At 70.6% G+C, this 57,080-nt stretch carries 49 protein-coding genes (1 of these 49 running past the window's edge); 25 read left to right on the top strand and 24 right to left on the bottom strand.

From position 1 onward, the window contains the following. Positions 1-44 precede the first annotated feature (44 nt). Positions 45-572, top strand: a complete 528-nt coding sequence (locus Cco03nite_RS09120; protein ID WP_203691053.1) for a MarR family winged helix-turn-helix transcriptional regulator — start codon at positions 45-47, stop codon at positions 570-572. 66 nt (positions 573-638) lie between these two features. Here Cco03nite_RS09120 and Cco03nite_RS09115 read toward each other — a convergent pair whose 3' ends face one another. Together Cco03nite_RS09115 and Cco03nite_RS09110 are read right to left on the bottom strand one after the other, a co-directional pair. Beyond that, positions 639-1,766, bottom strand: coding sequence for an NAD(P)-dependent alcohol dehydrogenase (locus Cco03nite_RS09115; RefSeq protein ID WP_203691051.1), 1,128 nt, complete (start codon positions 1,764-1,766; stop codon positions 639-641). A gap of 64 nt (positions 1,767-1,830) precedes the next feature. Continuing rightward, entirely contained in the window at positions 1,831-4,113 is a 2,283-nt protein-coding gene (locus Cco03nite_RS09110) for an LLM class flavin-dependent oxidoreductase (RefSeq protein WP_203691049.1), read from the bottom strand. A gap of 330 nt (positions 4,114-4,443) precedes the next feature. On the opposite strand from Cco03nite_RS09110, the gene Cco03nite_RS09105 reads away from it, so the two are divergent. The 3 genes from Cco03nite_RS09105 to Cco03nite_RS09095 all read left to right on the top strand — a co-directional run bounded on the left by Cco03nite_RS09105 (position 4,444) and on the right by Cco03nite_RS09095 (position 7,806). Beyond that, a complete protein-coding gene (locus tag Cco03nite_RS09105; RefSeq protein WP_203691042.1) occupies positions 4,444-5,508 on the top strand; it encodes an MBL fold metallo-hydrolase in 1,065 nt (354 codons plus the stop codon). Positions 5,509-5,623: 115 nt separating this feature from the next. Continuing rightward, positions 5,624-7,039, top strand: a complete 1,416-nt coding sequence (locus tag Cco03nite_RS09100; protein WP_275412019.1) for an MFS transporter — start codon at positions 5,624-5,626, stop codon at positions 7,037-7,039. Between the two features lie 143 nt (positions 7,040-7,182). Beyond that, a complete protein-coding gene (locus Cco03nite_RS09095) occupies positions 7,183-7,806 on the top strand; it encodes a flavodoxin family protein (RefSeq protein ID WP_203691038.1) in 624 nt (207 codons plus the stop codon). A 130-nt stretch (positions 7,807-7,936) separates the two neighbouring features. Here the strand turns inward: Cco03nite_RS09095 and Cco03nite_RS09090 are convergent, their stop codons facing one another. Then, positions 7,937-8,818 (bottom strand): helix-turn-helix domain-containing protein, encoded by an 882-nt coding sequence (locus Cco03nite_RS09090; protein WP_203691036.1) that lies wholly within the window; start codon positions 8,816-8,818, stop codon positions 7,937-7,939. Positions 8,819-8,978: 160 nt separating this feature from the next. Here Cco03nite_RS09090 and Cco03nite_RS09085 point away from each other — a divergent pair, with 160 nt between their 5' ends. Beyond that, on the top strand, positions 8,979-9,815 hold the full coding sequence (locus Cco03nite_RS09085) for an oxidoreductase (protein ID WP_203691034.1): 837 nt from the start codon (positions 8,979-8,981) through the stop codon (positions 9,813-9,815). A gap of 388 nt (positions 9,816-10,203) precedes the next feature. Further along, the gene (locus Cco03nite_RS09080; RefSeq protein WP_203691032.1) at positions 10,204-10,860 is read left to right on the top strand and encodes a TetR/AcrR family transcriptional regulator; all 657 of its coding nucleotides are present in this window, start codon (positions 10,204-10,206) and stop codon (positions 10,858-10,860) included. Between the two features lie 54 nt (positions 10,861-10,914). Here the strand turns inward: Cco03nite_RS09080 and Cco03nite_RS09075 are convergent, their stop codons facing one another. The 3 genes from Cco03nite_RS09075 to Cco03nite_RS09065 form a co-directional block, all read right to left on the bottom strand. After that, the gene (locus Cco03nite_RS09075) at positions 10,915-11,424 is read right to left on the bottom strand and encodes an FBP domain-containing protein (RefSeq protein ID WP_239167233.1); all 510 of its coding nucleotides are present in this window, start codon (positions 11,422-11,424) and stop codon (positions 10,915-10,917) included. A gap of 158 nt (positions 11,425-11,582) precedes the next feature. Beyond that, on the bottom strand, positions 11,583-11,723 hold the full coding sequence (locus Cco03nite_RS09070) for a hypothetical protein (RefSeq protein WP_203691028.1): 141 nt from the start codon (positions 11,721-11,723) through the stop codon (positions 11,583-11,585). A 124-nt stretch (positions 11,724-11,847) separates the two neighbouring features. Then, positions 11,848-13,989, bottom strand: coding sequence for an MMPL family transporter (locus Cco03nite_RS09065; protein ID WP_203691026.1), 2,142 nt, complete (start codon positions 13,987-13,989; stop codon positions 11,848-11,850). Positions 13,990-14,079: 90 nt separating this feature from the next. On the opposite strand from Cco03nite_RS09065, the gene Cco03nite_RS09060 reads away from it, so the two are divergent. The 5 genes from Cco03nite_RS09060 to gnd all read left to right on the top strand — a co-directional run bounded on the left by Cco03nite_RS09060 (position 14,080) and on the right by gnd (position 19,895). After that, positions 14,080-14,601 (top strand): MarR family winged helix-turn-helix transcriptional regulator, encoded by a 522-nt coding sequence (locus Cco03nite_RS09060; protein ID WP_203691024.1) that lies wholly within the window; start codon positions 14,080-14,082, stop codon positions 14,599-14,601. A 211-nt stretch (positions 14,602-14,812) separates the two neighbouring features. Further along, entirely contained in the window at positions 14,813-15,685 is an 873-nt protein-coding gene (locus Cco03nite_RS09055) for an NAD(P)-dependent oxidoreductase (protein WP_203691022.1), read from the top strand. A 300-nt stretch (positions 15,686-15,985) separates the two neighbouring features. Then, positions 15,986-16,942 (top strand): cyclase family protein, encoded by a 957-nt coding sequence (locus Cco03nite_RS09050; protein WP_239167231.1) that lies wholly within the window; start codon positions 15,986-15,988, stop codon positions 16,940-16,942. Positions 16,943-17,204: 262 nt separating this feature from the next. Further along, complete coding sequence (gene pgi / locus Cco03nite_RS09045; RefSeq protein ID WP_203691020.1) at positions 17,205-18,833, top strand: glucose-6-phosphate isomerase; 1,629 nt, start codon at positions 17,205-17,207, stop codon at positions 18,831-18,833. 33 nt (positions 18,834-18,866) lie between these two features. Then, positions 18,867-19,895 (top strand): phosphogluconate dehydrogenase (NAD(+)-dependent, decarboxylating), encoded by a 1,029-nt coding sequence (gene gnd, locus Cco03nite_RS09040; RefSeq protein ID WP_239167230.1) that lies wholly within the window; start codon positions 18,867-18,869, stop codon positions 19,893-19,895. 11 nt (positions 19,896-19,906) lie between these two features. Here gnd and Cco03nite_RS09035 read toward each other — a convergent pair whose 3' ends face one another. Then, the gene (locus Cco03nite_RS09035) at positions 19,907-20,878 is read right to left on the bottom strand and encodes an alpha/beta hydrolase family protein (RefSeq protein ID WP_203691018.1); all 972 of its coding nucleotides are present in this window, start codon (positions 20,876-20,878) and stop codon (positions 19,907-19,909) included. A 131-nt stretch (positions 20,879-21,009) separates the two neighbouring features. On the opposite strand from Cco03nite_RS09035, the gene Cco03nite_RS09030 reads away from it, so the two are divergent. From Cco03nite_RS09030 to Cco03nite_RS09020, 3 genes are all read left to right on the top strand, one after another. Next, positions 21,010-22,191, top strand: a complete 1,182-nt coding sequence (locus tag Cco03nite_RS09030) for a sensor histidine kinase (protein WP_203691016.1) — start codon at positions 21,010-21,012, stop codon at positions 22,189-22,191. After that, the gene (locus Cco03nite_RS09025) at positions 22,179-22,826 is read left to right on the top strand and encodes a LuxR C-terminal-related transcriptional regulator (RefSeq protein WP_203691014.1); all 648 of its coding nucleotides are present in this window, start codon (positions 22,179-22,181) and stop codon (positions 22,824-22,826) included. Before Cco03nite_RS09030 ends, Cco03nite_RS09025 begins: the two co-directional genes overlap by 13 nt. Positions 22,827-22,944: 118 nt before the next feature. Beyond that, the gene (locus tag Cco03nite_RS09020) at positions 22,945-24,867 is read left to right on the top strand and encodes an AfsR/SARP family transcriptional regulator (protein WP_203691012.1); all 1,923 of its coding nucleotides are present in this window, start codon (positions 22,945-22,947) and stop codon (positions 24,865-24,867) included. Here the strand turns inward: Cco03nite_RS09020 and Cco03nite_RS09015 are convergent. The 7 genes from Cco03nite_RS09015 to Cco03nite_RS08985 all read right to left on the bottom strand — a co-directional run bounded on the left by Cco03nite_RS09015 (position 24,817) and on the right by Cco03nite_RS08985 (position 35,276). Next, positions 24,817-26,160, bottom strand: a complete 1,344-nt coding sequence (locus Cco03nite_RS09015; RefSeq protein WP_203691010.1) for an acyl-CoA thioesterase/bile acid-CoA:amino acid N-acyltransferase family protein — start codon at positions 26,158-26,160, stop codon at positions 24,817-24,819. The two genes, Cco03nite_RS09020 and Cco03nite_RS09015, sit on opposite strands and share 51 nt — an antisense overlap. Next, positions 26,157-27,425, bottom strand: a complete 1,269-nt coding sequence (locus Cco03nite_RS09010; RefSeq protein ID WP_203691007.1) for a zinc metalloprotease — start codon at positions 27,423-27,425, stop codon at positions 26,157-26,159. The genes Cco03nite_RS09015 and Cco03nite_RS09010 overlap by 4 nt, the downstream gene beginning before the upstream one ends. Continuing rightward, on the bottom strand, positions 27,422-28,480 hold the full coding sequence (locus Cco03nite_RS09005) for a thiopeptide-type bacteriocin biosynthesis protein (protein ID WP_203691005.1): 1,059 nt from the start codon (positions 28,478-28,480) through the stop codon (positions 27,422-27,424). The genes Cco03nite_RS09010 and Cco03nite_RS09005 overlap by 4 nt, the downstream gene beginning before the upstream one ends. Next, a complete protein-coding gene (locus Cco03nite_RS09000; protein WP_203691003.1) occupies positions 28,477-31,242 on the bottom strand; it encodes a lantibiotic dehydratase in 2,766 nt (921 codons plus the stop codon). The genes Cco03nite_RS09005 and Cco03nite_RS09000 overlap by 4 nt, the downstream gene beginning before the upstream one ends. A 10-nt stretch (positions 31,243-31,252) precedes the next feature. Continuing rightward, complete coding sequence (locus tag Cco03nite_RS08995; RefSeq protein ID WP_203690995.1) at positions 31,253-32,866, bottom strand: SagB family peptide dehydrogenase; 1,614 nt, start codon at positions 32,864-32,866, stop codon at positions 31,253-31,255. Positions 32,867-32,888: 22 nt separating this feature from the next. Continuing rightward, positions 32,889-34,850, bottom strand: coding sequence for a TOMM precursor leader peptide-binding protein (locus tag Cco03nite_RS08990; RefSeq protein ID WP_203690989.1), 1,962 nt, complete (start codon positions 34,848-34,850; stop codon positions 32,889-32,891). A gap of 219 nt (positions 34,851-35,069) precedes the next feature. Continuing rightward, positions 35,070-35,276: a hypothetical protein gene (locus tag Cco03nite_RS08985; protein WP_203690981.1), complete on the bottom strand. Its 207-nt coding sequence runs from the start codon at positions 35,274-35,276 to the stop codon at positions 35,070-35,072. 61 nt (positions 35,277-35,337) lie between these two features. On the opposite strand from Cco03nite_RS08985, the gene Cco03nite_RS08980 reads away from it, so the two are divergent. Beyond that, positions 35,338-35,598, top strand: coding sequence for a hypothetical protein (locus Cco03nite_RS08980; protein ID WP_203690979.1), 261 nt, complete (start codon positions 35,338-35,340; stop codon positions 35,596-35,598). A 46-nt stretch (positions 35,599-35,644) separates the two neighbouring features. Here Cco03nite_RS08980 and Cco03nite_RS08975 read toward each other — a convergent pair whose 3' ends face one another. Then, complete coding sequence (locus Cco03nite_RS08975) at positions 35,645-37,822, bottom strand: TOMM precursor leader peptide-binding protein (protein WP_203690977.1); 2,178 nt, start codon at positions 37,820-37,822, stop codon at positions 35,645-35,647. 261 nt (positions 37,823-38,083) lie between these two features. Between Cco03nite_RS08975 and Cco03nite_RS08970 the strand changes: the two genes are divergently transcribed. From Cco03nite_RS08970 to Cco03nite_RS08950, 5 genes are all read left to right on the top strand, one after another. Beyond that, positions 38,084-39,028, top strand: a complete 945-nt coding sequence (locus tag Cco03nite_RS08970) for an ABC transporter ATP-binding protein (RefSeq protein ID WP_203690969.1) — start codon at positions 38,084-38,086, stop codon at positions 39,026-39,028. Then, the gene (locus tag Cco03nite_RS08965) at positions 39,025-39,861 is read left to right on the top strand and encodes an ABC transporter permease (protein ID WP_203690961.1); all 837 of its coding nucleotides are present in this window, start codon (positions 39,025-39,027) and stop codon (positions 39,859-39,861) included. The genes Cco03nite_RS08970 and Cco03nite_RS08965 overlap by 4 nt, the downstream gene beginning before the upstream one ends. Before the next feature lie 253 nt (positions 39,862-40,114). Further along, a complete protein-coding gene (locus Cco03nite_RS08960; RefSeq protein WP_203690959.1) occupies positions 40,115-40,939 on the top strand; it encodes an alpha/beta fold hydrolase in 825 nt (274 codons plus the stop codon). A 31-nt stretch (positions 40,940-40,970) separates the two neighbouring features. Continuing rightward, positions 40,971-41,315, top strand: coding sequence for a hypothetical protein (locus Cco03nite_RS08955; protein ID WP_203690956.1), 345 nt, complete (start codon positions 40,971-40,973; stop codon positions 41,313-41,315). Positions 41,316-41,417: 102 nt separating this feature from the next. Next, entirely contained in the window at positions 41,418-41,669 is a 252-nt protein-coding gene (locus tag Cco03nite_RS08950) for a hypothetical protein (RefSeq protein WP_203690954.1), read from the top strand. A 13-nt stretch (positions 41,670-41,682) separates the two neighbouring features. Here the strand turns inward: Cco03nite_RS08950 and Cco03nite_RS08945 are convergent, their stop codons facing one another. Both Cco03nite_RS08945 and Cco03nite_RS08940 read right to left on the bottom strand, forming a co-directional pair. Next, the gene (locus Cco03nite_RS08945; protein ID WP_239167229.1) at positions 41,683-42,345 is read right to left on the bottom strand and encodes a DUF6882 domain-containing protein; all 663 of its coding nucleotides are present in this window, start codon (positions 42,343-42,345) and stop codon (positions 41,683-41,685) included. Between the two features lie 153 nt (positions 42,346-42,498). Next, positions 42,499-43,113 (bottom strand): HAD-IA family hydrolase, encoded by a 615-nt coding sequence (locus tag Cco03nite_RS08940; protein WP_203690952.1) that lies wholly within the window; start codon positions 43,111-43,113, stop codon positions 42,499-42,501. A gap of 136 nt (positions 43,114-43,249) precedes the next feature. Here Cco03nite_RS08940 and Cco03nite_RS08935 point away from each other — a divergent pair, with 136 nt between their 5' ends. Then, positions 43,250-43,792 carry a hypothetical protein gene (locus tag Cco03nite_RS08935; RefSeq protein ID WP_203690950.1) on the top strand — a complete coding sequence of 181 codons (543 nt, stop codon included), beginning with the start codon at positions 43,250-43,252 and terminating at the stop codon, positions 43,790-43,792. Positions 43,793-43,964: 172 nt separating this feature from the next. Beyond that, the gene (locus Cco03nite_RS08930) at positions 43,965-44,483 is read left to right on the top strand and encodes a hypothetical protein (RefSeq protein WP_203690948.1); all 519 of its coding nucleotides are present in this window, start codon (positions 43,965-43,967) and stop codon (positions 44,481-44,483) included. Between the two features lie 105 nt (positions 44,484-44,588). Here Cco03nite_RS08930 and Cco03nite_RS08925 read toward each other — a convergent pair whose 3' ends face one another. From Cco03nite_RS08925 to Cco03nite_RS08910, 4 genes are read right to left on the bottom strand one after another with little or no spacing between them, the layout of a single operon-like run. Further along, positions 44,589-45,914, bottom strand: a complete 1,326-nt coding sequence (locus Cco03nite_RS08925) for an ABC transporter substrate-binding protein (RefSeq protein ID WP_203690946.1) — start codon at positions 45,912-45,914, stop codon at positions 44,589-44,591. A 42-nt stretch (positions 45,915-45,956) separates the two neighbouring features. After that, positions 45,957-46,844, bottom strand: coding sequence for a carbohydrate ABC transporter permease (locus Cco03nite_RS08920; protein WP_239167228.1), 888 nt, complete (start codon positions 46,842-46,844; stop codon positions 45,957-45,959). Then, the gene (locus tag Cco03nite_RS08915; protein ID WP_203690937.1) at positions 46,841-47,785 is read right to left on the bottom strand and encodes a carbohydrate ABC transporter permease; all 945 of its coding nucleotides are present in this window, start codon (positions 47,783-47,785) and stop codon (positions 46,841-46,843) included. The genes Cco03nite_RS08920 and Cco03nite_RS08915 overlap by 4 nt, the downstream gene beginning before the upstream one ends. Beyond that, on the bottom strand, positions 47,782-49,803 hold the full coding sequence (locus tag Cco03nite_RS08910) for a beta-galactosidase (protein ID WP_239167227.1): 2,022 nt from the start codon (positions 49,801-49,803) through the stop codon (positions 47,782-47,784). Before Cco03nite_RS08910 ends, Cco03nite_RS08915 begins: the two co-directional genes overlap by 4 nt. A gap of 156 nt (positions 49,804-49,959) precedes the next feature. On the opposite strand from Cco03nite_RS08910, the gene Cco03nite_RS08905 reads away from it, so the two are divergent. Then, entirely contained in the window at positions 49,960-50,979 is a 1,020-nt protein-coding gene (locus Cco03nite_RS08905; RefSeq protein ID WP_203690935.1) for a LacI family DNA-binding transcriptional regulator, read from the top strand. A gap of 264 nt (positions 50,980-51,243) precedes the next feature. On the opposite strand, the gene Cco03nite_RS42270 is transcribed toward Cco03nite_RS08905, so the two are convergent. Together Cco03nite_RS42270 and Cco03nite_RS42265 are read right to left on the bottom strand one after the other, a co-directional pair. After that, on the bottom strand, positions 51,244-51,801 hold the full coding sequence (locus Cco03nite_RS42270) for a substrate-binding domain-containing protein (RefSeq protein WP_239167226.1): 558 nt from the start codon (positions 51,799-51,801) through the stop codon (positions 51,244-51,246). After that, a complete protein-coding gene (locus Cco03nite_RS42265; RefSeq protein ID WP_239167225.1) occupies positions 51,767-52,333 on the bottom strand; it encodes a LacI family DNA-binding transcriptional regulator in 567 nt (188 codons plus the stop codon). Before Cco03nite_RS42265 ends, Cco03nite_RS42270 begins: the two co-directional genes overlap by 35 nt. Positions 52,334-52,780: 447 nt before the next feature. On the opposite strand from Cco03nite_RS42265, the gene Cco03nite_RS08895 reads away from it, so the two are divergent. After that, the gene (locus tag Cco03nite_RS08895; RefSeq protein WP_203690933.1) at positions 52,781-55,285 is read left to right on the top strand and encodes a hypothetical protein; all 2,505 of its coding nucleotides are present in this window, start codon (positions 52,781-52,783) and stop codon (positions 55,283-55,285) included. Between the two features lie 365 nt (positions 55,286-55,650). Beyond that, positions 55,651-56,364 (top strand): hypothetical protein, encoded by a 714-nt coding sequence (locus Cco03nite_RS08890; protein ID WP_203690931.1) that lies wholly within the window; start codon positions 55,651-55,653, stop codon positions 56,362-56,364. Between the two features lie 72 nt (positions 56,365-56,436). Here Cco03nite_RS08890 and Cco03nite_RS08885 read toward each other — a convergent pair whose 3' ends face one another. Continuing rightward, a protein-coding gene (locus Cco03nite_RS08885) for a tetratricopeptide repeat protein (RefSeq protein WP_203690929.1) crosses the window boundary here: on the bottom strand, positions 56,437-57,080 show its end. The gene runs 826 nt beyond the window's last position; 644 of the gene's 1,470 nt are visible here — the last part of the coding sequence; its start codon lies off the right edge, out of view — the gene reads right to left on this strand; the stop codon is at positions 56,437-56,439.

Raw genomic sequence — 57,080 nt, 5'->3', positions numbered from 1 at the left:
GTCAATCGATGTTGTGATCAACACACTGTGCTATCGTCGGGTACATGTCAGCTGCTACAGACGCTTTGCCCGCTCCGGCCGACCGCCAACGCGGAGTCAACTTCGGCTGGTCACTGGGCATGGTGCTGCGGCGGTGGCAGGAGTTCGTCGAGGAAGTGCTGCAGGATCTTCCCCACGGCAGCCGCGGTTACCACATCCTCGCCGTGGTCGTGCACGAAGACGTCCCGACTCAAGGCGCCCTGGCCACGCGGCTGGTCATCGACCGCAGCGTGCTGACATACGTCATCGACGACCTCGAAGCCGCCGGTCTGATCGAGCGGCAGCTGGACCCCCGCGACCGGCGAGCCCGCCGCATCGTGGCCACCGACAAGGGCCGCCAGGTGCTCGCCGACGCCGAGGAGCGAGTCGCCCGGGCCGAGGACTACGTGCTCGGCGGGCTGACCCCGCAGCAACGTGCCGGTTTCCGGGAGGCGGCCGAGCGCGCGGCCGAGGCGATCGTGACCGCTGCGCCGGGCACCGACCCGTGTCTGGCCGTGGAGAGCGTGATCGACCAGCCCGCCCCGGCTGCCTGATTCGTCCGTCGGCACCTGCGCCGCAGCGGGTCGGCCAGTTCCCGGCACGACGGTCCGTCGCGGTGCTCACGGCCTGGCTGCGCGCTCTTCGGCAGGTGGCATTCTGAGTACCGGCTTCACGGCCTCGCCGCTGGCAGCCGCGGCGAATGCGGCCTCGATGTCGTCGAAGTCGTAGAAACGGATCAGCCGGTCGACGGGGAAGCGACCCGAGGCGAACAGCTCGACCAGCCGAGGGATGAACAGTTGCGGCACCGCGTCGCCCTGCACGATCCCCGACACGGTCTTGCCGAAAGCCAGCTTCGCGGCGGGCACGACGCTGTCGGGCGCTCCACCCGCGACCAGGCCCACCCGGCCCAGTGGCCGCAGGGCGTCGACGGCGTTGTCGAGCATGTCGGCACGTCCGGTCGTGTCCAGCACGTAGCCGACACCCGCCCCCGTGATCTCCTGGATCGTCTTGGCGACCTCGTGTTCGAGCGCGTTGACGGTGTGGGTCGCACCCAGGTCGGCTGCCAGGGCCAGGCGCTGGGGGTTGACGTCGACGGCGATGATCGTGGCGGCTCCGGCCAGGTGCGCCGCCATGAGAGCACCGAACCCGACTGCGCCGACACCGAAGATCGCGATCGTGTCACCCGCGGATACGGAGAAGGTGTTGAGCACAGCACCGGCACCGGTCTGGAAGCCGCAGCCCAGCGGTCCGAGCAGCTCCAGCGGAAGAGCTCTGTCGACCTTGACGGTGTTGCGCCGGGTGGCCAGTGCGTGAGTGGCGAAAGAAGACTGCCCGAAGAAGTGCCCCGACACCGGACGGGCGTCCGGGCCGATGCGGTGCACTCCTCGGGTGCCGTCGATCCGCGCGCCGGAGAAATTGGCCGGCATGGCCTGCTCGCAGTATGCGGGGTGGCCGGACAGGCACTGGGGGCATCCCCCGCAGGCCTGGAACGACAGCACGACATGGTCGCCCGGTCGCAGGTCGGTGACGTCGGGGCCGACCCGCTCGACGACTCCCGCGCCTTCGTGGCCCAGCACGATCGGCTGAGGCACGGGCAGGTGCCCGTTGCGGGCGTGGGCGTCGGTCTGGCAGATGCCGGTGGCGACGATACGCACCAGGACCTCGTCGCCGCGCGGTTCGTCGAGTTGCAGGTTCTCGAAGGCGAAGCGCTCGCCTGGCCCGGTCGACACTGCGGCTCGTATCTGCATGGGTGTTCCTCTTTCTCGAAGGGTGTTGCTGCCCGGCCGGTGATGGCTCGGGGGGTCCGTTGCCTCAGCGTTGTGGCACGACGTCGCGCGCCGGAGGGATCGGGAAGTTGCGGTTGAACACGTTGTCGGGGTCGTATTCGGCCTTGATCCGGCGCAGCCGGCTCAGCGTCGGCCCCGGGAACGCCTCGGTCAGCAGCTTCGGGTCGTCGCGGGTCTCGAAGCTGAGGTACATGCCGTCCAGGTGGGGCCGCAGGTCGGCCCAGTGCCGGTCCAGGTGCGCGACGCGTTCGGGGTCGGTAGCGGCGATCACGGAGAAGTTCTGGCTGCGGTGGGCGTACGCGGTGGCCTCGGGCTCCACGTCGTTGACGGCGCCGCCGACGCTGCGAATCTGCATCACCGACACCTCGCCGGAGTGCATCATCGAGCGCATGCTCGCCGCGGCTTCGGCGGTGATGTGGTGCAGCAGCCCGCTGCGGGTGTCCTCGAGTCCCTGGCCGTGGTGGCGGTTGTGCGGTGGTGCGACCAGCGTCGCGTACGGCATGAGCTGCGCCTGCTGGCCGAGGAGCGGACCGATGTCGACGAACGGGGTGAGCGCGTGCTGCGCCGACTCGACGTCGTCTCCGGCGTAGACCAGGGTGACCCGGGCCATCGGGCCGCGAGCAGTGCCGAACACCGACAGGAAGCTGCTCAGTTCGCGCGGGGCCTGCTCGACCAGGGCCGCCCAGCGGGTCAGCAGGCCCGCGGTGTCGTCGGCGTCGACGGTGAGCTGGGCGACGGCGACGTCGGCGACCTCGTAGGCCTCCAGCTCCAGGGCGGTGACGACGCCGAAGTTGCCGCCCGCGCCGCGTATCGCCCAGAACAGGTCCGGGTGGTGTCCGGCGTCGACGCGCAGGATGCGGCTGTCGGCGGTGACGATCTCGGCGGCCACGACGTGGTCGATGGTGAGGCCGTAGCGGCGGGCGAGGTAGCCGATGCCGGCGGTGGTGGCCAGGCCGCCGACGCCGACGTCGCCGTAGTCGCCGGAGCTCATCGCCAGGCCGTGCGGTGCGAGCTGGCGGGCGACCTCGCCCCAGCGGGCGCCCGGTTCGAGGCGGATGAGCCGCCGGTCGCGGTCGAGCACCTGGACGCTGTTCATGCGGGACAGGTCGATGACGATGCCGCCGTCGTTGGTGGAGCGGCCGCTGATGCCGTGCCCGCCGCTGCGTACCGACAACGGCACGCCCTGACCGCGGGCGTACCGGATCGCGTCGGCGACCTCGGCGGCGACGCCGGGCCGCAGCACCAGCGCGGGCGAACCCCGGCGGATGTAGCTGTGCCGGGCGCGTTCGTAGTCGCGGTCGCCGGGTTCCACCGCGTGCGCGGCCAGTGCGGGAGGAAGGGCGTCGTAGTCGAGGCCGGGTAGTCGCTGCGCGAGCACTGCCGCCGGGCGCGAGCTCGCGGCGGGAACACCGGTGCGGGCCCTTTCGCGGGCGACGGCCTCCCGCAGTGCGGGGGCGACCTCCTGGGCGAACATCTGGATGAGCCGGGGGTCGTCGCGGCCGATGATGAACGCGCTGAAGCCCTCGTCGAGCACCATCGGCAGCAGTTGCTCGACCCACTGGCCGGGTGGGCCCTGCAGGAATCCGCGGCCGGCGGCGGCGAAGTCGACCTGGAACAGGTTGAGCAGCCGACGGATCTGGCGCGGGTCACGGCCGGCTTTCTCTGCTCCCTCGTCGATGAGCCGGTTGGCGGTGAACCGGTCCGGGGACTGCAGGTATTCCAGCGTCGGCAGCCAGCCGTCGGCTGCCGCGCCGGTCAGTTCGAGCATCTTGGGCTTGTAGGCGCCGAGCCAGATGCCGATGTCGTGAGCCGGCGCCGGGCCGCGGCGCATCCCGGGAACGGAGTAGTGCTTGCCGTCCTGACGTAACAGGGCGCGGGTGGAGGTGTCCCAGGCGCCGCGCAGGATGTCGATGGCTTCGCGCAGCGCCTGCACGCCCTGTCCAGGGGTGAGCCGGCGGCCGCCCATGCCCTCGATCCCGTCCCACATCGCTCCGGCCCCGAGGCCCAGCTCGAAGCGGCCCTTGGACAGCAGGTCAAGGCTGGCCGCGGCGCGGGCCAGCACGGCAGGCGGGCGCAGTGGCAGGTTGAGCACGTTGGCTGAGACCCGCAGCCGCTGGGTACGCGACGCCACCCAGCTCAGCAGGGTCCAGGTGTCGAGGAAGCCCGGGTTGTACGGGTGGTCCTGGAAGGTGGCGAGGTCGAGGCCGGCGGCCTCGGTCAGCTCGGCGAGCGCCACCACGCGGTCGGGATCATCGGCGCCTGGCGTGATGAAGGTTCCGAACAGCAACTCGTGTCCGTAATCGGGCATGGCCCGTGCTCCCAGCTCTCAAGTAGTTGAACAATCGATAGTGTAGTCAGCAAAAGTTTTGGTCAACAACCTATCTGGTGGGTTCGGGGTCGTGCGAGACGTGGGTCACGACGACTGGACGCGTTGTCGAGCAGATGTATTGTTGAACAAATGAGTTGCCCAACAACATTTATCGCACGGCTCATCAGAGAGCGAAAGCAGCGAATGCGTCGGGGGGCAATTTCGCAGGTCGGTCGAGCTTAGCAGCGATCGGACACAGTGTCCGACGATGTGTACGATCGACCGGCTCGTGCGGTCAACAGGCCGCGCTCACACAAGGAAGGCAAGAGAATGGCCAGCAAGTACGGCGACTTCTACCCGAGCAAGTGGGGCTTCCCGAAGTCCGTGGTGGAGGGCAACGCTCCGTCGCCCAAGCAGTTCATGCCCGACTACCTCGACGACCCGTCCTTCTACGCGAAGGGCTACCACGTCGAGAACGTCGGCGACGGCGGCAACTTCTACTGGGTGACCAGCCCTGCCGGGTACGACGCCGGATTCGTGGTGACCGGCGACGGCGTGATCGTCATCGACGCCCCGCCCGGGCTGGGGGAGAACCTGCAGTCGGCGATCAGGTCAGTGACCCGGGAGCCGGTCACGCACCTGGTCTACAGCCACTGGCACTCCGACCACATCGGCGCGGCGTCCCAGTTCGGTCCCAACGTGAAGATCATCGCGCACGACATCACCCGTGAGCTGCTTACCCGTTTCCCCGACAGGTACCGGCCGCTCCCGACGGAGACGTTCAGCACCGACGCGACCCTGGACGTGGGCGGCACCAAGCTGGAGCTGTCCTACAAGGGCGCCGACCACTGCCCGGGCAACATCTACATCTACGGGCCGGCGCAGAAGGTCCTCACGAAGATCGACATCGTCAGCCCTGGCTCGGTGACGTTCGCCCACTGCGACGTGTCGGAGAACATCAGCGGGTTCTACCAGGCCCACGACGACATCCTTTCCTACGACTTCAAGGCGCTGATCGGCGGTCACATCTCCCGCTGGGGCACCCGCGAAGACGTCGAGGTCGTCCGCGAGTACTGGCACGACCTGCTCGGCTACGCCGAAGAGGCGCTGTGGGAGATGAGCAACGCCGAGGCCCTGCAAGGCTTCGTCGTGGGCCTGGGCCGGGAGAACCAGATGGTCGGCGCGGAGAACTGGATCAACTCGATCGCGAACTACGCGACCGAGAAGACGCTCACCAAGACGACCTCCAACGGTCAGACCTGGCCTGAGCGGCTGGCCGGCGCGACGGTGTGGACGAAGTACCACGCCTGGACGGTCGCCGAGACCACCCGCACCGAGCGTACCCACCACGGCTACCAGGCCGAGGGCAACGGCGGCCCTGCGTACATCGCCTGACCGCCCCCTGCTCGACGCGGCTCGTGCCCGGACTCCGGCGGGCACGAGCCGCATTCCACACCGGCCGTCACCGCTCCGCGATCGCCGGCTCTCCCGCACCTCTGGCAGGACCAACATGTCACCGACGACCACGCACGCAACCGCACCACGAACCGTCATCGCAGCCGTTCTGCTGGCCGCGTTCATCTTCGCTTTGTTCCAATCGTTTCTCACCCCGGTGCTGCCGGCCCTGCAGCAAGAACTCCACACCACGCCGACCCTGGTGACCTGGGTGATGACAGCCTTCCTGCTGTCGGCCTCCGTGGCCACGCCGGTGATCGGGCGCCTGGGCGACCGCCACGGCAAGGATCGCCTCCTGTTCGCGTCGCTCGTCACGCTTGCGGCCGGATCGGTGCTGTCGGCACTGGCGCCCGGGATCGAACTCATGCTCGTGGGACGGGTGATCCAGGGCGTCGGTGGCGGCGTGCTGCCACTGGCCTTCGGCATCGTGCGCGACGAAGTTCCCCGGGCTGAAGTGCCGGGCGTCATCGGCATCGTGTCGGCGCTCACCGCGGTGGGCGGCGGCGCCGGCACGGTCCTGGCCGGACCGCTGACCGACGCTTTCGGCATCCGCTCGCTGTTCTGGATCCCGGCCGCACTGAGCATCGCAGCGGCCGCAGCCGCCAAGGTCGGGGTCCCCCCGTCGCCGTCGCGCAATCCCAGCCCTGTCAGCTGGCCGGCCACCATGCTGCTGGCCGGCTGGCTGATCGCATTGCTGGTTCCGCTGACCCAGGCAGCCCGCTGGGGCTGGACGTCCCCGTCGGTGATCCTCCCGCTGGCCGCCGCCGGCGTGCTGGCCATCGCCTGGGTCATGGTCGAGCGGCGCTCGGACCGGCCACTGATCGACCTTCGCATGATGCGCGCCACCGCGATCTGGGCCACCAACCTCGTATCGCTGCTGTTCGGCATCGGCCTGTTCGCGGTCATGACGTTCCTGCCCGTGTACGTGCAGACCCCGCCCGAAGCCGGCTACGGGTTCGGGGCAAGCGTCACCGAAGCGGGACTGATCCTGCTGCCGATGACCGTGACCATGTTCGCCGGAGGCCTGGCCGCCGCAGGGCTGGAACGACGGCACGGGTCACGTGCCGTGCTCGTCGCAGCGTCGGCGGCGCAGGCGGCCTCGACCGTGATGCTCGCACTCGGCCACGACAGCAGGTGGCTGGTACTTACCGCGCTGTCGCTGCTCGGAGTAGCTCTGGGTATCGGCATCTCGACCATGTCGAACGTCATCGTGGCGGCCGTGCGCCCCGACCAGACGGGCGTGGCCAACGGCGTCACCGCCAACGTGCGAACCATCGGCGGCTCGCTCGGCGTGGTGATCATGGCGGCTGTCGTCGGCGCGTACACCCGGGCCGACGGTCGCCCGGCAGAAACCGGCTTCACCCGCGGATTTTGGATCCTGGCCGTCGCCGGGCTAGCCGCAACAGCGGTGTCGCTGCTGCTGCCCCGACGAGTCCAACCCGACGCGCAGTCCAAGACGACTCAGCCCTGACCTCCGCAGCCAGCCGGTCCACCACGTCCTGCATCTCAGGCTGCTGCTGCTGCTGCTGCTCGCCCGCCCAGGCCAGTGTTCCTCACGAGCCTGCCGCGGACACCCGCTGTACCAACCACGCCCCACCCAGCAAAGGATCAGAGATGTCCCACCCCATCAACCTTGCAGTGATCTACTACTCCGCGACAGGCACCGGCACCGAGATCGTCAACGAGATGAGCAAGGCAGCCGAAGATGCCGGCGCACTGGTCCGCGTCCGAAAGGTGAGCGAACTCGCTCCACCTGCGGCAATCGGCGCCAACCCGGCGTGGGCCGCCCATCACGCCGCCACCAGCACCATCCCGGCCCCGAGTTTCGACGACATCGAATGGGCCGACGCCGTCATCTTCGGGTCGCCTACCCGATTCGGCAACATCGCCTCCCAGCTCAAGCAGTTCCTGGACACGCTTTCGCCGCTGTGGAGCCAGAACAAGCTCGCTGACAAGGTCTACAGCGGCTTCACCTCCGCCACGACCCGCCACGGCGGCCACGAATCGACCCTGCTGGCGCTGTACAACACCATCCATCACTTCGGCGGGATCATCGTGCCGCCGGGCTACACAGACCCCGTCAAACTCGTCGACGGCAACCCTTACGGCACCTCCCACCTCGTGGAGCCCGGCAACGAGATCGGTTCGGTCGCCGCGGACACCCGAAACGCCGCCAGGCACCAGGCCACGCGCGTCGTCGAGATCGCCCGGGCGCTCAAGAGCGGCCACGCCTCCTGAAAGGCCACCGGAGGACCCGCCGGACATCGACGCTCCGCGGGTCCTCCGGCCGACCGGGGTCAAGCCACCAGGCCGACACCGCACCGGCGGCGCGGACGCCTCGGGACATGCTCCGGAAAACCCGGAGCCGCTACGCGGCGCGGCGGTGTCGCCTACCGGTCGCGGGCTCCTGCGGGCCGGTGGACCAGGCCGCCAGGAACCGCAGCGCCTCCTGCGTGTGCGAACCGGGGGCGGCGGTGTACACGAACAGCACCTGGTCCGGGTCGTCAGCGACCGTCAGTGACTGGAACTCCAGGTCCATCGGCCCGGCGACCGGATGCTGCAGCCGCTTACGTCCAGACGCCCGCGCCCGGACCCGGTGGTCACCCCACCAGCGCCGGAAGTCGGCATCCTGCTCCGACAGCTCCTGCACCAGTTCGCCCAGCGCCGCATCGTCAGGCCATCGGGCCGCGTCCATGCGCAGGTAAGCCACGCACTCGCGGGCCGAGGCGGCCCAATCTGCGTACAACGTGCGGTATGCGGGGTCGGTGAACGCCTGCCGAACCAGATTTCGCCGCCCCGCGGGCAGCGCGCCGAAATCGCCCATCAGGGCCGAACCGAGCGGATTCCATGCCAGCACGTCCATGCGGCGACCCAGCAGCAGCGCGGGGAACTCCCGCCATCCGTCCAGCAGCTGCCGCGTCCGGGGCTGAACCCGCTGCGGCGCCGGCCGAGCCGTGGGGCGCACCTGTCCCACCCGCATCAGATACTCGTGCTCGTCAGGTCGTAACCGCAGCGCCTGCGACAGGGCCTGCAGCACCTCCGGCGAAACCCGAACAGCCCGGCCCTGCTCCAGACGGACCAGATAGTCGACACTCAGGTGCGCCAAGGATGCGAGCTCCTCGCGTCGCAGCCCGGAAACCCGCCGGCTTCGGCTCCCCTCAGGCAGCCCGACCTCATCCGGGCGCACACGGCTGCGGCACGCGCGCAGAAAGTCCCCCAGCGCCGTGCCGGCCTCTTCCCGCCTGCCCATACGGCCATTATCGGCGCACCGCCGCGCCGGCTGCCTGGTACTGGCAATCCCAGGCACGAGCTGCCCACGGTGCAGCGCTGCCTGGCCCGGCCCGGTCCGCCCGGGCACCGTCGAAGGCGTCCACCGGGCCGGTCAGCGGTCCACTGCGAAAGGCATACACGTGACGACATGGTTCATCACCGGAGCGTCCCGCGGCTTCGGACTGGAGATCGCCCGCCAGGCCCTGCAGCGCGGCGACAACGTCGTGGCCACCGCCCGCGACCCGCAGGTCGCGGAGAAGTCGTTGCCGGGATTCGCCGAGCAACTGCTGGCCGTCGAACTTGACGTGACCTCCGAGGCACAGGCCAGAGCCGCCGTCGCGGCAGCGAGCGCGAGGTTCGGCGGCATCGACGTACTGGTCAACAACGCCGGTCGCGGCCTGCTCGGCGCCGTCGAAGAGGCCTCGGACGCGGAGGTCCGCGCAGTTTTCGAGACCAACGTGTTCGGTCTGCTGGCCGTCACACGGGCGGTGCTGCCGGTCATGCGGGCGCGCGGTAAGGGCCGCATCGTGAACCTCAGCTCCGTCGGCGGGTTCGTGTCCTGGCCCGGCTGGGGTGTCTACTGCGCGACCAAGTTCGCCGTCGAAGCGCTCACGGAGTCGTTGCGAGTCGAGCTCGGGCCGCTGGGCGTCCAGGCGACCGCGATCGAGCCGGGCCCGTTCCGCACCGATTTCCTGGACAGCAGCTCCCTGCACCGCGCCGCGGTCGAGATCGAGGGCTACGGCGACAGCGCCGGTGCGATGCGCGCGTGGGCCGACGGCAGCAATCACGCCCAGGACGGGGATCCGGTCAAGGCCGCCGAGGCGATCCTGGCGGTGGTCGACACCGATGCGATGCCTGCCCGGCTCGCCCTCGGCGCAGCCGCGGTCCACGACATCGAGAACAAACTGTGTTCCGCACGCGCCGAGCTGGACATATGGCGCGAAATCTCTCTGAGCACCGACTTCGCCACACCCTGAGCAACGAAATCTCCAAGAACGCACACGCGTGCGGCCAATCACCGAAACCGAATCACGTTTCGCGAACAGTGGAGTCGAACCGATGTTCTCGATTCAACCGCGCGGAATCGCCCTCGTGGCTTCCACCATGAAACGCTGGTCGCACCGCGGCCGCCACCGCAAGGTCAACAACCGCGCCCGAATCTCGCTGGGCAGCCTGTCACGGTATGGGCTGGCACCGTACAACTTCATCCGGCGCTGAACCGAGCAACGGCACAAGCACACGGGCACGGCGGCGGCACCTTGCTCCGCCCGCCAGAAAGGCGCAGGGTGGCAGCGGCAGGTCATCCGAATCCGGCCACGCCGCTGCCACCATCGGCCACGACGCAGGACGTTCTAAGATCCGCGTATGCCGTCCATCACTCGACGCCCGTCCGCTGGTGCCGAGCGCCGCCTGCCGGTCGAGGCGCAGATCCTCGGCACGGTCAGCCGCCTGCTGCGCGAGGGCGCCGGCTACACCGAGCTGGGCGTGCAGCGCATCGCGGCCGAGTCGGGCGTGGCGCGGTCGACGTTCTACCTGTACTTCGCCGACAAGACGCAGCTCCTGCTGCGGCTGGCCGACACCATGAGCCAGACCTCCTTCGGCATCGCCTCCGCGTGGCGTCCGCTGGCCGGCCTGGACGCGCTTACCGCCACGTTCGGCGAGGTCATCGCCACCTACCGGGCCAACGCCGAAATCCTCGCCGCGGTACACGAAGCATCGGCGTACGACCCGATCGTGCGTGACTTCTGGGACTCCCGGCTCGAACCGTTCCGATCCAACGTCCGGCAGGTGCTCGCCGAGGAGCTGGCGGCCGGGCGCACGCCTGCGGACGTCCACGTCGAGGCGGCGACCCGGCTGATGATCGACGGTGGCGACCGTTTCCTGCTGCGGCACGTCACCACGAGCGAGGACAACAGCGACGACGCCGCCGCCCGCGAGCTGGCCGCAACCTGGTGGTACGGAGTCTTTCGCCGCCCCTCGCCGGGCAGCGAGCCTCGGCGCTCGCGCGTGCGTGACAAGTAGCCGCTGTCGATCAGCAGGCACGTGGCGACGCGAGGTCTGCCGAAGCAGTCCCTTTCACGCTGCTCGGCGCGAGCCCGATGAGCCGTCGAGCACCCGGGTGACGAACGCGGCCACCTTGAGCCGCAGCCGTGCGACGCGCTCCGGCGCGGTGAGCGTTTCCTGCGGCTGTGGCAGGAACGGTTTGCGCAGGTCGCGAATGTAAAGCGAGCACGCCAGGTCGGTGCAGGCATATGTCCCGGCCGTGTTGCCCGCACGTCCGGCCGCACCGGCCAGCCGGGCCGAGAACAGGGCGATGGAGGCCGCGTCGTGCATGGTGTGGCAGAACTGGCACATGTTCGACCGCATCAGGCTCCGGGGCGGTACGGTCGCGCTCAGCGCCAGCCCGACGACCGTGGCGTCCAACGGTGTCACCAGGTATGCCCGACCTGGCGCCTTGGCGTCGCGCCAGCCGAGGAAGTCCAGGTCAGCCCAGGGGACGAGCTCGGGTGACGCGGGCAGCGTCAGCCGTTGGGCCTCGCCTTTCGACGTGTTCGCCAAGCAGTTCCGGATCTCGGCAGCGGTCATGGTTTGCATGATCATCCTGTCAGGTCAGGTCAGGGGGCGTGGCCCACAGTGGCCGGTCGCGCGGCACCCGTCCACTCGATTTCGCGCAGGTGAGGGCGAAAGGCAGAGCATGCCCGCGAACGCGGGCTTGCCTTGCCCTTCGACCGGACGTCCCACGCTCAGGGTTCGGGCACTTCTGGCTCCAGCGACGCCATCCGTTCCCATCGGCGTGACAGGACGGTGCCCCACCAGAGCAGGGCCACTCCGATGACGGCCATCGCCGCCGCGACCGGCACCCGATACTGGTCGCCGAGGTGCATGACGAGGAACCACAGCTTGGTGTCGCGGTCGCCTGCCCGGTGCGGCGGCCCGACGACGGGCCGCCGCTTCGTTCGCGCTGGCGAATGGTTGTCCGTTTACCCGCGCAGAGTGGACACAGGGTGGTCAGTGTTCGGCCGTCGCGGTCTCACGCCGTTCGGCACCGGCCGGGCGGAGGTCGGCGGCGTACTCCCGACGCGGCGCATTGAGCGCGGCGCTCTGGGATGCCGGGCGCGACGGCCACCAGAATCGTTCGCCGAGCAGCATCGCCAGGGCCGGCACCACCAGGGTGCGCACCAGCAGGGTGTCGAGCAGGACACCGATGCCGACGATGATGCCCAGCTGCGTCAGCACGATGACCGGCAGCACGCCCAGGACCGTGAACACCGCGGCCAGCAGCACCCCGGCCGAGGTGATGACCCCGCCGGTCGCCGACAGCGCCCGCAGCATGCCCGCCCGGGTGTCGCCGCGTGCCACGGTTTCCTCCCGCGCGCGGCTGACCAGGAAGATGTTGTAGTCCACGCCGAGCGCGACCAGGAACAGGAACGCCAGCAACGGGACGCTGGACGCCAGCGCCGGGATGTCGAGCGCCGCGAACACCAGGCTCGCCGCGCCCAGGCTGGCGGCGAAGCTGAGCACGACGGTGGCCAGCAGCATCAGCGGCCCGACGACCGAGCGCAGCAGTGCGATGAGGACGATCAGCACCACCGCGAGCACGAGCGGGGCGACCACGGCGTTGTCGCGGGCGTTGGCGTCACGCTGGTCGAGGTCGGCGGCTGCCGCTCCGCCCACCAGCGCCTGCGGCCCGGCGACCGCGGAAAGGCGTTCGCGCAGCGAGGTGACCGCGCGGTCGGCGCCTGCGGTGCCCGACTCGTCGGTCAGCTGCACCGGCAGCAGCGCCAGCGTGCCGTCGGCGGACTGCTCGGCGCGGCCGACCGCGGACACTCCGGGGGTCTGCCGGGCCGTGTCGGCTGCCTGCCCGGCCGCGGTGGCGGGCACGACGACCCGCAGCGGCTGGGAGGATCCGGCGGGGAAGTGGGCGGCCAGGGTCTGCTGCGCCTGGACCGACTCGACTTCGGTGCGGAACTGCTCGGTCTGCGACAGTCCGATGGTGGTGGTCAGCAGCCCGGCCCCGAGCGCGACGAGCACGAGGGCGGCGGCGGCCAGCACGCCGACCGGGCGTCGGCCAACGAGCCGGGCGATGCGCGCCCAGATGCCGGTCTCGTTGGTCTCGGCGCTGCCGACGGCGGGCACCAGTGGCCAGAACGCCCCGCGGGGCAGCATCGCCAGCGCGGCGGGCAGCACCACGAGCCCGAACAGCAGGGCCACGCCGACGCCGGCCGCGGCGGCGATGCCGAGGGTGCGGTTGCTGGTCAGTACGGCGAAGACCAGGGTGAGCAGGGCCAGGATGACGGTCCCCGCGCTGCCGATGACGGCAGGGCCGGCGGCGTGTACGGCAGTGGCCAGCGCGGTGCGGCGGTCGGGGGTGCGGCGCAGTTCCTCGCGGTAGCGGGAGATGAGCAGCAGCGCGTAGTCGGTGCCGGCACCGAAGACGAGCACGGAGACGATGCCGGCGACGGAGGCGTCGGTGGGCTCGCCGAGCAGGTGCCCGATCCAGGGCAGCAGCTTGGCGACGAGCTGGTCGCCCAGGCCGATCACGGTCAGCGGGACGATCCACAGGATCGGGCTGCGGTAGGTGACCAGCAGCAGCAGGGCCACCACGATCGCGGTCGACGCGAGCAGGGTGGTGTCGGCGCCGGCGAAGGCGGCGGAGATGTCGCGGCCGAAGGCGGCGCCGCCGGTGACCTGTGCGGTGACTCCGTCGGGCAGGGCGGCGTCGCGCAGCGCGGCGCGCAGGCCGTCGACCGTGGCGTTGCTGACCTCGTCGGGCAGGTCGGCTTCGAACGGCACGACCAGCAGGGCGGCCCGGCCGTCGTCGGCGTAGCCGATCGGGGGCAGGTCGCCGATGTGGTCACGGCCTGACACGGTCTGGCGTACGCCGTCGAGGGTCTGGCGGTCGGTTTCGGTGAGCGCGGCGTCGGGTTGTTCGAACACGATGATGGCGGACTCGGTCCGGCCGCCGGCGAAGCGGTCCATCAGTTCGGTGACGCGAGTGGACTGCTTGCCTTCGGGCAGGCCGTCGGTCGGGCCTGCTGCGGGCTGGGCAGGGCTGGTCAGGAACACCAGCGCGGACAGAGCCACGGTCGCGAGCAGGATGAGTCCCGCTCCGAGCCGGCTCGTGATCCACGTGGCGAGGCGCGCACCCATGGTCTTGGCTCCTGTTCTCCGGCAGTTCGTGGACGACGCAACCATTCGATGAGCGAATAGTTCGACTATCGAAATGATAGGGTGTGGGCCATGGCAGAGCAAACGGGGCCCACCGACCGGGCCGCCGCGTTCGACGAACTCACCAGAGCACTGCAGGCCAGCTCGGTCGAGAGCGACGTGTTCGTCGACGTCTTCGCCCGCACCCACGGCCTCGGCCGCAACGACCTCAACGCCATCATGTGGATCGCCGTCAGCGACGAGGCAGGCCGCCCCATCACCGCGGGGGAGCTCGCCGCCCGGCTCGGCCTGGGCGCTCCCGCCACCACCTCGCTTATCGACCGGCTTCAGGACGCCGGGCACGTCGAGCGCATCCGCGACCCGCGCGACCGCCGCCGCATCACCCTGTCGATGAACGACACCGCATTGGAGATGGCGAGGGAGTTCTTCCAGCCGCTCGGCCGGCGCATGGCCGAGGCCGTGGTCGACCTGCCGACCGAGGACCTGGTCGTCGCGGCAGCCGTGATCCGCCGGATGACCGGCGCCATCGTCGCCTCACGCGAGGCCGCGCGAGGCGAGCGCTCCACCGGCGCCCGCGCACCCGAGGCCCGCTGAGCCACTCCCGGACCGTACGACGCGCACCCCGGCGTGTCGGGGTCTTGGACATCGAGAGTGCCGGTGGTGAGCCGCCGCACCGACGGTTTCCTTGGCCAGGGGCCCCGCCGGCCTCGGCGAGCCGTAGACTGGCCCTGCCCCCGGCGGCTGGTCTGCCCCGTCGACGTCGAGTAGCGCGACGTCGGCCTGACAAGTCACCGAAAGGCGCCTGATGCGAGTAGCGGTGATAGGGGCCGGTGCGATGGGCGCCGGGATGGCGCGATCGCTGCTTCGCGCCGGGCATGAGGTGACGGTGTGGAACCGTGACCCGGCCCGGGCCCGGGAACTGGCCCCGGCCGGCGCGGTGCCGGCGTCGACGGTCGCAGCGGCGGTGACCGGCGCGCAGGCCGTGGTCACCATGCTGTTCGACGCGGGTGCGACGCTGTCCGTCAAGGATGAGCTGACCGCCGCGATGGGCCCGGACGCGGTGTGGATCCAGTCGGCGACGGTCGGCGTCGACGGCATCCGGGAGCTTGCCCAGGGGGTGCCCCGTATCGTCGACGCGCCGGTCCTCGGGACCAGGAAACCGGCCGAGGACGGCACGCTGGTGGTCCTCGCGTCCGGTGATCCGTCGCTGCTCGACCGATGCCGGCCGGTGTTCGAGGCGGTCGGCTCCCGCACCGTGGTGGTCGGCGACATGCCGGGACCGGCCAGCGCGTTGAAGCTGGTGTGCAACTGCTGGGTGGCGCTGCTCAATGCCGGGGTCGCGCAGTCCGTGCAGTTCGCGCGGGTCCTCGGCCTGGACCCGTGGCTGTTCCTGGAGGCGATCGACGGCACCCCGACCGGCGCGCCGTACGCGCAGATCAAGGGCGCGGCCATGGTGTCCGGCGACTACGCGCCGTCGTTCGCGGTCGACGGGATACGCAAGGACCTGGACCTGATGGTGGAGGCGGCCGGCCGGACCGGGCTCGCGCCGCAACTGCTGACGGTGACAAGGGACCTGTACGCGCGGGCGTCCGCAGCCGGTCTCGGCGACGCCGACATCGCCGCCGTGGTCGAGGCCTTCACCCAGCCCGAAGCCTCCGCCGACGGCCACGGGAGCTGAGCACACGCCCGAGACGCGCCGGGGGCGCGGCCGCGGTTCACCGACCTGATCCGACTAATTGCACGCCCGGGGTTCGAACTGGGTGGCATCGAACAGGTTCACCTTGCCGGCCGGTTGATCGCCGTCGGCCAAACCGCATGGTCACTGTGACGGTCGGCGACAGGCACGCCGCGCCCGACGCCATGACCGGCCGGCTGTCTGCCCGTGCAGGTAGTGTCATGCCGGTTCACCAGCGGGCGAGGGCGGGACGTCCCGACCCACGCGGCCACGAACCGTACGACCGGAGGAGTCGATGCTCGGATGACGGCAAGCCGACCGATGCCCACTCAGGACGACGTGCTCGGATACTTCGACACGCTGTCGAACTGGGGTCGCTGGGGCGACGACGACCAACGCGGCACGCTGAACCACGTCACCGACGACGTCCGGCTGGCGGCCGCGCGGGCCGTACGCCACGGCAGGAGCGTGTCGTGCGCGTGGGACGTCGCCGTGCCGGCCGAGATGGAGCGGTCGACGACGACGTGCCCGTGCGCCGCCGACATGCCGGGCGCCGAGAACATGCCGGTCGCCGCCTTCCACGCCGACCGGCGCTGGGGCTTCTCATCGGAGCGGCTCGGCCTCACGTTCCACGGCAACACGATCACCCACCTCGACTCGCCGTGCCACATCTTCTGGGACGGCAAGATGTACAACGGGCGCCCGCACTCGCTGGTCGACGGTGCGACGGGATCGGCGTGGGCGGCCGTCACCGCTGCGGCGGACGGCATCGTCACCCGTGGTGTCCTGCTGGACGTCGCGAAGGTCCGCGGCGTGCCGTGGCTGGAGCCGGGGCGGGGTGTGACCCCTGACGATCTCGAGGAGGCCGAGCGCCGCCAGGGGGTGCGGGTGCGGCCCGGCGACGCGGTGCTGCTGCGGACCGGCTACGGCCGCTTCCGGCACGAGCGCGGCGACGCCGGCGGCTTCACGCAGGCCGGCTGGCACGCGTCCTGCCTGCCCTGGCTGCACGAACGGCAGGTCGCGCTGATCGGCGCCGACACCCCCCAGGACGTCCAGCCCTCCGGGTACGACGACGTGCTGATGCCGGTCCACGCTGTCAGCCTCGTCGCCATGGGTCTGTGGATGCTCGACAACTGCGACCTGGAGCAGTGCGCGACGGCGGCTGCCGAGCTCGGGCAGTGGGACTTCCAGCTCGCCGTCGCGCCGGTCCGCTTCGCCGGCACGTCCGGCAGCCCGGTCAACCCGATCGCCACGTTCTGAGCCGGCCGCCGAGGGCACGACACTCGTGCCGTCGCGCAGGCCGCGGCCCTCGACGCCGTCGGCGACCCGGCCCGGTTGCCCGGTTGACCGCCTGAGACAGCGGGCACGGGCGTATCCTCAGGAAGCGACATTCAGGAAGTAACGGCGTACCGCTGGCATTCGAGGACTGACCGGTCCAGGTCGGATTCCGGTCCGTGCTGAACGCGCACCGTGACCGCTGACCAGACGGACCCACTCCCACCCGAACCGTGGAGCACGAGGAATGGCGACCCAGCCGTTGCGTAACCGTCCGGCCTATCAGGCGCTGACCGAGCACCACGCCGAGATCGAAGGCCGCCACCTACGCGACCTGTTCGCCGAGGACCCCACCCGCGGCGAGCGGTACGCCGCCGAAGCCGCCGGGCTGTACCTCGACTACTCCAAGAACCGCATCACCGACAAGACCCTCAACCTGCTGGCACAGCTGGCCCGGGAGTCGGACCTCGAAGCGCGCCGCGACGCGATGTTCGCCGGAGACCGGATCAACGTCTCCGAGAACCGCTCGGTGCTGCACGTCGCCCTGCGGATGCCGAAAGGGACCCCGCTCGTCGTCGACGGGACCGACGTCGTCGCACAGGTGCACGACGTCCTCGACCGGATGGCCGACTTCGCCACCAGGATCCGCTCGGGCGCCTGGCGCGGGCACACCGGCAAACCGATCCGCAACATCGTCAACATCGGCATCGGCGGCTCCGACCTGGGACCCGTGATGGCGTACGAGGCGCTGCGCCACTACACCGACCGCAACCTCACGTTCCGGTTCGTCTCGAACGTCGACGCCACCGACCTGGCCGAGGCGACCAGGGACCTGGCAGCCGACGAGACGCTGTTCATCGTGTCCTCGAAGACCTTCGGCACCATCGAGACACTCACCAACGCCACCTCGGCCCGCGACTGGCTGCTCGACCAGCTCGGCGACCCGGCCGCGATCGCCAAGCACTTCGTGGCCGTGTCCACCAACACCGAACGGGTCGCCGAGTTCGGCATCGACACCGCCAACATGTTCGGCTTCTGGGACTGGGTCGGCGGACGCTACTCGATGGACTCGGCCATCGGCCTGTCGACCATGCTGGCGCTGGGCCCCGAGCAGTTCGGGCAGCTGCTGGCCGGCTTCCACGAGATGGACGAGCACTTCCGCACCACCCCGCTGGAGCGCAACCTTCCGGTGCTGATGGGCCTGCTCGCCATCTGGTACACCGACTTCTTCGGCGCGGCCTCGATCGGCGTCATGCCCTACGAGCAGTACCTCAAGCGCTTCCCCGCCTACCTGCAGCAGCTGACGATGGAATCCAACGGCAAACATGTCACCCTCGACGGCCGGCCCGTGGACTACCAGACCGGCCCGGTGTACTGGGGCGAACCCGGAACCAACGGCCAGCACAGCTTCTACCAGCTGATCCACCAGGGCACCAGGCTGATCCCGGTCGACCTCATCGGCTTCGCCCAGAGCCTCAACCCGCTGCGCGACCACCACGACATCCTCTCCTCCAACGTCTTCGCCCAAGCCCTGGCGCTCGCGTTCGGCAAGACCGAGCAGGAGGTCCGCGCCGAAGGGACCCCCGAGGCGGTGGTGGCGCACCGGGTCATGCAGGGAAACCGCCCCACCAACGTGCTGCTGGCCCAGAAGCTGACCCCGCACGTCCTCGGCGCGCTGGTCGCACTGTACGAGCACAGCGTCTTCACCCAGGGCGCCGTCTGGGACGTCGACTCCTTCGACCAGTGGGGCGTCGAGCTGGGCAAGGTGCTGGCCGTGGCGATCATCCCGGAGCTGTCGAGCACCGCCGAACCCGAACTCGGCCACGACTCCTCGACCAACGCGCTGATCCGGCGCTACCGGGCACTGAAAGCCTGAACCGAAACCGTCTCGCAACCGAGGAGCCAGGACATGGCGACTGAGAGGCCCATGCAGCTCGGCATGGTCGGACTGGGCCGGATGGGGGCCAACCTCGTACGGCGGCTGATGCGCGACGGGCACCGCTGCGTCGTCTACGACGTGAACCCCGACGTGGTCAAGGAGCTCGAAGCCGAAGGCGCGACCGGCGCCACCTCGCTGGAAGCCTTCGTGGCGAAGCTGGACAAGCCCCGCACCGCCTGGCTCATGCTGCCCGCGGCCATCGTGGACGCCACCCTCGACAAGCTCGTCCCGCTGCTGGAGCCCGGCGACGCGGTGATCGACGGGGGAAACTCCTACTACCGCGACGACATCGTGCGGGCCAAACGCCTCGCCGGCCAGCAGATCCACTACCTGGACTGCGGGACCAGCGGGGGAGTGTGGGGCCTCGAACGCGGCTACTGCCTCATGATCGGCGGGGAGACCGACGTCGTGCAGCGGCTCGACCCGATCTTCAAGACGATCGCCCCCGGCGCGGGCACCGCCGAGCCCACCCCGAGCAGGACCCGCACCGGCGGCACCGCCCCCGACGGCTACCTGCACTGCGGCCCGAACGGCGCCGGGCACTTCGTGAAGATGGTCCACAACGGCGTCGAGTACGGCATGATGGCCGCGATCGCCGAAGGGCTCAGCATCATCAAACACGCCGACGTCGGCAAGGCGACCCAGGTCGTCGACGCCGAGACCACACCGCTGCGCGACCCGGAGGCATACCAGTACGACATCGACGTCGCGGAGGTCGCCGAGGTCTGGCGGCGCGGATCGGTCGTCAGCTCATGGCTGGTCGACCTCACCGCCGACGCCTACGCCCGCTCGCCTGAGCTCGACGAGTTCACCGGCCGGGTCTCCGACTCCGGCGAGGGGCGATGGACCGTGCTGGCCGCCGTGGACGAAGGCGTTCCGGCCACGATCATCACGACGTCGCTGATGGAACGCTTCGAGTCCCGGCGCCTGGGCGAGTACACCGACAAGGTCCTGTCCGCGATGCGCAGCCAGTTCGGCGGTCACGCCGAGAAGAAGTAGCGACCGGCCGGTCAGCCACCGATGCCGGCCAGGAACGCGGCCAGCTCGCGGCGGTAGCGTCCCGGATCCTCCGGCCATGACTGAAGATGCCCGCCGTGGGTGCGCAGGTATGTCGTGTGGCCGTCCCGGGCGGCCACCATCCGGTCGGAGACGGCCACCGACACGACCTCGTCCTGGTCGCCGTGGGCGATGAACAGCGGCCCACGATAGCGGGCCACGGCCTCGACGCAGACGGCCTGGCCGATCTGCACCGGGTAGCGCAGATCGGCCAGCCACACGCCGAGCGAGCCGATCGTGGACGCGAAGGGCAGCCCCCGGGTGTGCAGCATGTCCTCGACGACGGCCGGGCCGTCCAGGGCCGGGGAGTCCAGCACCACCGCGGCCACCCGGTCGACGGTGGGCGAGCGGGCCAGGAACTGGCCGATGATCGCGCCGCCCATCGACGTGCCGATCAGGATCACCCGGGCCGCGCCGGCCGCGAGCGCATGATCGACCGCGGCCTGCAGGTCAAGCCATTCGTTGAGGCCGAAACTGACCATGCCGGTCGGGTCGGGCGGCGCGCCGTCGTCGTTGCGGTAGGTGATCAGCAGGGTCGGGTAGCCCGCCGGTGCCAACACCGACAGGTGCCGGTATCCGTCCTCCCGGTTGCCTTTGATCCCGTGCACGTAGATGGCCCAGGTGCGGGCTGTTCCGGGCACCAGCCAGGCCGGTGCCGGGCCGACCGGCGTCGCGATGGACACATCGGAGAAGGCGTGGCCGAACGCCTGCCGGGGATCGCCCCGGAAGCCCGGCTCCGTCGGATCGGCCGGCCGGGCATCGCTGAACTCCAGGCCGGCGCGCAGCATCTTGTCCCCGATCACCGACGAGGCGAGCCAGCCGGCGCCGAGCAGGTAGACGCTGAGCAGCACGGTGACCGTCACGACGGCACGACATGCGATCAGCGCGCCCCGGCCGGCCGGCGCCGCGCCGCGAATCCATCTCACCGGCGTCTCCGTGAACGGCGTCTCAGCGTGACTGGGTCAAGCGTCAAGTTTGACATCCGCCACGCCCTGGCGCGCAAGTACACGGTTCTGCGTACTTCCCATCGCGGCTGTCCACATGCGAGGTTGGCTTCGTGCAGCCAGCGGCAACGGTACACGGGGCACGGTCACGCGCCGAGTTGGTGCTCATCCAGGCGTCGTGCACGCTGCGAGCCATCCAGCTCTCGGTGGGCCTGCCGGTGCTTCTTTTCGGCGGGCTGGACGACTTCCACTCGGTGACGCTGGTCGTGGGAAGCCACCTGTCGGCGGTCGTCTGGTCGGCCGTGCTGTTCACCGTGATGCTGCGCCGCCGGCGGGTGTCGCTGCCCTGGATCCTGGTCGACCTGGCCCTGGCCTCGATGTGGCTGGTCGCCGTTCCCCAGATGTGTGTCGCGTCGTGCGCGGCCGGCTGGCAGTTGTGGGTGGTCCCGTCGGCGATGGGATCGATCATCCTGGCGACGATCTTCATCCGGCTCGGCCCCGCGGTCGTCGGCACCCTCGTCGTCGTCAGCGCGTACGTCGCCGGGATCTGGGGCCACGTCGCCAGGAGGGGGATGACCCCGGACGCGGCCGGCTCCGTGGCGGTGAACGTCTTCTTCATGCTGGGATTCGGGCTGCTCGCCTGGGTCTGCGCCAACCTGCTGCGCAAGCTGGCCCGCCAGGTCGACCTCGCCACCGCCGACGCGATCGAGGCCCGGGCCCGCGAGGCGACCGCCAGCGCCCGCTACGACGAGCGCACCCGGCAGTACGACGTCCTGCACCACACCGTGCTGAGCACGCTGAGCAAGATCGCCCGTGGCGGGCTCGATCACCGCACCGATGAGGTCCGCGCGCTGTGCGCCCGCGAATCGGACTTCCTCCGCGGCCTGATGACCGGCGCGGCCGACGACGGCCCCGGTGACGTCGTCGGTGCGCTGGCCGGGGTCGTGCGCGACAAGCAGGCCCTCGGGCTGCGGGTGCACTCGCAGTTTCACGCGCTGCCGGCAGCCGTCCCGCCGCCCGTCGTGTCGATGCTGGTCGGAGCCGCGCGCGAGGCGCTGGCCAACGTGGCCAAGCACGCCGACGTCGACGAGGCCTGGTTGACCGCGGTCGGTGAGGGCGACGGGGTACGGCTCGTCATCGTGGACCGTGGCAAGGGCTTCCAGCCCGGCTCCGTGCGCCTGGGCCGCGGGCTGATGCGCGAGCTGCGGCACAGCGCGATCGAGGAGGGCGCGACGGTGGACGTCACCTCCAGTCCTGGGCACGGCACGGTAGTGGAGGTGCTGTGGACACCGTGATCGAGATAGCCGCGATCGACAACGACCAGATGCTGCTCGAGGGCATGGCGTCCTGGATTTCCCGGGTGCCCGACATCCGGTTGGCGGCCACCGCGCCGTCGGTCGCCGACTTCCTCAGCCAGACCGTGTCGGCCCGCATCGTGCTGCTGGACCTCAACCTGGAGGACTTCACCGACCCGGTCGACAACGTGGCCCAGCTGGTCACGGCCGGTTTCACCGTCATCGTGATCACCGTGGTGCCCGACCTGTCGTACATCCTCGCCACCACCGAGGCCGGTGCGGTCGCGTACGTGGCGAAGTCCGCGAACCTGACCGTGCTGGCCGATGTCATCCGGGCGGTGGCCAACGGCGACTCGCCGCTGACCACCGAGCACGCGTTCTGGCTCGGCCGCGACGACCGGCCCGACCGGCCCGAGCTGACCCCACGCGAACACGAGGTGCTGGTGGCGTACGGCCGGGGCATGACCGTCGACGCGGTGGGCCGCCAGCTGGGCATCGCCGCGGGAACGGTCCGCACCCACCTGGCCCGGGCCAAGCAGAAGTATGCCGACGCGGGACGACCGATCCGGCACCGCGGCCAGTACAGCGAACGAATCCGGGAGGACGCACTCGGCAGGGAACGGCTGCCCGGGTGAGGTCTTCGCACGTCAGCCGGTGGACAGCCGACGATCAGGGGGAACGGATGCGAGCTCAGGGGAGTGGCGCGGCGCACGGAGCCGCGCGAGGGTCGGCCCGTGCCGCCGGAGGCCGGCGTTGATCGGGTACTACCGGGTGCTCGGGCCCGTCGACGTGGTGTTCGCCGGCCAGGTCGTGTCGTTCGGCGCGGCCAAGAGCCGGGTGCTGCTGGCCTCGCTGCTGCTGCGCGCCAACCGGTACGTCTCGACCAGCCAGGCGATGGCGACGCTGTGGGGCGACGACCTGCCCGACAGCGCCCGCGCGACCCTGCACACCTACATCATGCGGCTGCGCAAGACCCTGCAGCAGCACCAGCGGATCGGCCGGTGCCCGCTGCGCACCGTGCCCGGCGGCTACACCTTCGAAGCCGACGCCGATTCCCTGGACCTGATCTGCTTCGACCGCGAGCTGTGCGCGGCCCGTACCGCCTCCCGCGCCGGCGACACCACCGCCGAGCTGGCCCGGCTCGACAAGGCGCTGAGCATCTGGCGCGGCCCGGCGCTGTCCAACGTCGACTGCGACGCCCTGCACCGCGACGAGGTGCCCCGGCTGACCGAGTACCGGCTCAAGGCGATCGAGCGGCGCATCGACATCGAGATGACGTTGCGGCACAGCGGCGAGCTGATCGCCGAGCTGCGCACGCTGACCGCCGAACACCCGCGCCGGGAGCGGTTCTGGAGCCAGCTGATCGAATCGCTGTACGGCACCGGCCGGCAGTCCGAGGCGCTGGCCGCGTACCAGACCGTCAAGCAGCACCTGGCCGAGGAGCTCGGCGTCGATCCCGGTCCCGAGCTGCGCGGACTGCACCTGCGCATCCTGAACGGCGAAGAGGTCGCCGCAGACAGGCAGGTCCCGCAGCCGGCGATCGTGGCGGGCCGGGAACCGCCCGCGCCGGTCGACACGGCCGGCGCTCCGCCGCCGCCGGCCGACTGGGCGCAGTGGCCGGCCAACCAGCTGCCCATCGACGCCGACGAGTTCACCGGCCGAACCGAGCTGGCCGCCGAGATCACCGCGGCCCTGCGGGAAGCCAACCCGGTCCGGCCGGCGATCGTCGCGCTCGGCGGCCCTCCCGGCGTCGGCAAGACCGCCCTGGCGGTGCACGTGGCCTGGCAGGTCCGTGACCGTTTCCCGGACGGGCAGTGGTTCATCGACCTGCGGGCCGGGCGCGGCGCCGCCCGGCCGGCGACCGATGCTCTCGCCGAGCTGCTGCAGGTCGCCGGTGTCCCGCGTGATCGGATGCCGTTCGGGCAAGGGGCGCTGGTCGGGGCGCTGCGTGCCGCGCTGACCGGCCGCCGGGTGCTGCTCGTGCTCGACGACGCGGACAGCCTGGACCAGGTCGCGCCGCTGCTGCCCGGCGCCGCCGGCTGCGCGGTGCTGGTCACCGGACGCGCCGATCCGGTCGCGTTGACCGCGCTGCACGGCGGCCGCTCGTTCCAGGTGCCCGAGCTCACCGCGGCCGAGTCGGGCCTGCTGCTGCGTGGGCTGGTCGGCGACGACCGGGTGGCCCGCGAGCCGCAGGCGGTGCAGGGCCTGGTCAACGTGTGCGGCGGGCTGCCGCAGGCGCTGCGGCTCGCGGCCGGCCAGCTGCGGCAGCAGCCGGAGCTGAGCATGACGGAGTACGTGGGGACACTCGTCGAGCAAGGGCCGCTGGACCGGCTGTCGCAGGGCCTGCACGCGCCGTTCAACCTCCGGGCCGCCATGCAGGCCGCGTTCGACGCGCTGGGCCCGTCCGACCGGCTCGCGTTCGCGCGGTTGGGCACGGTCGCCTGGCCGCTGCTGACGGCGAGCCAGGCCGCCGAGCTGCTCGACGGCCTGCCCGCGCAGGCGGCCGCGCTGCTGGAGCGGCTCGCCGCAGTCCACCTGTTGCGCCGGGGGCCGGGCGGCTACCTGATGGCACCGCTGCAGCGCTGCTTCGCCGCAACCCTGCCACCTGCGGCAACGCCCGGCCGGTCAGCTCCTGGACGTGTGCCGGCCGAGGAACTCCAGTACGCGGCGCCATGAGTCGACGGCTGCCGCCGCGTTGGCCGGCGCGCTGCCCCCGAAGTCGATCCGCAGCCGGCTCATCGGTGAGATCGACACCATCGGCGGCATGCCCGGCAGCGCGTACGGGAAGCTGACGAAGTGCCCGGCCCCCGGATACGTCAGGTTGACCACCTCGGCCGGGTGCCCGTGCGCCAGCAGACGCCGTTCGACCTGGCCGGCGTAGACGTCGGACGGCCAGAGCCGGTCATCGGCGCCGCTGATCAGCAGCACCGGCCCGGTGATCGCCTCGACCTCGATGCGCGCCGCCGCGACCGCGTCCGCGTCGCGCATCGCCCGCTCGAAAGCCCGGCGCTGGCGCATCGGCCGAGCCAGCAGCCAGGTCCGCGCGAACGACAGGAACGTGCCGAAGTTGTAGCGGCCCTTGAGGAACGGCAGCGCCCGCCCGTCCAGCTCCCACGCCGGCTGACCGTAGTCGGTGTAGTTGCTGGTCAGCCCCGCCTGCCGCAGCGAGCTCGGCGCCGCCGCGACGACGTTGTGCAGCCGCGCGTCCAGCGCCGCGAGCTGCAGCGCCAGCTCGCCGCCGCGGGACAGGCCGATCACGCTGGCCGGCCGGGACCGGTCGACCTCCGGCTGATCGAGCAGCCAGTCCACGGCCCGCCGGAAGTAGCCCAGATCGATGTGTGACAGCGTCGGCGGCAGATCCTCGGCCCCGAAGTAGCTCAACGCCAGCGCGGCGTAGCCCCGCCCGGCCAGCAGCGCGGCCGCGTGGTCCAGTTGGCCGCCGTCCGAGCCGGCCAGCAGCAGCACCGCCGGCGCCGGCCGGCGCTCGTCATCGTGGTAGAGGGTGCCGACCAGGTCGTCGCCGGTCGGCCGGCCGAGGACATGCTCACCGCCGAAGCAGCGCTCGATGCCGACCTCGCCGATGGACTCGCCGCCGGCCCGCGCGGACACGGTCACCTTCAGCGCGGTCGGGCGGCGTTTGGTGAAGAACACCTGCCGCCCGGGGTCGGTCGGCCGCATCGCCCACAGCAGTCCCAGCGGATCGACACCCGGGTAGCCGGCCGCCGGGGCGTCCCGGCCGACGTCGACGGTCCCGTCCGGGGCGGCGACGAAGTCGGCGGTCGAATGCCAGTCGACCAGCGCGCCGTCCCGGGTGGCAGCCCGCACCGTCACCCGCTGCCCGGCACGCAGGCCGCTGACCACGATGGACAGAGTCTCGTCGACCTGCCCGGACCGCGGGCCGACCGCGAGCGCGGGAACCTGCGTCCCCGCCGGCTGCTCCGGGCCCGAAATCGCGGGCTGCCCGGTCACGGGACCACCGCGCTGACGGCCGGGGCGGTTCGGCGCCTGGCCCGCCGGCTCAGCACGACCGCCATCACCACGCCGAACAGGGCCACACCGCCCAGCACCGAGGCGGCCGCCGCCGCGCCCAGCGGCCCGCGCAGCTGCCCGAACCACACGGCGAACAGCCCGACGACCAGCCCGGTCGCGAAGACGAACGAGGCGACACCGTAGGCCCCGTACGCCCAGCCCGCCGGGCGCGGGTACTCGCCCGTCGCGGCACGGCCACGCAGCCGGTCGAGGACCCGGGCCCAGAACCGGTACGCCCCGGCCCGCAGGTTCACCATGTTCAGCGCGTGGTTGAGCATGAAGTACCCGTCGAGCTGCAGGAACGGGATCAGGTTCAGCAGCGTGGAGCCGCTGCCGTACAGGACCAGCGCGGCGCACAGCGTGCGTGCCGGACCCGCCGGCAGCAGAGGCCACAGCAGCGCCGCCGGCGTCAACGTCAGCAGCTGCGCGAAGACACCGGCGAACGCGGTGTAGCACCGGTGCCGGCGCCGCGCGAACAGCATCACGTCGTCGGCCTTGCAGTACGGCGCCAGCAGCGGAAACCGCCACAGCAGCCCGATCTCCGGCGACGTCCCGCCGAAGTGGATGCAGGTCAGCCCGTGCGCGGCCTCGTGCACGGCCAGCGTCAGCCAGTAGATCGCCACGAACGCGAGCAGCACCGGAACACTGTCGGCCAGCTGCCGGGCGTCGTCGTAGAGCCGCGCCCCCTGCACCGACATCAGGGTCAGCATCGCCAGCACCGCCGCGGCCGCCGGCAGCACGAACCACGCCGACCACAGCCAGCGGACCGCCGGCTCGACCCGGCTGAACAGCCGCGCCGGGGCCGCCAGCGGGATACGCCAGTGCAGCAGGTTGCGCCTGCCCCGGCTGCCGGCCCGGGCCGACGCGGTCAGCCTGCGCAGCGCGTCGGCGTCCTCCGGGCCGGCCAGCAGCCGCCGCCCGCCGAGCAGCTGCATGATCTGCTGCCAGTGCTGCTCGGACAGCCTGCGCCCGAACCGGGCGGCGTACTCCTCGGCGATGTCGTCGAGGCTGCGCACGCCGTCCAGCCGGCTGATCACGAAGAACTCCCGGACGCCCACCTTGAAGAACCAGCCGGTGCGCGGGTCCTTGAGGTGGTGGGTCACCGAGGTGCCGTCGGTCAGGCCCGGTCCGAGCAGCACGCTCGGGTGCAGCCGAGGACGTGTCGCACCGTGCTCGGCCGTCGCCGCCGCGGCCTGCGCCGTCATCTGGCCGCCTCCGCGTACGCCTCGGCCAGCACGCGGTGGAGCAGGTACGACAGGTAGACCTCGTCGACGATGCTCACCCCGAGCCGGTTGTTGGTCATGTGCACGTAGCTGAACAGCAGCGCCCGTAGCGCCGCCTGCGGATCGGTGACCACTTCGACGCGCCCGGACCCGTCCCGGGCCGCGAACACCAGCTCACCGGCCTGCGCGGCGGCCGTGATCCGCTCGCGCAGCTCGACGCAGTGCGCGACCCAGCGCCCGGTGAACCCGGTCAGCGGGGTCTGGCCGTCGATCGCCGCGCAGATCTCACCGACCCGGCGGATCATCCGGGGCGCCATCTCGTCGTAGGTGATGTCGAACCGGGCGTGCCGGTCCGGGTCCGGGGTCTGGAACGCCGTCTCCCAGAAGTCGCGGTAGCTGTCCAGGAACCCGGCGGCGGACTCCCGATCCCGCAGCATGGTCATCGTCATCGCGGTCATCAACTGCGTCGCCAGACCGAACATGACCGTGCGCATGTGCACGTTGGTCGTCTCCAGCAGCGACATGACCATGTCGCTGGACCGTTCGAAGTGCCACTCGGAGATCTCGATGCCGACCGGGCCGGCGTACTTGTCGTACTCCGGCTCGTAGGGGAGGTAGGCGTAGCTGTTGTTGTCGCGCAACGGCATGCCGCCATCCCCGTACTTGTCCTCCCACTCCTGCTCGGTGTACTCCGACAGGAACATCTGCTTGTACAGCGGGCCGAGCAGCTCCTCGTCCATGTGGTACAGCGCCGGCCGGTGCCGCAGGAACGTCTGCACCTCCTGCTCGACCTGCCGGCGCACCTCGGCCTCGTGCGCGGCGGTCGCCGGGCGCAGCCGCAGCCGGATGTGCGGGCCCTCCATCCAGTACCGGATGAAGAACCAGCCGCTGATCAGCCCGCGCTGCTGCAGCTGGCGGACCAGCGGCAGCATGCAGTCGACCAGCAGCGGCAGATTGTTGCTGGCATAGAAGACGTGCACCGCCAGCCAGTCGCCACGCTCGGCGGCGACGGGCGCGGCGAACTCGTGTCGGCTCATCGGTTGCTCCTCCGGCCGTCGATCTCCACGGTCAATTCGGTCACCCAGCGGTTTCCGTCGGCGCGGACCCACAGGTGCTCGGCGTCGGGCAGCATCTCGGTCAGCACCACCCGCCGGCCCGCTGATTTGATCATGTTGTCGAGCAGTGACAACGACATGAAGCTGTCGAAGTCGACATACTGCGGCTTGGTGCTCGGCGGCGGCCCGGCCGGCGCGCCGGGCTTGCGGACCGCCGGCGCGGACGCGTCCTGGGAGGCGAACACCCGACGCGGCAGGCCGTGCTTGCGCGCCCACCGGTTCCAGTCGAGGAACCAGTCGGCGTCGGACTGCCCGGCGCCCCGGACCGGCAGGCTCGCCGGGTCCATCTTCCACAGCCGCCGGGTCAGCACCAGGTCCTTGTAGACCAGGCGCGGGTGCCCGCCGATCTCGTCGTCGCCCAGCGGCTGGTCGGTCCCCGACCACATGTCGATCGCCGACATGTTGGTGTAGGAGAAGGTCAGCAGGATCCGCTGCACCTCCGGCAGGGCCATCGGCATCAGGAAGCCCAGGTACACCGGGATGACCTCGACGCCCAGCCGCTGCGAGCGCAGCCGCAGCCGGTCGCCCTCGACATCGTCCTCGATCACCAGGTCGTCGACCGGGATCTGCTCGGCGACCGGCCGGAAGCTGACATCGCCGGGACACACCAGCTGGTACGGCACCACCGACGGGTGCAGGTTGAGGTTGGTGGTGTCATAGCCGCCGGTCAGCTCGGCGAACACCGCCCCGGGCGGCGCCAGCTGCGCCAGCGTCGCCTTCAGCCCCTCGACCAGCCCGTGCTCGACCTCGCCGCCGTCGGCGAAGCAGTGCGCGAACCGGCTGAACAGCAGCGTCAGCCCGCTGTAGGCCCGGTTGAGCACCGCCTGCGGCCGGCCGTCGATCTCGGCCAGGTGCAGGAAGAAGCTGCGCGGGTTCAACTCGTTGATGTTGTCGGGCAGCAGCTCGGCGACACCGTCCATGAAGTCGTCGTCGAGCACCAGGTCGGCCGCCGGATCGGGGTGCGCCGCGTACGCTTCGCGCATCCGCCGGACCAGCTCGACCCGCGCCTTGTCGAGCGCGGTGATCTCGGCCAGCTGGAACCAGTTCTCCTGCGGCTGATACTCCAGCTGCTCGTTGAACGGCCGCCGGCGCGCGGTGGACTCCAGGAACTGGTCGTAGAAGTCCTGGTGGAACTCGTGCACCAGCCGCACCAGGTCGGTGCAGCGGCCGCCGGGGCCGAACCGTGCCCGGAAGAACCCCTTGGCGGTCAGCCGGTGCGGCAGCATCAGGTCGAAGACGGGCAGGATCTTCGACAGCCCGGCCGCGGCCGGCAGGATCTTCTCCCGCCACTGCGCCTCGTCGGCGGTGACCCGGCCCGCGCCGAGCGACACGTCCTCGTACAGCACCGTCCTGGGCAGAGTCGCCTCGGCACGGCCGAGGTCGTGCTGACCCTCGGCGAGCTCGCCGCGGATCGCCTCCAGCAGGTCACGCCGCCGGTCGAGGTCGGCGTGCGCGTACTCGCGCACATATCCCGACACCAGGTCCAGCCGCTCGCACACCTCCGCGCTCCAGCCGCGGCCGAGCTGCGCCAGACCGTCGCGGAAGCCGCGCACCGGATCGGGGTGATGCAGGTCGATGTGCAGCTGCGGCACCACCAGCAGGCCCAGCCGCAGCAGGTGCACCAGGTAGGCGTCGATGTCGGCCGGGCGGCGGTGCTCCGGATCGTTGTCGTGCAGCCGTGTCACGAGCTCGCCGAACGTCAGCGACGTCCCGTCGGGGATCGTCTCCAGCAGCTCGGTGAGCACGGTGCCCGAGGTGAGGTAGAACAGGTTCTCCTGCAGGATGTCCATGCTGCCGGCCGCGTCGTCGTCACCGGCCCGGCGCTGCCGGCGCACGTAGCGCACCCGGTTGCGGTCGTTGCGCCACCCGGACGTCACCTGGATCGGCAGGTCGGCCCGCAGCGCCGGCTCGGCGAGCAGGGTGTCGCCGAGCCGGCCGAGCACGGCCAGGTTGAGCCGGGGGAAGCTGCGCCACTGCTCCGGCGCCGTCTCGACGATCAGCGGGTCGCCGCTGCCCTGGGTGAACCGGCCCAGGCCGACCGGGGTGAGCCAGGAGAACGGGCTGGTCTTGCAGGCGGTGCGGTACACGTATTCCAGCAGCGACCGCTCGATCCGCCGGGCCCGCTTGCCCAGCGGACCGGCCGGGTTGCTCAGGAAGGTCGGCAGGTAGCGGTCCAGTGACGGCGACGACAGCAGCAGACCGGCCCGGAACTGCGGATGGGTGGCCAGCTCGCGCAGGTGCCGCTGCCGGTCGAGCTGCTCATCGGCCAGGATCTGCGCGCCGGTCGCCCGGATCCGGGCCAGCTCGTCGTGGGCGGCCAGCCACCCGGCCAGCGCCGGCCCGGCTTGCGGCGCGTGCCGGCCCACCAGCGCGATCGCCTCGGCCGGCTGCCGGGGCGCCCGCCCGTTGTAGACGTCTCGGCGGATCTCGATCAGCCGGCCGCGTTCGGTCTGCCCGGCCACCTCGCTGATCACCGCTTCCAGCGCGTCGAGCACCGGCGGCGCGCCCTCGCGCAGCCGCTGCTCCACCTCCAGCATGGCCTGCGTCCACGCGACGGTCTGCGGGAACCGCAGCGGGGCGACGGTGTCGAAGGGCAGGCCGGCCAGCCTCAGCATGAAGAAGGGCGGCAGGATCCACTCGGTGGCCCGGGCGTCCGTGGGCGACGGTGCCGTGTTCGTGTTCATCTGATTCCTCTCACGACAGCCGGTAGTCGACGTCGGCGTCGTCGGAGCGCTCGTTGCCGACCATCAGGATGATCAGTGGCCACTCGTCGCCGTCGGCGAGATCGGCGAGCTCTGCCAGCGATGTGTTGTCGAAGCCCAGCGCCGCGCCGCAGCCGACGCCGAGCCCGGTCGCGGCCAGGTACACCCCCTGGGTGACGGCCCCGACCTCGGCGTTGACCGCCCGGTAGCCGCGGTCGCCGAGCGCCGCCACCGCCTGGACCGGGCGCGCCACCACCGCGATCACCGCGGCGGCCTGCTCCAGGTTGTAGTTGTCGAGGAAGTAGTTGCGCTGCAGCAGCTCACCGAGCGCGGCCGCGCGGACCGGATGCAACGTCGCGGTGGCGTCGTCGTAGTCGTAGACGCCGGCCGGCACGCCGGCGACGTGGTTGACGAAGACGCACAGCCGGGTGAACGGCGGATCGCCGGACCCGCGGGCGTCCAGCGGCAGCCGGGCGGCCGCCGACGCCGACGCCAGCAGCACCGACAGGTCCTCGGCCGGCAGCCGGGGCCGGCCGACGAACGCGCCGAAGCTGGACCGCCGCCTGCGCAGCACCGCGGCGACGTCGGCGTCGAGCCGGTCGAAGTCGGGCGGTGGCAGGCTGACCGGCTCGGCCGCGACCCGGACCGGCCGCGCGGCGGCGTCAGCGGCCGCGCCGGCTGCCGGCGGGCGCGCCGAGGCGTCGAGCAACGTCGCCTGGTGCACCGCCTCGACCTGCGTGAACCGGTGCACGCTGAGCGAACGCTCCCACTCGGCCCTGCCGACGGCCGGGTCGGCCCCCGGCAGCGCGGCCGCAGACGCCGTGCCCGGTGCGGCCGGTCGGGCCCAGGGCAGCGGGACGACCGCCAGCACGCTCTCGCCGAACCCGTCGAGGCCGAGCAGCCCGTTGAGCTTCGCGTCGTCGAACCACAGCGTCGGGGTCGCCGGCAGGCCCTGGGCGGCGTTCCACAGCCGCCAGGTGCCCAGCAGCGCGCCGAGGTCCATCGTGACGACGTGGTAGCAGAAGCTGTTGTACTTGAACGCGTTCTTCCAGAACTTCACCGTGACCAGCAGGAACTGATCCGTCGCGGCGATCTCGGCAGCGTGCGGCGCCGCCGCGCGCACCTGCTCGGTGACGTCGCCGGCCAGCAGCCGCTCCATCGCATGGTGCGGGCTGGAGTAGTGGTAGACCCCCGGCAGCACCGGCCCGGACGGCCCCGAGACCCAGTAGATCTCCAGCGGGTACAGGCCGCCGCCGGACGCGGTTCCCCGGCCCCAGGTGGTGTTCTGGCCCCAGTACCGCCGGTCGTTGTCGTCGTTGCCGGTGACCCGCAGCCGCCGCTCCAGCAGCCCGTACGAGGTCCGCAGCAGCCCGGCGAGCCGGTCGAGGGTGAACCCGTCGGCAGGGCCGGCCGGGCCGACGGTCAGCGCCCGGCCCAGCGGCCCGGCCGGCTGGTCGAGACCGGCGGGCAGCGGCAGCCGGTGCACCTGCGGGTAGACCTTGTGCCGCAGCGGCTGGTCGTGCCAGTCGGTCTCCCAGCCGAACGGCGGCATGGGCGCACGTGCCCGGCGCAGCACCGCATCGATGTAGTCGCTCGTGGTCGTCATCGGCTCGCCTCCTGCTGGCAGGTCACGGGAACGGGTGCGGGACGAAATTGATCTCGCTGATGGCCAGGTCGGTGTCGCGCCACCCGGCCCGCCGGAACGCGGTGCGCAGCCGGGGCATGTGCAGCACCCGCTGGCGCTGCCAGCCGAAGTCGATCGGGATAAGACCGGGCACGATCACGCACGCGGTACGCAGCCCCAGCTGCCGCTGCTCCGGCGACGTCTGGTCCACGACGATCACGTCGTGGCCGGCCGCGGCCAGCAGGTCGACGCCGTACCGGACGTCGTCGCGCAGGTCGGCGTTGCGCGGCCGGTCGCGTTCCCAGCCGGCGTAGATCTCGCCGATCGGCTTGGGCTGCGGGTCGGCGAGCAGGAAGTCGGCGTGGTGGGCCATCTCCGGCAGCCCGAACAGCAGCGCGTGGTGCTTCAACTCGGTGATCTTGCGGTAGTCGGTGACGCTGGCCCGGGTGTCCTCGAGCGCGTCTTCGACCCGGTGGTCGAAGTTCGGCACGTACGAGGCGATCTCGCACAGCGCCGCCCGGACGGCGTCCTCCGGGTCGGGGCTGGACCCGGCCGCGAAACACAGCCGGCCGAGGCCGCCGTCGCGGCGTACCGCGACTCCGGTCACCACCGGCATCTGCAGGTCGATCCGGGTGTCGAAGAGCCGCACGTCGTAGCCGACCAGCCGCATCCGGTCGATCATCTGCCGGGTGCCGACGCTGCGGCAGCTGCCCGGGTCGATCTCGGGCAGCCGCGCCTTGCCGTACCAGGCCAGCAGGAACGCGTCCCGCTCGATCAGCTCCAGCATGCCGTAGAAGATCGCCTCTTCCAGGCAACTGCCGGTCGCACAGCCGTTGGAGCACTCCTGGACGAAGTTGGTGCCGGGGTGGCGGCCCATGTAGTAGACCAGCCGCTCGGGGACCAGGATCGAGCGCTTGTCCCGCAGCGAGTACCCCCAGACCCACGGCACCTTCAGGTCGTCGGTGAACTGGTGGTAGTGCGGCGAGGTGTTCTGGTAGTACTCGTCGATGTAGACACCGCAGTCGCGCGGATCCAGCGCCGGGGTGTCGCCGAGCTCGCGCAGGGAGCTCAGCAGCGGCTCGCCCTTGCCGCGCGGCGACAGGCCGGCGTACCGCTCCAGCCCTTCGAGCACGCCGAGCAGCGCGCTGTCGTCGTAGGTGTCGGCGTGCCCGCTCCAGAAGAACTCGTTGAGGCTCCACATGCCGCGCACCCGGGTGTAGCCGGTGACCGGCGCGGTGGTGGTGCTGTCGTAGGCGGGCATCGCCGCGGTGCCGAGCATCCCGCACACCGGGTTGGCGAAGGCCTCCACCGACAGCCCGTAGTCGTGCACCGACCGCAGCCGGAAGTCGTCGGGATGCGCCTTCGGCCGGGACTGCAGTTCGATGACGGCCGCCTCGGCGCTGTCGACGACGTCGTCACCGCACAGCGGGCAGCCCGGCTCCGCCACCAGCGGGTGCCGGGTCACCTGCAGCGTGTCCAGGCGGATCTCGTACACGAAGGGGTAGCCGTTGTCGTCGCGCACGCTGCCCGGATCGGCCTGGGCCAGCCAGCCCGCCAGGTCGCCGACGGCACGCAGCGCGAGGTCGGTCAGGAACGGCGACGGCGCCACGCCCTGCATCCGGCCGCCGTGTTCGAGCACGTCGCGCTCCTCCTCCGAACGCAGGCTCTGCCAGCGCCGGGCCAGGCAGACCAGGCACGGCTGCGCCGGAGCGGGCAACTCGTTCAGCGGCCCGACGACGACGGCCCGCTGGTAGACGTACACCGGCAGCACCGGGCCGGTCAGCCCGCCCAGATCCGGGGCGGCGCCCATCAGGTCGGTCTCGCCCAGCGTCGCGGTGTACGTGCTGACCGGCCGGCCGTCGGCCGACCGCAGGGGCAGCCCGGCGAGGTGATCGGCGACCCGGATGCGGCTGTGTTCCATCGGGGACGCCGGTGTCGGTGGCGCGTTGAGCACCTCGGCTGTCATGATCTCTCGCTTTCGGTCGGATGGAGCAGGAGGCGGAAGGAGCTGCGTGCTCCTTCCGCCCGCCGCAGGCTGCGGGGTCGGATCGGCAGCCCGGCACAAGGCACACGGATGGATGGGTGGCGCATTAAGGGGTGGGGTCGACGGCCGTGCTCAGGTCATCCCCGGTGAGACGTGGTGCTGTGGCGCAGCTGCTGGTGCCGGCGCAGCCGGTACTGCAGGTCAGGCGCAGCTGCTGGTGCTGCTGCAACTGCTGCTGGTGCAGCCGCAGCAGCTCGACGTGCTGCAGCTACAGGTGCTCGTGGTGCTGCACGCGCAGCTGGTGGTGCTGGTGGCGCCGAGGTCCTCGCCGATCTCGGCGATGTCGTGGATCTCGAACGTCTCCGTCTCCAGCTGTCCCAGCTCGTCCTTGAGCATCAGGTGCTTCACTGTGTTCCTCCTCCCCGGTGTCTCGATGTGCGCGTGAGCCGCCGGTCATGCGCAGCTGCTGGTGCTGCCGCAGCTGCAGCTGGTGCTGCAGCAGCTGGAGCAGCTCGAGCTGCTGGTGCTGCAGCAGCTGGACGTGCTGCAGCTCGACCAGGCCATCGAGTCCTCCGCGATGTCGGCGACATCGAGGATCTCGAACGTGTCGGTCTCGAGCTGTGCCAGCTCGTCCGAGAGCATTCCCACCTTCGACATGTGTGTTCACCTCCTTTCGGGGTGCTCATCCGTGTGCCCTGTGCGGGACTGCCGGCCCGACCGCGCCGGGTGAACGTGGGTGCCGCGCGGCGGCGACCGCTGCCGCGCGGCTCTGCGCGCTACCGGGCGTCGACCAGCAGCACGCGTACCGTGTGCACGACCTCGACCAGGTCCAGGTCGGGCGTGGTGGTCAGCACCCGCAGCGCCTGCCGGCCACCGGCGGCCAGCGCGGCGAGCAGGTCCTCGACGGACGCGACAGCGGGCGGCGGCGGCTGCGCGCCATCCACCTTCAGCGCGGCCGGGTCGAAGTCGGCCAGCAGGTCGGGGCCCAGGTCGAAGCCGATGCCCTCGGCGTCGAGCTGCGCCTGCCCGACCGCGTCCCGCAGCGCGGTGACCGCGGCGTCGCGGGGATCAAGGCAAGCCGCGACCGACCAGCGCCTACGCGCGCCACCTGTCGCCGCGGCCAGCACGGCATGCGCCGGGGCGGCCCCCGGCAGCCGGAACAGCGTCACCGTGACGCCCAGCCGGCCGCCCGTCGTCGCCAGGAAGGACAGCTGCTCGTCGGCGTTCACCTCGGCCGGGTCGACCGCGGCCACCGGCGCACCGGACGCCGCCAGCCGCAGCCCTTCGTAGGCCAGCGCGGACAGCAGCCCCCGCTCGGTGGCCTGCTCGACGCTCAAGCCGGCACCGCTGCCGGCGCCGGTCGGCTCGAAGGCGGCGGCGGCGTTGAGCGGCCCGGCCGGGTAGACGGCCGCCGCCGGCAGCCAGTACGGGTCGCCGGTGCGCAAGTCGGTCGCCGGCAGGTGCGGGCCGGCCTGGTCGGCGGGCAGCGCCACACCCGACGCGATCCGCAGCCGCGACGGGTCCGGCCGCAGCTCCGCGGGAAGCCGGTCGCCCGGCACGGCAGCGCGCAGGTCGGCCAGCCGGTCCACGTACGTCGACGCCGCCAGCTGCAGCACCGCCTGCCGAGCCCCGAGCAGCGTGTCCAGGCCGAACGCGGTAAGCTCCCGGGACTCCAGCGCCGCGTTCTCACCCCCCAGCCGGCAGCGGGCCACCTTCAGCGGCGACTGCGTGAGCCCGTGATCGGTGAACGCGGTGACGATCCCGACATGCTTGCGGACCAGGGTCAGCTGACGTTCGTGGATCTCCTCCTCGGACATCGGCCCGCCGTCGGCCCGCTCCACCAGGTCCTCCGGCGCCGGCCCGGCGGCAGCAGGCGGCCCGTCGCCGTGGCACCAGCCGCACTCCGGATGCGGCAGCAGCCGCTCCCGCGTGGACTCCAGCGTGTCGACATCCTGGACCAGCACCGCTCCGGCGCTCTCGCCGATCAGGGCCTCGGTCAGCAGCCGGAACACGTCGAACGCCGCCGCGCTGCCGACGATCTGCGCCACCGAGGCGCTCGGCAGCCGCTGACCCGATCGGTGACCGTCGCCGTCACCGGGCGCGGTCGCGATGGCCTGCCACATCCGGGCCAGATCGCCTGCTTCGGCGTTGGCCTGCAACCGCAGCAGCAGGCAGCCCCAGCAGGGCGACGCGCCGTGCCGGGTGACCGGGCCGAGCATCGCCTGCCGGCCGAGCGTCAGCACCGGCAGCACCGCCGGGCCGTCCGGCGCCAGATTCGCGCACGCCCGCCAGACCGTCGCGGGCCCGACCTCGTCGGCGCAGATCACCACCATGTCGTGGCGACCGCCCGCGATCGGACCGGTCGAATACAGGACCTGGCCGTCCGGGGTGTCCACCGCAACGGCCGGCGTCGACGGCCCGGGCCGCCGGATCTCCACCGTCTGGCTGCCGTTGCGCAGCAGCCCGGCGGCGATGGCCCGGGACGTGTCGCCGTCCCCGACGATCAGCACCGCGGCCCGGCGGTAGCGGGCGAACCGCGTCACCGCGTCGTCGGCGAAGTGGGCGATGAAGTCGATCTGGCTGCGGAACCGCTCGATCACCTCAGCCGGCAGGTCGACCGCCGGCTCCGGGACGCTGTCGCGGACGAAACCCCGCTCCAGCAGCGTCTGCATCATCGACGCGATCACCGTCTGCTGATCGGTGTTCAGCCCCTCGCACAGCTCCGCGACGGTGGCCTGACCGTCGAAGTACGGCACCAGCGTGGCGAGCCACCGGTAGGCCGACTTGCCCCGGATCAGAAACCCGGTGTCGGTGTTGCGCACGAACGCGCCGAACCCGGTGTCGGCGAACACGACGTCGTGGCGCAGCCGCGGCCGGACGTCGGCGATGCCGCCGAGTTCCGCCGCCGGCTGCTCGCCGGGCACGGTCTGCGCGGCGGTGGTTACCTGGCTCACTGGCCGACCTCCTCAGGGGACTGCATGGTCGACGTGCCACGGCTGCGGACCGATGACGATCCCGCCGCCGCGGCAACGGTGAGCACACCGTGGCAGCACCCGCTCGCGCGGCCGTCGATCGGCGCTGACCGATCGCTGACGGATCGCTAGCGCGACGGCCGCGCCGCTGGATGTCGCGAACGGCGTCGATCACGTGACAGACTTGCCCGCAGTTCAACCGCCCTCCCGACCAACTTCCCGCCATGTTGGAGGTGTCGCCTGATGTCCACCGGGGCAGCGATACACGTCACCGGGCTCACCAAGTCGTACGCCGCGGGCGCCGTCGCCGTCGGCGACCTCGACCTCACCGTCGAACGCGGACAGGTGTACGGCTTCGTCGGCCGCAACGGAGCCGGCAAGACCACCACCATGCGCATGCTGGTCGGACTCATCCGGCCGACCGCCGGCACCGGCGCGGTCCTCGGCCGGCCGCTCGGCGACCCCGCCGCACTGGCCCGGGTCGGCTCCCTGATCGAAGGCCCGTCGTTCTACCCGCACCTGTCCGGACGCGACAACCTGCGGCTGCTCGCCCGCTACCTCGGCCTGCCCGACACCGAGGTCGACGCGGCCCTCGAACGGGTGGAACTGGCCCACCGCGCCGGCGACCGCTTCCGCGCGTACTCGCTGGGCATGAAACAGCGGCTCGGCGTGGCGGCCGCCCTGCTCGGCGACCCCGAGCTGCTGATCCTCGACGAGCCCACCAACGGACTGGACCCCGCCGGGATCGTCGCGATGCGGGAGCTGATCGGCTCGCTGGCCGCCGCCGACCGCACCGTGCTGCTGTCCAGCCACCAGCTCAACGAGGTGGAGGAGATCTGCGACCGGATCGCGGTCATCCACAACGGCCGGCTGATCGCCGAAGGCACCGTGGCCGACATCCGCTCCGCCGGCGGCACCGGCTCGCTGCTGATCCGCGCCGACCCGCTCGACAAGGCGTCAGCCGTCGTCGCCGCCCTGCCCCAGGTCACGTCGGTCGCCGAGGTCGGTGGCGCACTCGCGGTCCAGACCGACCCGGCCAACGCCGCGGCGGTCAACAGGGCGCTGGCGCTGGCCGACATCGACGTCCTCGAACTGCGGGTCGTCCGCCAGTCACTGGAGGACGCCTTCCTCGACATCACGCACGACAACGGGCCGGTCCCCACCGGCGATCAGCTGGAGGCACGATGATCGGCAACAGCATGACGGCTGAGCTGTTCGCGTTGCGGCGACGTCGCGCGGTCTGGGTGCTGGTGGGGTTCTGGAGCGCCCAGATCCTGCTCTTCGCCTACACCATCTCGTACGTCATCTACCTGTCGATGGGCGCCGACTTCGCCGCCGGTCAGGCCGAAGCGCTGCTGGCCAGCCTGCTGCCGGCGAGCGTCGACCACTACATCGTGGGCTCCATGCCGATCTGGGGCGGGCCGGTGATGCTGATCATCGGCGGCATGGTCTCCGCCGGCGACTACCGCAACGGAACGCTGCGCACCATCCTGGCCCGGTTCGCCGACCGGCGCGCCCTGCTGCTAGGCCGGTATGCCGCCGTCGTGCTGGTGATGCTGATCGTCTCGATCATCAGCCTCGTCGTCGGCACCGCCTGCAGCACCGTCGTCTCGCTCGCCGAAGCGCGGCCGCTGGTCTTCCCGAGCTTCGGCCAGTTCCTGACCGCCGCCGGCGCGCTGTGGCTCGTCGAGATCGCCTGGGCGAGCGTCGGCTTCGCCCTCGGCATCGTGACGCGCAACGTCGGCGCGACGATCGGCATCGGACTGGTCTGGACGCTGCTGGTGGAGAACGTGCTCGGCAGCCTCCTCGGTGCGCTCGACCTGAACCCGATCCGGGCCGTCATGCTCGGCCCCGCCTCCGCCGCGATCGCGCAGGCGCAGGGCGGTGACCCGTCCGCCGGCGGCGGCTTCGCCATCACCGCGGCCACCGGCCCGGGCGCCGCCGTCGCGGTGCTGCTCGGCTACGCCGTGCTGTCGCTGGCCATCGCACTGTTCACCTTCAACCGCCGGGACGTGGTCTGACCCAGCCCGAGGCGCGTCGCACCGACCGGCCGAGGACGGGGTGCTCGTCGGACGTCACGGGGCCGCGATCATGCGGTTCCGTGACGCCGATGAAGGCCGTCGACATGCCCGCACCCTGACGGCACACAGTGCCACCTCCGCCGATCAAACTGCCGTTCGGTCAACATGTTTGGCCGAACGAACCACTACCAGGCGCACCGGCGACTACCGTCGATAACTGAATCATGGGTACACGCGGCTGCGGGGGGCTCCAGTGGGAACGATCACCACCACGGACGGCACGGAGATCTTCTACAAGGACTGGGGCACGGGCCAACCTGTCGTCTTCAGCCACGGCTGGCCCCTGTCCGCGGACGACTGGGATACCCAGATGCTGTTCTTCCTGCGCCATGGCTACCGGGTGATCGCGCACGACCGGCGGGGCCACGGACGTTCGACACAGACGTCCGACGGCCACGACATGGACCACTACGCCGACGACCTGGCAGCGCTGACCGCCTATCTTGATCTTAAAGACGCCGTGCATGTGGGCCATTCCACCGGCGGCGGCGAAGTCGTGCACTACCTCGGCCGGCACGGCGAGAGCCGGGTGAGCAAGGCTGCGATCATCGCCGCGGTTCCGCCACTGATGGTGCAGACCGCAGCCAATCCGGGCGGACTTCCCAAGAGCGTGTTCGACGATCTGCAGGCACAACTGGCCGCCAACCGGTCCGAGTTCTACCGAGCGCTGCCATCAGGTCCGTTCTACGGCTTCAACCGGCCGGGCGTGCGGGCCTCCGAGGCGCTCATCCAGAACTGGTGGCGTCAAGGCATGATGGGCGGTGCGAAAGCCCACTACGACGGCATCGTCGCCTTCTCCCAGACGGACTTCACCGAGGATCTGAAGAAGATCACGGTACCGGTCCTGGTGATGCACGGCGACGACGACCAGATCGTGCCGTACGCGGACTCCGGCCCCCTGTCGGCGCAGCTCCTGCGCAACGGCACTCTGAAGACCTACCCCGGGTTCCCGCACGGGATGCCCACCACCCACGCCGAGACGATCAACGCCGACCTTCTGGCGTTCCTGCAGTCATAGGACCGAGCCGTGTGACGGTAGGTTCGGCGTCGTGAGTAGTGACTTCGCGTTCTGGAAAGCCGGCGAGGGCGACCCCGGTGAGATCTTCGACGGTTTGGCGGACGGGGTAACCGAGGGGCTGGATCCGCACGCCGACGTGTCCAGCTTTCGCAGCGAACTACTGCAACGCTGGCCCGACCTGGCCGACGTCGTCGAGCCGTCCCCGTACTACCTTCTCGAAGCGCCGGAAGACGACGCGAAGTACGTCCTGCTCACCCTGCCGTCACGGATGCTCGACCGGCTCGACGAAATCCTCGACCTGGCCCGCCGGCGCGGGTTGAGCGGCTACAGCGTCACCACCGGTTCCTGCACGATGGTCCGAGGTGTCTCGCAGTGAGCGGCGCCCACATCCATCGCAGGACAACGACGTCGGCCGCGTGACCACACAACGTCACTGTCGCCGCAGAGAGCGGCTCACCATGACGGGAGGATGCGCGTGTTGACGTACAAGCTCGTACGCGCGTTCGCGAACCTGCTGGTCTCCATCGATCTTTCGGATGAGGACGCCATCCCGTCCGAAGTCGGTTCCGAGCTGCTCGGTGATACGGCGGGGTTGCTCGGAGACCTCACCGCCGAGGAGTCCGCCGAGCTGATCGCGCTGATCGAGCAGGTTGCCGCGCTGGAAACCGATCCCGAGCGTCGGGAAGCCCTGGCGGAACTGCCCGAGACCATGGGGCTCATCGAGGAGTAGCGATGGCGCCGGGCTACGAGCTCAGGGTGCCGGACATGTTGCTGATGCGGCCCAGCGTGTCGAAGTCGACGCGCAGGGTGGAGCCGTCGGCGTGCTGCGCCGTCACCGACGTGGGTGCTGAGTCCAGGCGCCACGACTGCTGGTGCAGGAACGACTCCACGGCGATCCGGTGATCGACCGGGAAGCTCTGGATGACCTGCCCCAACACGGTCAATGCGCGCTCCGGCCGGACCGGTGCGGTGATCTGCGGCGGGGCGTCTTCCAGGTGGAAGAAGACCGCTCCGCCGGCGTACGGGCCGCGGTAGTAACACCGGCCGGTCAGGCCCGAGGCCAGCAGCGCCAGGCGATGACCGTCGGCGCGCCCGAGCGCGAACATGGGCTCGGTGAACTCGGCGACTCCCTGATGGCGACCGTACTCGCGCAGCCAGCCGCACAGGTGCAGCAGCTCAGGCCGAAGATTGCTCGCCTCGTTCGCCCACGCCCACAGCCAACTGCCGTCGTCGTGATTCTCCGTACCGAGCAACTGGACGCGATACCGCAGATCGTCGCCGAACACCACGGTGCCGCTGGTCAGGTCCAGTTGCCAGCCGCGCTCGCCGATCAGGTCGCCCAGCGCCAGCTGGCGGGCCAATCCGGTGGCGACATGCTCGGCAAAGAGTCGATCAAACGTAGGCATCGCTGCAGTGTGCCAGAGCACCGGCTTCCGCGTGCGCCGCCTGTCCCAGCTCGATGAGCTGGGACATCGTGCGTTGCTCGTGCCGATGGACAACCGTGGGGCCGAAGGCGCGTCGGCCCGGCGGGATCCCACCGGCGAGGCGGGCCGACCACTTCACGAGCCGTCGAGCAGCCCGTGTCTTTCCAGCTCGGCGGCGAGCTGTCGTGCGCTCTGGAAACGCACCGCGCAGATACCTGCCTGGAGCGCGCCGGCGACGTGGGAGTCCGAGTCGTCGATGAAGAGTGTTTCGGAAGGCTCGGCGTTCACGATCGACAAAGTCCTGCGGAACGCCTCCGCTGCGGGCTTGACGGCGTGGATCGCGGCTGAGAACACGATGTCGCCGAAGCGGCCGGCGAAGTCCGGACGGGCGCCGAGCAGCGCCTCACGCAGAAGCAGGTCGTTGTTGGTGAGGATCGCGGTGCGATGCCGCACCGCGATGCGGCCGACCAGTTCGAGGACCTGCTCGTCCACCGGGAACGAGGCCAGCCAGGCGGGTTCCAGTTCGGCTCTGTCCACCGGACGGCCCAACCTGGCTCCGATCTCGGAGACGATCTCCTCGGCGTTCCAGTGCCCCAGCTCGGTCTCGCCGATGAAGCCGGTCGCATAGAGGATCCGGTGGACGTCCTCCACCGTCCGGCCGTACCTCCGGGCGAGTTCTCGGAGCCGCAGTTCCGGCTGGTGACGGCACACCACACCGCCGAGGTCGAAGACTACGGTGCTCACCGGCATGAGGCCGGAGGCTAGCACGGACGCACGGCGCGACAACATCCCGAACGTCCGCTTGAGGCAGCGCTTTTCGCCTCCCGACGCCGGTATTGAAGATGAGCAGCTGTGCAGAACGCTTCCCAGATGACAGCCTCCAGGTATGGAGTTTCCCAGCCGCGCAGACTATCCCCTGGTCGATGCCGAGGGGTTGCTGCAGAATCCGGCGTTCTGGCCGCTGCACCTGCATTGGGCACATGACATCCATGACCTCATGTCGCGGCTCGACGTCGACGGCGGCGACATGGACGTTCTCGCCGACCAGCTGATCGACCCGGAACGGTGGCCGTTCTTCAGGTTGCCGACCGCCGACGGCGGCGAACTGGTGATCATCTACCGTAACTTCGCAGACGATTCCGGCATCGACTTCGAGCGCCACCAGGCCGATGGCGCGATCACGAACCTTGCCGCGATCGAGGGAGATTGGCCCGCCCGGGTATTCGACTGGGACGAGCTGCTGCAGATCGCGACGAATCCCCGTCGCGGGGCAGGAGTGACCGAGCCGGTCGACCGCTTCCTGCTGCTGCTCCCGCTCCTGGCCGATGCTCCCGGCGACGCATCCGACCAGGTCCGCCGTGCGTTCGGCGCACGAACCGCGCTCGCCGAGACGGCAGGCGCGATCCTGGAACGGTCCCCGCACTGGTGACCGTGGAAGCCGCCCACGCGTACTTCCTGTGCCCCGGGTGGAGGACTGGCTCCACGAGGGCGAGCGGGAGCCCGTTCGTGATCGAAACGTGGCGCAACGGCTCTGCGCCGGCCGGGCGAGGTGAGCGAAGCTGAGGCGTTCGACCCGATCATGATTTGGAGTACGCCACACCATGCGCCGTATCGTTCTGCCTCTGCTGCTCACCGCCGTCCTGGCGGGCACGGCCGCCTGCGCGGGGTCCGCGGCCGACAGCGCCGCTCCGGCCCCGTCGCCCAGCCCCGCGGTGACCTCGGCCGCGCCGTCGCCGAGCCCGTCGCCGGCCGGCGCGGACTACGCGGCGTTCTGTGAGGGACGCAAGCAGCCGCTGATGGAGGTCTTCACGTCGGTGGCGCTGTACGCGGGCTACCGCAACGGCAACTACCAGGGCGGTGCCCCGGCGATGAAGGAGGTGCTCGGTGAGCTGAGGACGGCGGTCGCCGGCTACCGGACATACCTGGTGACGACCCTCAAGGGCACCACGGATGCGAGGCTCGCCGAGGCGCTCGCGGCCGACGTGGCCCGGCTGGACGCGTGGACCAAGAAGCTCGCCTCGCCGGGCACCGACTACAAGGGCAAGGTCTACACCTTGATCAGCGATGGCTGGTCGGCGTTCTCGGACACCAGCGCCGTCAGCGCCCTGTGCTCGGCCTGACCTGGGACAGGTGACCGTCATCCGCGCTTGACCACGGAATGTGGCCAGTGCGAAACAGGCGGGCCGGTCACTGGCGTGGCCGGCCCGCCGCGCGGGGAGGCGGAATCAGGCGACGGGGATCGCCTGGTTCTTGAGGGTCTGGACGGTGAACGTCTGCGCGCCGGTCAGGGCGTCGACGAGGGTGCCCTTGCCGGACACGGCGGCCTTGAACCCGTCGGAGGCGTTGGCATAGGTCGCCGTCATCGCCGGGCCCCACGTGAACCCGGCCGGGACCTGCGTGGACGCCTTCGCGAAGATCTCGTAGATCTTCTGGTCGCCGTAGAAGGCGACACCGTCGGCCAGGGCGGGCAGGTTCGCGCCGGCCTTGGTGGCCGGGTACAGGTTGGCCTTCTGGTTGAGCAGGGTCAGCGCCTCTTCGCTGGTGTTGAGCCACAGCGCGAACTTCGCGGCCTCGTACGGGTGCTTGGACCCCTTGAACACGGCCGTGGACGACCCGCCCCAGTTGCCCGCGGCCGTTTCACCGGCGGCCCACTGCGGCATCGGCGCGACCCGCCACTTGCCGGCGGTCTTGGGCGCGCCGCTCGCGATCGAGTTGGCGCCCCACACGGCCGACACCCACGTCCAGGCCTGGTCGGTGTTGTAGGCGTTGTCCCACTCGGCCGTCCACGGCGGCACCGACGACACGAGCTTGCGGTCGATCAGGTCCTGCCAGTACTGCGCGACCTTCGTGGTCTTGTCGTCGGTCAGGCTGACCGTCCACTTCTGGCCGTCGTTGCCGAACCAGCGGCCCCCGGCCTGCCACGCCAGCCCGGCGAACTGGTTGACGTCGCTCTGCGAGAAGTTGGTGATGTAGCCGCCGGCGGCTTTGACCTTCTCGGCTGCCGCGGCATACTCCTGCCAGGTCGCCGGGACGGCGATGCCGTTCTTCTCGAACAGGTCGGCGCGGTAGAACAGCGCCATCGGCCCGGTGTCCTGCGGCACCCCGTACGCCGCCTTGGGGTCGCCGAGGCTGACCTGGTCCCACGTCCACGGCACGAACTGGTCCTTGGCCTGGGCGACGATGTCGCAGGCGGCGAGATCGAACAGGCCGTCCTGGACCCGGAAGCCGGGCAGGGCGTCGTACTCGATCTGGCCGAGGTCCGGGGCGTTGCCGGCCTTGAGCTGGTTGAAGAAGTTCTGGTACGTGCCGCCGTTGCCGTTCGGCCCGGTCTGCACCTTGACCTGGATGTCGGGGTTCTTGGCGTTCCAGGCCTGCACGACCTGCTCGATACCGGGGATCCAGGAGGTGAACGTCAGCGTGACCGGACCGTCGCCGGCCGGGGCGCACGCCGACGCCGTGGTGCCGCCGGGGGCGGCGTCGGGGCTGGAGCAGGCGGTGACGGCGACTGCTGAGGTCAGCAGCACGCCAATGGTGCGCAGCAACGCGCTCATCAGGGCGACCTTTCGGTGAGGATATTGCGGGGGAGAGGGGTGTTACTTGACCGCGCCGGTGCTGATTCCGGTGCGCCAGAACCGCTGGAGCAGCAGGAAAGCGACGGCGAGGGGGGCGATGGAGATCAGCGATCCGACGATGACCATGCCTCGCAGCTCGGGCACCTGGGCGATCTGGGTGTTCCAGGAGTAGAGGCCGAGGGTGACCGGGAACAGCCGCTCGTCGCTGAGCATGACCAGCGGCAGCAGGAAGTTGTTCCAGACGGCCACGAAGTGGAACAGGAAGATCGTCACCAGGGCCGGGGACATGAGCCGGGCGGAGATGGTGAGGAACGTGCGGATCTCGCCGGAGCCGTCGATGCGGGCGGCCTCCAGCAGCCCGTCGGGCACCCCGGCGGAGGCGTAGACGCGGGCCAGGTACACCCCGAACGGGTTGACGAGGCTCGGCAGGAACACCGCCCAGAACGTGTTGGTCGCCTCGACCTTGCTGAAGATGAGGAACAGCGGCAGTGCCAGCGCGGTCGCCGGGACGAGCACGCCGCTGAGCACCACGTTGAAGATCAGCTCACGACCGGGGAAGCGGTACTTGGCCAGCGCGTACCCGCACATCGCGGCCAGGACCGTGCCCAGCAGGGCCGCGCCGGCGGTGTACGCGACGCTGTTGAGCGTCCAGCGCAGGAACACCCCGTCGCGGTAGGCGAGCAGCTCGCCGACGTTGTCCAGCAGGTGGAAGTCGGCGAACCACAGCGAGTGGGTGTCGGTGAACTGGTCGCGGCTCTTGGTCGCGCCGACGAACAGCCACCACAGCGGGGTGAGGAAGTAGACGGTGCAGACGCCCATGACGAGCATCGCCGTCAGGCGGGAGATGCGCCCGTCCTGCCGGCGCGGCCGGTGTTCGGCGGGGGTGATGGTGGCGGGGGCGGCGGTCACGGGTTGCTCCTGCGCTGGGTCGACTTGAGGAACGCGAACGAGAGCACGAACGTCGTCAGCGCCAGCACCACCGAGAACGCCGCGGCGAGGTTGAAGTTCGGGATCGCCGACAGCGAGAAGACGGTCAGGTTCGGGGTGTACGTGCTCGACACCGCGGAGCTGAAGCTGCGGAACACCTGCGGTTCGGCCAGCAGCTGCAACGTGCCGATGATGGAGAAGACGGTGGTCAGCACGATCGCGGGCATGACCAGCGGGATCTTGATCGACCAGGCGATCCACAGCCGGCCGGCGCCGTCGATCCGGGCCGCCTCGTGCAGCTCGGTCGGGATCGCCATCAGCGCCGAGTAGATGATCAGCATGTTGTAGCCGACGTAGACCCAGGTGACGACGTTGGCGATGGACCACAGCACGGTGTCGGCCGACAGCAGGTCGACGGTGCTGGTGATCGGTTTGAGTGGCGACAGGTTCGGGGAGTACAGGAACCCCCACATGATCGCGGCGACGACGCCGGGCACCGCGTACGGGACGAAGAACGCCAGCCGGAAGAACCGCCGCCCGGTGACCAGCCCCGAATCGAGCAGCAGGGCCAGGGCCAGCGCGATGCCGAGCATGATCGGGACCTGGACCGCGCCGAAGGCCAGCATCCGCCCGACGGAGGCCCAGAACGGGCCGTCGCTGAACACCAGCCGGTACTGCGCCAGGCCGCCGAAGACCTCCTGGGCGGGACCGTACGTGCCGGTGCGCTGCACGACGTACAGCGACTGGACGACGGCGTAGACGATCGGGACGACGTAGAACAGCAGGAACAGGACCGCGAACGGGGCCACGAACACGGTGACGGCCCGGGCGTAGCGGTGCCTGCCGCGCCTGGCGGGACCGGCGCGCTCGATCGGGACCGCGGGTTCGGCCTGCGGCGGTTGGGTGGTGGCGACCTGGGTCATCGGGTGATCTCCTGTCTGAGCACGCGCACCGTACCGGCCGGGACCCGCAGCACCGCGCCGACCTGCTCGCCGGTGACCAGCTCACGGCCGGTGGCGGGGTGCTCGATGTCCTTGGCGCCGTGGTTGATCACGAAGGTGTAGCGGTGGGTGTCGTTGTGGCGGTGCACGACCTCGACGGTGCCGTCGCTTTCCGGGCCGGCGGCGGTGACGGCCGCCTCGCGCAGGGCGCGGCGCAGCACGTCACGCAGGTCCGCCGCCTCCAGCGCGGTCGCCACATACCAGGCCTGGCCTGCTCCGTGGCGGTTGCGGGTCACGGCCGGCACCCCGGGCAGCGGCCCGTCGGCGTACCGGTCGACGGTGTCGGCGGTGGTGGTGCGCAGCAGCTCGGTCCAGACGGCGGCGCGGGCGCCGCTGTCGAGGCCGACCTCGTCGCCGGGCAGCAGCGGCACGAACTCCTCGACGACCACGCCGAGCAGCTCGCGAAACGCCCCGGGGTAGCCGCCGAGCCGGACGCGGTCGTGCCGGTCGACGATCCCGCTGTAGAACGTGACCACGGCGTGCCCGCCGGCCTGCACGAACGCGGTCAGCGCGGCCGATTCGGCGTCGGAGACCATGTGCAGGCAGGGCACCACCACCGCGCGGTAGCGGCTCAGGTCCGCGCCCGGAGCCACGACGTCGGTGGTGACGCCGAGCTCGCGCAGCGCCCGGTGGGCGGCGTGGACCTGGTCCAGGTAGCGCATCGCCTGCGACGGCCGGGCTTCGGTGTCGGCCGCCCACCAGGACTCCCAGTCGAACAGCAGCGCGGTGTCGGCGGCGACGGTGCTGCCGGCGAGCTCGCCGAGCCGGTCGAGGGTCGCCGACAGGTCGAGGACCTCGCGCCACAGCGCCGTGTCGGTGCCCGCGTGGGGCACCATCGCGGAGTGGAACTTCTCGGCACCCTGCGCCGAGGCGCGCCACTGGAAGAAGCACAGCGCGTCGGCGCCCCGCGCGACGTGGGTCAGCGAGTTGCGCAGCAGCTGGCCGGGGGCCTTGGGCAGGTTGTGGGGCTGCCAGTTGACCGCGCCGGTGGACTGCTCCATGAGCATCCACGGCCGCCCGCCGGCCAGGCCGCGGGTCAGGTCGGCGGCGAACGACAGCTCGGCGGCGGGGTCGGCCAGCCGGTGGTCTAGGTAGTGGTCGTTGGCGATGACGTCCATCGCCGGTGCCCACTTCCAGTAGTCGAGGTTGCGGATGTGCGCGGTGACCATGAAGTTCGTGGTGACCGGCGCGCTGGAGTGCCCGCGCAGGATGTCGGCCTCGGCCAGGTAGCACTCCAGCAGTGCGTCCGAGCTGAACCGGTGGAAGTCGACGAGCTGGGCGGGGTTGCGGGTGGACAGCGTCAGCCGGGGCGGGGCGATCTCGGCCCAGTCGCCGTAGCGCTGGCTCCAGAACGCGGTGCCCCAGGCCCGGTTGAGGCTGTCGAGGTCGCCGTAGCGGCGGGCGAGCCACTGCCGGAAGGCTTCGGCGCTGGCCTCGTCGTAGCACAGGGCGTTGTGGCAGCCGAGCTCGTTGGACACGTGCCACATGGCCAGGGCCGGGTGGTCGCCGTAGCGCTGCGCCACCTGCTCGACCAGGGCGAGCGCGTGGTCGCGGAAGACCGGCGAGCTGGGGCAGAAGGCCTGCCTGCCGCCGGGGAACCGGGTGGTGCCGTCGGCGGTGACGGGCAGCACCTCGGGGTGGCGGTGGGTCAGCCAGGGCGGGGGAGAGGCGGTGCCGGTGCCGAGGTTGACCGCGATGCCGTTGGCGTGCAGCAGCTCCATGATCGTGTCGAGGGCGCTGAAGTCGTACCGGCCGGGCTGCGGTTCGAGGTTCGACCAGCCGAAGATGTTGACGGCGACCAGGTCGACGCCCGCGGCGCGCATGAGGGCCATGTCGTCGTGCCAGACCTCTTCGGGCCACTGCTCGAAGTTGTAGTCACAGCCCAGGCCGATGCCGGCGAACGGCATCGGTGCGGGGTGTGATCGTGCCTGGTGCGGCATGTGCCTTCCTTTACCTGGTTGCGTTTTCCCTGCTCATGCGTGTGTGCTCGTGCACACATCGCGTCGAGATGACCACCGGATGGCTGATGTGTGAACGAGCACACACGCTAGCCATAGCGCTGGGTGGCGTCAATAGCGTCGTTTACAGTGGCGGTCGTGACAGCCTCCGGAGCGCCGCGGCGATCGACCGTGAAGGACATCGCCGCAGCCGCGGGCGTGTCCCGCGGCACCGTGAACCGGGTGCTCAACGGCGGTTACGTCTCCCCGGAGGCCCGGACCGCGATCGAGGCGGCCATCGCCGAGGTCGGCTACGTCCCCAACACCGCCGCCCGCAACCTCAAACGCCGCCGCTCCGAAGCGGTCGGGTTCCTGGCCCTGGAACCGCACGCGGTCCTGCTCGAAGACCCCAACATCGGCGCGATCATGCTCGGTGCCAACGCCGTGCTGTCGCTGGCCGGCTACCAGATGGTCAGCCTGGTCATCGACTCCGACCGCGACACCGAACGGGTCGCCCGCTACCTCAGCGGCGGCTTCGTCGACGGGGCGATCATCGTCTCCGCCCGCGCCTACGACCCGATCACCAGGCTCATCGCGCAGATCGCCATGCCCGCGGTGTTCATCGGCCACCCGCCCGACCTGGACAACGCCATCCCGTTCGTCGGGATCGACAACGTCGGCTCAGCGCGGGAGATCACCTCGCGGCTGATCGCCACCGGCCGTCACCGGATCGGCATGATCGCCTGCGCGCTCAACCGCGACTCCGGAGGCGACCGCCTGGACGGGTACCGCCAGGCGCTGGGCGACCGCTTCGACCCGGCCCTGGTCGCCGAGGTTCCCCACTACGACTACCTCGGTGGCGTCAACGGGATGCGCGAGCTGCTGGAGCGCGAACCCGGCATCGACGGCGTGTTCGCCGCCTCCGACGCGGTCGCGGCCGGGGCGATGCAGGTGCTGCGCGAGGCGGGCCGCGACGTCCCCGGCGACGTCGGCGTGGTCGGCTTCGACGACAGCGCGTGGGCGGCGCGCACCCAGCCGCCGCTGTCGACCGTCCACCAGCCCGCGCGCGAGATCGGCAGGCACGCCGCCGAACTCGTCCACCGCCAGATCGGCGGGCAGACCGACGTGCCGCGCAGCGTACTGCTGCCCTCGCCCGTCGTCTGGCGCAACTCGGCCTGACCAGACCCGTCAACGTGACGCCGACTCGGAAGGTTGAGAGTTCAAGTCCCCTCGTCGGCTCCAACGCCCCAGCTCAGCAAGCACGAATCGGGCCATGGACGACATGCCCATGCCGCGGCGCGCCTGGCGAGGGTTAGCTGACAGCAACGGCTCCCGCTGGATCGCCGGTGCCTGCTGTTCACCGCCCCCCACCTGCTGAGACCGTGGCCGGTGCCATGATCCACCGCGGACGGCCTTGGCTCACGCCCCTGGCTCGTGTATGGCCTATCCGCGGCTGGACGCCTTGCCGGTCGAGCCTCGTACGACCAGCGTGGGGCCGAACGTGAACTTCCGATGTCGCATCGGTCGGCCCTGAATGACATTGGCCAGCATCTGCACGGCCGCAGCCGACATGGCAGCCACGGGTTGGCGGATCGTGGTCAGCGGTGGATCCGTGAACGACATCAGCGGGGAGTCGTCGAACCCGATGATGGAGATGTCGCCGGGCACGGACAGGCCCTCGGCGCGGGCGGCGCGCACAGCGCCCAGCGCCATCAGATCCGAACCACAGACCATGGCGGTCGCGCCGTCAGCCATCAGCCGCGCGGCGGCCACTTGACCATCCTCGACGGTGAACCACGGCGCGACCTGAACCATTTCCCTCAGCCCGGCGGTACGCGTGGCCTCCAGGTATCCGTCGAGCTCGCCCCGTGCCGGCAGGTAGCGTTCCGGACCGCTGAGCATGCCGATACGGCGATGCCCGAGTGAGGCCAGATGGGACACGGCGAGCCGTCCGGCGGCACGGGTGTCACACGATACGAAGGCCGCCTCGACGTCTGGCATGTCCCCGTTCACGATACGCCATCGGTAATGAGCGGCCGACAAGGTCGCGGTATCGGTCGCGATCTTCGGTGACATCCGCGTGCAACCCCGAAACGAAGATGATGCCGGAGGCTCCCCGTTGCAGCAGTGTCTTCACATGGCCGTCCTCGCCGGGACCGCCAGGTGCCAGGGTGTGTAGTGCCGGGGTGTAGCCCTGCTGAATCAGCGCCGCCCCCATCGCACGAGCAAAGCGCGAGAAGATCGGGTTCTCCAGTTCGGGCGTGATCATCCCGACCAGGCGGTCTCGGCGCTCGTGCAGATCTTCCCGGCTCTGGTATCCGAGCGCCTCCACGGCGGCGGTTACGGCCTGTCGGGTGGCCGGGTGGATGCCAGGTTTGTTGTTGACCACGCGGGAAACGGTGGACTCACTGACCCCCGCCTGCCGGGCGACGTCGGCCAAGCGGGTCATACCCCCGCCTGTGGTGGTGACGGTGTTCGGCGCACCGGAGCCCGAGGCGTCCATGCGCTGATCCAGGCTGCGGCGCGATGACATGCGGGCACTTTAGCCGTATCACGATCATCGTAGGTGCCCGTCGGAACCAGACCAGATTGACGGCAACCCGTGTCAGCAGCCGCATCACGTGTGGTTGCACCTCGACCGACACCAGTATTCCATCGAGCAGAGGACGTACTCGGGTTCCACCTGGGTCAGCGGGCATTGGTCAGGCTTGTGATCGGAAGGCGAGCGGCATTGACATCATTGACATGAGCCGCGGCGGGCGTGGAACCTTGGTCGATGGGGGAACCGGACTGGGACCGGCTGGTGCTCATCGCAACCTCCGCCTGGGTGCTGCCATATGCGCCACCGCGACCAGCGGATGATCCCCGGCCGCAGGCGAGTGCGCACCGGTGCGTCGCCTGCGTGCACCCGGGGGAGGAGACCGGTGCCGCCACGCCGGCCGGAAGCCGACCCGCACGCGACGGGCGGGAGCCGCACCAGGTGGCGGTCGCGGTCGACCGTCATGGAGCCCTGCTGCGCGAGCTCCTCCGGCCGGATAGGCCGGGACTGGCTTTCGCCAGCCGGGCCAGTGACCCCAGGCCGCGGCACGCGATGCAGGCTCGGACCGATCCGCCGCCATGGCGCGAGTTCGCCGCTGACGCCGACGCGATCCTCGACAGCGTGCTCGGCCGGTTGGAGCGGCATCTTCGCGTCCCCGCCGGAGGGTGGGTCCACGAGGAGCCGTTCGTGCTACGCCATCGGATCATCATGGATCGGCTGCGGTTCGAGTCGGTGACGTCGTTCGTCGCGCCGGAGCCGACAGACCTGGACTACTTCGTCACCCTGGACTTCAGGTTCGTCCGCGGTGCCGAGCACTACCAGCGCTGGCACCTGAGCATCGCCGTCTGGAGTGAGCTTCCCTTCGGGGTGGAGCACCGTCCGCCGCTCGACGACCGGTATCCATGGCGTATTCGTGAGGCTGACGAGGCGGTGCTGCGCCGCCGGCCGCGACATTATCGCGACCTGTTCGAGGCGGCTGCCCGGCACGCCGAGAACTGGCTGGAGGGCCGCGGCTACGAGCACAGCCGGCTGACCATCTCCGGTCGCCGGTACATGCAGCCCGACTTCTGGATCGCGGTGCCGGGCGAGCGGACTGCTCCAGACCGGTACTTCACGGCTGCCGACACGCCGGCGGCTGAGATCATCCGGACGATGCTGCGGGTCGATTCGGTGTTCGACGACACGCTGTCGGCCAGTGTCCTCAATGGCGACTACCTGGTGCTGCGGCAGATGGCCGCCGGCATCGACGCTGAGCGCCGGCTCGACCGTCGCTTCCATTTCACCCGCCACCCGCTGTATCTGATCATCGTCGGTGAGGCGCCCTGGTTCTCGCCCACTCGCGGGTTCCACGTCGACGACCGATATGTGCCGGTCGAGGGACCGGCGGACGGGCAGTGTGCGCACCACCACCGGTGTCATCGGTACGAGTACGTCGCCCGGCAGGAGTTCTGCGTGCGGGATCTCGTCGACGCTCTGACCGACATGGAGACCTACGCGGCCTTCACGCTCTATGACGTGCACAACGACATGCAGGTATGGGAAAACCACCTGAAGGTGTACGAGACGACCGCGGCAGCCGGCGGGCGGCTGTGGGACGCGCTGGCGACCCACCTGCCGATCCGGCGGATGCGGCAGCTGGCAAAGGTGCACCATGCCGTGGAGCTGCTGCACCAGACGCTGCTGCAGGGCATCGCGGATCTCAACGACCTCGACACGCTCGCCCGAGAGTGCCGCGCCCGGGTCAATCGGGCGCGCGATGCCCTCAGCGACCGCTTCGACGACCTGGTCCTGCAACGTCACCTCGACGGCAATCCGGGCCTGCGCGCGGCATTGAGCCAGACCGGTGTGTTCGCCCAGCTCGCCGGTGCCGCGGCGAGCCTGGTGGATCATGCTGGTCGGGTTGCGGAGCGCTACCAGGACGTGATCGACGCGGTGAAGGACGCGTTCGACGAGCGGCGGGTGCGTGAGGGTGACGCCATCCAGAAGGCGGGGGTGATCCTCGCGCTGAGCCTGGCGTTCGACTCCATCGTCGGTATCGTCGCCGCGACCCAGCCTGAGCGCAGCGGTGAGCAGGGCGCTTGGCTATCGGTGCTGGCCTGGACCTCGGGCAGCGTCGTGCTGCTGACGGCGCTGGTCTTCGGTGTGTGGATCACGAGGCTGGGGCGGCTTGGCGACCGGGCGTTTCGGACCCGCTACGACGGCACTCGCCGCCGTGGTGTGCGATGGTTCCGCCGTGATGCGCGCAGCGACGGTCTGTGGCGGTTCATGAAGAACTCGTGCACCGATGCGCTCGAGGGCCACTCGCGTGACGCGCAGCCGCTGGCGTTCTGGCGAAGCCTCGACCAGCGGTTGGTCAAGGACCTCAGCGTCCTGTGGGACGGTCCGCGCGTGTCCCACTACCCGGCAGTGGAACGGGCGTCGGCCGACGTGTACACCCCTGCTCGCCGACCTGATCTTGTCGGTGCTGACATCGCCGAGCTGTATGCGCAGGTCGGCAGCTGGAGTATCGACGCGCTGCTGTTCACCGAGCGCGCCAGGCGCCTCTACCGTTACCGGCTGCCGAAGCTTGCGCTTCTCTACCGTTGCATCGGCCGTATGCCCGCGTCGTTCCTGCGTTTGGAGTATCTGGCCCCGACGACCAACATAGTGTCGGAGTCCGAGCTCGATATCGCCATCCGCAGGTATGCACGCGCTGTCGGCGCTGCGCCGCATCGACCCGACGGCACCGAGCTCGGGCAGTTCATCGACCATCTGCTTCAAGCCCGCCAACCCCGGACTGCCGCTGAAGCAATGGAAGCAATCGATGCGCTGCTCGCCGAGCACGTCGCAGCCGCGCACGATCCTGTCCAACCTGTTGTGCAGCCGGCACGAGCAGCAGCGGCTGTGTCGGTCGCTGGGGTGGACCACGACATATCGGCGGCTACCGGTGATCCGGCCGCGCCGTGAACACGTCTCGATGGCGGATCAGGTGCACGGTGGCTGCGATGGCACCCTCGCCAGCTGATCGTGTCGGGGCGGTCGCGTACGTTACCGAGCCATGGGTTACTGGGGAACGATCGTCCTTGCTCACACGACGGGATCGGTGACAGACCAACCGGAGATCACGTCTTTCGGGCGGCGGCATCGCCGCCTGCGTGACCTTGGCGACGGCTGGCAGCTGCTGGAGACCGGCTCAACCGATGACCCGCTGGATCTCGCCGCGGCCACACGGTCCTGGGCGGCGGTCACCGCCACCCCTGTCCTGGCGGCGTACGTCTGTGACAGCGACTGCCGGCGTCTACGCCATCACCCCGGACGCCGCCTCGTGGGCGATGCACCTGCCCGATCCCACGCGGCCCTGCCACGTCTACCGACACCTGCCCGAATTCGCCGACGGCCGACCGCAGGACGACGCCGTCGCCCTGCTGCTGGAGTGGGCCGGATCGGCCGGCCTGCAGCCTGACGAATCCCACCTGCGCTGGCTGACCGGGCCGGAGCCCCGAGCCGACCGCGAAAACAACCACGTCAGCGCAGACGACCTGGTCTTCGAGATGGTCCTGGCACTGGGATTCACCGGCATTCCCGAATCCCGGCCGATGGCCGTCGACCCCGGTGCGGCCCCCTTCAACCTGATCACCGACCAGATGGGCGGACTTGCCAAGGTCGCCCACACCGAAGTCGGCCTGCGGCGGCATGCCATCGAGCGCGGCGCCGCCCCGAATCCGCTCGACGACTGGATCGTCGAGTCGATCAGGTTGGACGATGAGCTGTGGGCTGCCGCGTTCTGCGGATCCGATCGGGTCGCCGAACTGAAAGCCGCCGTCGCCGCAACCGTCGAAAGTCACCGCCAGGCCCGGGAGGCCTCCGGTCCACCGCCGGCCACCGTGACCATCGGGGGCCAGGAGGTGACCAGCAGCGTTCACCTGGCCGAGACCATGTTCCACATGGTCGCGCGGAACTCGCTCAATCCCGTCGGCCACCCCATGACCGCACTTCTCCATCAGGACAGACGGCCGATGGCACATCCGATCCCACGCCCGGCCTGAGTCGCCGGGCCGGTTCGGGGAACCACCGTGACATCGGCAGTTCCCCGAACCGGCAGTGCCCTGTCAGCCTGCTTACGGACGGCTCGTCAGGCGGCGGCGGAATTCGGCGTGGGCGGACCCGACGACGCCGTTGAGACGTTCGAGCTCGTCCTGGGTCGGTTCGCGGCGCAGCTCGACATCGATCTTGAAGTCGCCGTCGACGATCGCGACATCCAAACGGGCGAGCAGGTCGGACGGCAGCCTACTGGCGACGAAGTCACGGAACGCGTCCGAGATCGTCGTCTGCATGTCGCCACAGCCGCAGGTACGCCCGTCCAGCACCGCGCCGAGGTGGCTGCGGCCGACCATCGCGTCCGGGTGCACCGGGTCCAGGGCGGACAATGCCTCCTCCAGGACCGCTCGTGCCTGCTCCAGTCGGCCCTCATGCTGGAGGAACAGGCCGAGGGCCACGTCGGCGCGGCCGAGGGTCTCACCGTCGCGGCCGCGGCGGGCGTGTGCGACCGCCTCACCGAGCCGCTGCTCGGCCGCCTGCAGCTGCCCGGCCTCACGCAGGGCCAGGCCCCAGTTGCGCAGCACCTGGCTGGCCAGTTCCGGGCTGCCGATGCGCTCCGCCCGGGCGTACGCCGACGCGTACGTCTGCAGCGCCCCGTCCTCGTCGCCGACCTCGCTCTGCGCCATCGCCAGCCCGAGCGCCGCCATCAGCGCCTGCTCGGCCA

It is taken from the genome of Catellatospora coxensis (assembly GCF_016862635.1).
GTDB lineage: Bacteria > Actinomycetota > Actinomycetes > Mycobacteriales > Micromonosporaceae > Catellatospora > Catellatospora coxensis.
The sequence above is the reverse complement of the archived record's forward strand: the minus strand, read 5'-3'. Positions and strand labels throughout refer to the sequence as shown.

What these genes read in the sequence shown, in the direction of transcription:
- Cco03nite_RS09120 (WP_203691053.1), top strand. Translation starts at nt 45, where the DNA reads ATGTCAGCTGCTACAGACGCTTTGCCCGCTCCGGCCGACCGCCAACGC.
- Cco03nite_RS09115 (WP_203691051.1), bottom strand. Translation starts at nt 1,766, where the DNA reads ATGCAGATACGAGCCGCAGTGTCGACCGGGCCAGGCGAGCGCTTCGCC.
- Cco03nite_RS09110 (WP_203691049.1), bottom strand. Translation starts at nt 4,113, where the DNA reads ATGCCCGATTACGGACACGAGTTGCTGTTCGGAACCTTCATCACGCCA.
- Cco03nite_RS09105 (WP_203691042.1), top strand. Translation starts at nt 4,444, where the DNA reads ATGGCCAGCAAGTACGGCGACTTCTACCCGAGCAAGTGGGGCTTCCCG.
- Cco03nite_RS09100 (WP_275412019.1), top strand. Translation starts at nt 5,624, where the DNA reads ATGTCACCGACGACCACGCACGCAACCGCACCACGAACCGTCATCGCA.
- Cco03nite_RS09095 (WP_203691038.1), top strand. Translation starts at nt 7,183, where the DNA reads ATGTCCCACCCCATCAACCTTGCAGTGATCTACTACTCCGCGACAGGC.
- Cco03nite_RS09090 (WP_203691036.1), bottom strand. Translation starts at nt 8,818, where the DNA reads ATGGGCAGGCGGGAAGAGGCCGGCACGGCGCTGGGGGACTTTCTGCGC.
- Cco03nite_RS09080 (WP_203691032.1), top strand. Translation starts at nt 10,204, where the DNA reads ATGCCGTCCATCACTCGACGCCCGTCCGCTGGTGCCGAGCGCCGCCTG.
- Cco03nite_RS09075 (WP_239167233.1), bottom strand. Translation starts at nt 11,424, where the DNA reads ATGACCGCTGCCGAGATCCGGAACTGCTTGGCGAACACGTCGAAAGGC.
- Cco03nite_RS09070 (WP_203691028.1), bottom strand. Translation starts at nt 11,723, where the DNA reads ATGCACCTCGGCGACCAGTATCGGGTGCCGGTCGCGGCGGCGATGGCC.
- Cco03nite_RS09065 (WP_203691026.1), bottom strand. Translation starts at nt 13,989, where the DNA reads ATGGGTGCGCGCCTCGCCACGTGGATCACGAGCCGGCTCGGAGCGGGA.
- Cco03nite_RS09060 (WP_203691024.1), top strand. Translation starts at nt 14,080, where the DNA reads ATGGCAGAGCAAACGGGGCCCACCGACCGGGCCGCCGCGTTCGACGAA.
- Cco03nite_RS09055 (WP_203691022.1), top strand. Translation starts at nt 14,813, where the DNA reads ATGCGAGTAGCGGTGATAGGGGCCGGTGCGATGGGCGCCGGGATGGCG.
- Cco03nite_RS09050 (WP_239167231.1), top strand. Translation starts at nt 15,986, where the DNA reads ATGACGGCAAGCCGACCGATGCCCACTCAGGACGACGTGCTCGGATAC.
- pgi (WP_203691020.1), top strand. Translation starts at nt 17,205, where the DNA reads ATGGCGACCCAGCCGTTGCGTAACCGTCCGGCCTATCAGGCGCTGACC.
- gnd (WP_239167230.1), top strand. Translation starts at nt 18,867, where the DNA reads ATGGCGACTGAGAGGCCCATGCAGCTCGGCATGGTCGGACTGGGCCGG.
- Cco03nite_RS09010 (WP_203691007.1), bottom strand. Translation starts at nt 27,425, where the DNA reads ATGACGGCGCAGGCCGCGGCGGCGACGGCCGAGCACGGTGCGACACGT.
- Cco03nite_RS09005 (WP_203691005.1), bottom strand. Translation starts at nt 28,480, where the DNA reads ATGAGCCGACACGAGTTCGCCGCGCCCGTCGCCGCCGAGCGTGGCGAC.
- Cco03nite_RS09000 (WP_203691003.1), bottom strand. Translation starts at nt 31,242, where the DNA reads ATGAACACGAACACGGCACCGTCGCCCACGGACGCCCGGGCCACCGAG.
- Cco03nite_RS08995 (WP_203690995.1), bottom strand. Translation starts at nt 32,866, where the DNA reads ATGACGACCACGAGCGACTACATCGATGCGGTGCTGCGCCGGGCACGT.
- Cco03nite_RS08990 (WP_203690989.1), bottom strand. Translation starts at nt 34,850, where the DNA reads ATGACAGCCGAGGTGCTCAACGCGCCACCGACACCGGCGTCCCCGATG.
- Cco03nite_RS08970 (WP_203690969.1), top strand. Translation starts at nt 38,084, where the DNA reads ATGTCCACCGGGGCAGCGATACACGTCACCGGGCTCACCAAGTCGTAC.
- Cco03nite_RS08965 (WP_203690961.1), top strand. Translation starts at nt 39,025, where the DNA reads ATGATCGGCAACAGCATGACGGCTGAGCTGTTCGCGTTGCGGCGACGT.
- Cco03nite_RS08945 (WP_239167229.1), bottom strand. Translation starts at nt 42,345, where the DNA reads ATGCCTACGTTTGATCGACTCTTTGCCGAGCATGTCGCCACCGGATTG.
- Cco03nite_RS08940 (WP_203690952.1), bottom strand. Translation starts at nt 43,113, where the DNA reads ATGCCGGTGAGCACCGTAGTCTTCGACCTCGGCGGTGTGGTGTGCCGT.
- Cco03nite_RS08935 (WP_203690950.1), top strand. Translation starts at nt 43,250, where the DNA reads ATGGAGTTTCCCAGCCGCGCAGACTATCCCCTGGTCGATGCCGAGGGG.
- Cco03nite_RS08930 (WP_203690948.1), top strand. Translation starts at nt 43,965, where the DNA reads ATGCGCCGTATCGTTCTGCCTCTGCTGCTCACCGCCGTCCTGGCGGGC.
- Cco03nite_RS08925 (WP_203690946.1), bottom strand. Translation starts at nt 45,914, where the DNA reads ATGAGCGCGTTGCTGCGCACCATTGGCGTGCTGCTGACCTCAGCAGTC.
- Cco03nite_RS08915 (WP_203690937.1), bottom strand. Translation starts at nt 47,785, where the DNA reads ATGACCCAGGTCGCCACCACCCAACCGCCGCAGGCCGAACCCGCGGTC.
- Cco03nite_RS08910 (WP_239167227.1), bottom strand. Translation starts at nt 49,803, where the DNA reads ATGCCGCACCAGGCACGATCACACCCCGCACCGATGCCGTTCGCCGGC.
- Cco03nite_RS42270 (WP_239167226.1), bottom strand. Translation starts at nt 51,801, where the DNA reads ATGCCAGACGTCGAGGCGGCCTTCGTATCGTGTGACACCCGTGCCGCC.
- Cco03nite_RS42265 (WP_239167225.1), bottom strand. Translation starts at nt 52,333, where the DNA reads ATGTCATCGCGCCGCAGCCTGGATCAGCGCATGGACGCCTCGGGCTCC.
- Cco03nite_RS08890 (WP_203690931.1), top strand. Translation starts at nt 55,651, where the DNA reads ATGCACCTGCCCGATCCCACGCGGCCCTGCCACGTCTACCGACACCTG.